We start from the raw sequence: 49,102 nt of genomic DNA on the forward strand, positions 1-49,102 counted from the left end.
TGTACTGGATGCAGTGGTCACGGTCGGCGTAGTTGGTGTACTGGATGCAGTGGTCACGGTCGGCGTAGTTGGCCAGGGGGCCCGTCTTGTCGATGATGCGCACGCCGGCCTCCTGGGTCTCGATCACGATCTTCTCGATCTGGTCGATCCGGTCGGCGACCTGGCCGTGCAGGGCCATGGCGCATTCCACGGCGGTCTGGGCGTGGAATTCGGCCGGGAAGCTGATCTTGAACAGCACGTTTTCCATCACGTAGCTGCCGAACGGACGCTCGAACTCGAAGGCGTTGCCCTTGAAGGCCACGTCGTAGAAGCCCCAGGTCTTGGCGGTGAGCGCCGAGGGGTAACCCACCACGTTGCGGTAGACGGCGTTGATGGCGTGGGTGACGGCGCGGCGGCAGGCGTCGCCGGCGGCCCAGCTCTTGCGCGGGCCGGTATTGGGGGCGTGGCGATAGGTGCGCAGTGCCCCATTGTCGATCCAGCTGTGCGAGACGGCCGTGGTGATCTGCTCCTTGCCACCACCGAGCATGGCCGTGGTCACGGCCGTGGAAGCCAGGCGGACCAGGATCACGTGGTCCTGGCCAACGCGGTTGAAGCTGTTCTTGAGCGCATAGCAGCCCTGGATCTCGTGGGCCTTGATGGCATAGCCGAGGACGTCACGCACAGTCAGCGCCTTGCCGCCTTCCTTCACCGCCTTCTGCGAGAGGTAATCGGCCACGGCGAGGATCGAGCCAAGGTTGTCCGACGGGTGACCCCACTCGGCGGCCAGCCAGGTGTCGTTGAAATCCAGATAGCGGATCTGGGTGCCGATGGCGAAGGCGGCCTGGACCGGATCCAGCACGTGCGAAGTAAACGGCACGCGCGCACCTCCCTCCATCACGGCGCCCGGAACAAGCGGACCGAGGTGCTTGACGCAATCCGGGAACTTCATCGCCAGGGCCGAGCAGGCCAGCGAGTCCAGGAGCATGTAGCGCGCGGTGTCGTACGCCTCTTTCGAGTCGATCTGGTAATCGGCCACGTAGTTGGCGATGTCCACCAGCGGCTGGTCCGGATCGGGACGCGTGGCGGAACGGATATCGTGTGCGCTCATGGACTTCACTCGTGGAGGGTGGGAAACCGGCGATTTTAACCGGTCGACCCCCGGGTATGTCTTGCCGCGGTGCATCTCAACCGCCACAATGCCCCCGACTACCGCCCAAGAGGGAGTAGTTCCGCGGAGCCCTCGGGCTTCGTGCGCGACGATCGTCAATACGGACGCCACACGCGTCCCGGGCGTCGCGGCGGCATCGCGCCGGGAACGAGACTTTTGTGGTGACGASGGGTGCGCGTACCCGTCGCCGCCGCATTCGATCTCACAACGCGCGAAGGACCCGCTTCATGGATTTCCTCACTCCCGAATTCTTCTCCGGCCTGGCAGCGATCATCCTGCTCGACCTGGTGCTGGCCGGCGACAACGCCATCGTCATCGCCCTGGCCGCACGCAACCTGCCCCGCGACCTGCAGAAGAAGGCGGTTTTCTGGGGCACCTTTGGCGCGATCGCCCTGCGTATCGTGCTGACCTTCGCGGTGATCTGGCTGCTCAAGCTGCCCGGCCTGATGCTGATCGGCGGTGCCCTGCTCATCCCGATCGCCTGGAAGCTGCTCAAGCACGACGAGCACGACCCCTCGATCACGCCCGCCGCAGGCTTCTGGGCGGCGATCCGCACCATCGTGATCGCCGATGCGCTGATGGGCCTGGACAACGTCCTGGCGATCGCCGGCGCGGCCAAGGGCCACATGGGCCTGGTCGTCCTCGGCCTGGCCATCAGCGTGCCGCTGGTGGTGTGGGGTTCCACCCTGATCCTCAAGCTGATCGAGCGCTTCCCCGTCGTGATCTACATCGGCGCCGCCGCCATCGCCTGGACGGCCGCCCGCATGATCGCCCACGACCATCTGGTCTCGCCGTGGTTCGAGGCCAACCCGTGGGCTCCGTGGACCCTCGACGCCCTCCTCGTCATCGGCATCTGCGCCGGTGGCTGGTGGCGCGCACGCCTCGCCCAGCGCGCGAAGCTGCCTTCCCCGGTCATCGGTGAATAACGCATCCCCCTGTAGGAGCCGATTCATCGGCGAATGGCAAATAAACCCGCGGCGCAGCCGCGCCCCTACAGGTTGCTTGCCTCAGCCCCACCGAAGAGAAGTATCGCCGCTGAAGCGGCTCCCACATTTCTCAGATCCCAGATCCCATAAAAAAGGGCCGCCCGAAGGCGGCCCGTGGACTCCCCCTGGCGAGGCGAACGGCACGAGACCGTTCGCCAACCAGATGATCAGAAGCGGAAACGGATGTAAGCAGCCGGTCCGTTGAGCTTCATGTCGAGATCGAGGTTGTAGTTACGCTTGTCCTGGTTGAGCTTGATCTTCGTGTACGCGTATTCCGCACCGATACCCACGTTCTGCCACGGGAAGTACTCCAGGCCAAGAGCGGCATCGAAGATGTGGCCGTTGAGCTCGCCACCGTTCTTCTTCACGCCCGAGGCGTTGAAGTACATGCGCCACTGGTCGTTGAAGGCATGACGCCAGCCGATCTGCAGGTTCGGCGCCCAGGCGCTCTGGTTGGTGCTCGCACCCGAAGCGACACTCTCATCGTTGACCGTCGCGCTGCCGTAGACGCTGGCGTGCACCTTGTAATACGCCGCACCCAGGCCAAGGCCGAAGACGTCGTTGCCGGTGCCGAACCACCACTTGTAAGCGGCGCTACCGAAGGTGAACTTCAGATTGCCCTTCGCTTCCGCAGCAGCATCGATCGGCTGGCCAAGGAACTCGATGTTCTCGTCGAGCGAMTTGGAATGCGAGCGGTTCACTTCGTAGTAATCGAAGCTGAAACCCTGGTGCTCACCGATAAGGAAGTCGAGGCGAACGCGCGGCACGGTCTTGTGCTTCTTGAAGTCGAGGTCTTTCTCGAGGTTCACATTCCCGCTGGTATTCAGGTAGGCCGTCTTGCCGCCGATGTTGGTGTCGTTGTTGGTGTAGTAACCACCGACCCAAAGGCTGATGTTGTCGAGCGCCGGAGACTGGGACTTCTTGTTGCTGTCCTGCGCATGCGCAGCGGCACCGAAGACAGCGAGCGTTGCGATGGCGAGACCCGCGGTGGCCTTGCCAAAACGATGATGACGGTTGCGCATGTTTCTGAAACTCCCTGCCAAATTTTTGTTTTAGATCGAACCCCCATCGAAATGTTAACGAACGATAGTGTGTGCGCCGCGTGCACGGGAACTCTCGCGTGTTTGAAACGCGTTCAGGAGAATCAACGAATTGTGTGCGTCAGAGCGTGATCGGTACGCGCACCGTGATCGTCGTATCCGGCGTATCGCGAGTGACACCAACGCCTAACGTGACATTCAACGTCTCTTTATCGTTGAAGCGGTATGAGCCACCGATCAACAGCGAACCCAGGGTCGCGCGCGCGGAACCGGGCAGCGGATCCCCGTTCTGTTGCGTGCGACCGACGAACGCCTGGTCGTAGCCGATGCTGATCGACGCCTTTTCGTTGAGCGAAAGACCCATGCCCACGCTGATATCGGCGATGTCGCCTGCCTTGATATCGCCGAGGAACTGCTTGCCGGCCAGCACTACGTTACGACTTACGTTTTTCCGCTCGAAGTTATGCAGATAGCTCAGGTTGCCGAAGAAAACGACGGGATCGGAGGGATACAGCCAGGTCACGCCCGCCTGCGCGGAGTAAAAGCCCGTGCCCGTCGGACTCTGCAGAGGCAGGCCCGTGCCGGTGAAGTTCTCGAGGCATCGCGTGACGCAATCGCTGGTCACTTCGAAGGGATCGCGACCGGTGCGCGACTTCGCACGGAACCAGCCGACGTAGTACGGCTTGTCCGCACCGCCGTCGTTGAGCTGGTAACGCAGCGTGGCTTCGATGTCGCCGATGCCCTTGCCGCTGGTCGTGAACAGGTTGTCCTGCGCGGTGCCGGTGAAGATCTCGCGGCTGATCGTGTCGGTGTGGTTACTGACGTACGGGATGCGGACTTCCAGTTCCATGCGGTTGGTCAGGCCGTAGCGAAACGCCACCGCACCGGTCTGCGTCGTCGTCTTCACCTGACGCACGTCGATCAGGCCGATGAGAATGGCCGGAATCACCGTGTAACCCACCAGCGCGACGCGATCGCTCGACGAATAGCCGTACTGGTAGGACGGCTCGATGATGAGCTTGCCCCTCGGTGTCAGCACACCGGGCTGATCGAAGATCGGTGCCACCTCCGGCGGACGGTCATCCTGCTCGGGACGCTTGCCCACCGGCCGCGTCGCGACCACGGGTTGCGAAGTCGGCCCGGTCGGTGCGCCTGGCGCCGGCGTACCCGGCGGTGGCTCCTCCTGCGGCGGCGCAGACTGGCCGCCGGCCACGGCGGCGGATCCACCACGCGCCTCTTCCAGTGCGTTCATGCCGATGGCCTTGCGCAGGTCGTTGTACTGCACCTCCTGCGACGCCAGCTCGCGCTTCATCTGCTCGAGTTCGGCGAGTTGCTCGGCCATCTTGCTGCGCATCGCGTCGATGCGCCGGCCCTGCGCCTCGATCTTTTCGCGCAGCACCGGATCGACCGAATTACTGGTACTGGCGGCGCTGGTCTCCTGCGCAAGGCACGCACCGATCCACATCGGTAGCGTCGCCAGCGCAAGCGCGCCCGCACACGTTCTTGCCTGCATCACCCTGCCGTTGCGATACATGCTTAGTTCCCCCGGAACTGGACCACCGCGTCGTTAACCGATTCTGCTACCCGCATGTTCTGGAGCATGCGTGCCGTATTCACTGACGCGTCGATCGTGGTGGTGGCCGTGATGGCCTGGTTGTCTAACGAGTTCTGGATGACGAGCCCTGGCGTGATCGAGGCCGGCAGGTTCACGGCCGCCGTGGCTGCCGACGGTGCCTGCACAGGCAGGTTTACCGAAGGTACCGATGCGGCCGACTGTGCCGTGGCGTTCGCCTGCGCCGCGTTGGTCGGCGCCAGTGCCGCCGCGTCCACGCTGTTGCTGCCGACGTTGATCACCGTGGTCTGCAGTGCGCTCTGCAACTGGGCAGCCTGTTGGGCGGTGATGTTGGCGATATCGGGAACCGAGATGGTCGTACGCATGGCCTCCATGCCATTGACCAGGACGGTGCGTTGCAGCGCGAACGAAGCACGCAGGTTGTCGCCGAAGTCGAAGCCGCCGCGAATCGTGTCCAGCTGGGCGTCCGGCACGGCGTGATTCACCGGAAAGTTTGCCGCCTGGCTCGCGGCACACGTGCCGCCGACCAGCAGGACGGCGATGAGGATGGGGCAAATTTTCATATATCCCCCGGTCCGCGCTTGGGCATGACGATCGGCGCGAGCCCGTTACGCTCGATGCCTTCGCTGATCGGCGCCGCAGGAGCAACCGCCCAGTCGCGCGGACTGTTGAAAATGGCGCGGTCTCGCTCGTTATGGATGACGAAGACGACATGGTTGTTCCACATCGCATCAAAGCGGCGCTTCGACATCGAACGGGTGCCACGTGCAGGGTCGCCGACCAGCACACGGCCATTCTTGTAGCCTTTGATCACCACGAAATGGTGATAGCCACGTTCGTTGATCAAGACGATGGCGGGGATGCCTTCGTCGTCGAGTTTTTCCAATGGCACGTCGAAGCCATCGGCATCGAAGCCACGCGAAGCGAGGAAGCGTTTGATGTCGAGAAGGGAGAAACCTTCCTTGCCGATCTTATCCCGATCGCCGTTGGTGAACATCACGTCGAAGGCCGCCTGCTCGTCGATCGGGTAGCCGTACTGATAAGTGAGCAGGGTCGCCACGGCGGCGGAGCCGCAGCTGAAATCGTACTTCTGTCGAATCGTGTTGCGGAAGCGTGCTTCCTTGAGGCTCGTCAGATGGATCGGGTAAGACGTACCCGGGCTGGTCTGCACCTCCGCCTTCATCGCGACCGCCGGTGTGGCGGCAAGCGCGACGAGGAGGGCGACGGCGCAGGCCATCCTCATGGGTTCATCCTGATGTTGACGATCGTGGCGTTCTGGATGAGCACGTTGTTGCCGGAGTTCTGGATCACCGTGGGTAATCCGGCGGAACTGCCGAACGCGCTTCCCGATACGACATTGCTCCCGCTGAACGTGCCCTTCGCCTCGGTATCGGACATGGTGCCGTTGAGGGTCTGGGCGTTGACGTTGTTCGTGGTGTTGCTACCGCCGCTCATGTCCTGCAACTGGTCGGACGATGTGGCCGGGCCGAAAGAAGACGGCGGCGGATCCTGTCCGGGTGGCGTGGCATACGCGGCCGAACTCGCGCACGCAGCCAGTAGAGCTGCCAACGCAAGCGGCGTACGGTGTTTCCTGTCGTGCGGCATGGGTGTTCTCCAGAAAGGACGTTCGTTCCTCCGGCTGTCCACGGAGCGCGCGAGGCGCTCCGTGGTTCCCGTCGCTTTCGTCTTGCCGTGCGTTTACGGAGCCGAACCCACGCTCAGGTTGGCCTGGACGTTCACGCTCTGCTGGATCAACGAGGCCGCGCCACTGTTCTGCGCGAAGGTGCTGATACCCGCGGCGCCACCCGCAGCACTGCCCATGTCGTTGGCCATGCTGAACGTGCCTGCGTTGACGTTGTTCGCACCGCCGGCACCGCCGGCACCGCCGGACGCGCCGTTGCCGTTACCACCGGTGCCGCTGCCGCCCGACGCGCCGGCGCCACCGGCGCCGCCCGAGGCAAGCGCTTCGCCACCGGCTCCGCCCGTGGACGCTCCGCCTGTCGCCGTCGCGGTCGCATCACCCGAGGTGCCCGCACCGCCCGTGCTGGCGCTTGCGCCGCCCGTGCTGGCCGTCGATCCACCCGTCGGAGCGCCGCCACCGGCACCACGCGACCGGGCGTTGCCACCGTCACCGGAGGCGTCGCCACCGTTACCGTGAGCACCGCCACCGGACGCTGCCGTCAGGGAGCCGGCGTCGCCGCTATCTGAGGAGGCGTCGCCACCGACAGCACCACGCGCACGCGCGTTGCCGCCATCACCACCGGATCCGCCTTTACCGCCATACCCTTTGGCGCCGTAGCCATCGCCACCCGAACCGCCTTTGCCGCCACTGGCGTTGCCCCAGTTCTGGGCGACATTGCCGTTGCCGTAGGTGGTGACGCCGCTGACCGTTCCGTTCAGTTCGCTGTTGGCGACCGCGTTTGTGGTGTTGAACGATCCGGATGTGGATTTGTTGTGAGTCGAGCTGTCGGCCCAGGAATGGGTCGAGCTGTCCGAGTAAGTCGAGCTGTCCGAGTACTGCACGGCAATCGATTTACGTTGGGCCGATGCACCTGACGATCCCGTCTGGGTATCGTCGGCCATGGCCGGCAGTGCGAATCCGATAGCGAGGCAGATCGCCGTGGCGATAAGAGTCTTACGCATGGGAGAGTCTCCTGTGAGCGACGCGAAACCCCTGTTTCTGCGGGAAAGCCGGACGCCCTGCCAACGTTCCGGGTCATAGGAGAGAGCAAATTGCGTGCCCGGCGTCGCGTATACGGCGAGATCGCCGTCCCATGCGGGTTTTGCGAAATACGCAAAATGAACGGGCGACTCGTTTTGTAAAGGCCTTGATACACGCCGTAACGCCACTGGTCCGGCGCCCGTTGCTGCTGTCGCCCTTGCCCCGGGCGGCGGTTACGAGGATCATTCGAACGATCGTTTGAACCCGGATCCCGCCGTGTCCTATCCGCACCTTCTCGCCCCGCTCGACCTTGGCTTCACGACGCTGCGCAACCGCGTGCTCATGGGCTCCATGCATACGGGCCTGGAGGACAAGGCCGGCGATTACGACAAGCTCGCCGCCTTCTTCGCGGAGCGCGCCCGCGGCGGCGTTGGCCTGATCGTCACCGGCGGCATCGCGCCGAACCTCGAGGGCTGGCTCAAACCCCTCTCCGGCACGATGTCGATGCCCTGGCACGTCGGCCGGCATCGCAAGGTCACCCGTGCCGTGCATGCCGAGGGCGGCAAGATCTGCATGCAGATCCTCCACGCCGGGCGCTACGCCTATCAGCCGTTCTCGGTGGCGCCCTCGAAGATCAAGTCGCCGATCACCCCGTTCACGCCTCGCGCGCTGTCGTCCCGCGGCGTGGAACGCAGCATCGACGCCTTCGTGCGCAGCGCAAAGCTCGCGCGCGATGCCGGCTATGACGGTGTCGAAGTGATGGGTTCGGAGGGCTACCTGATCAATCAGTTCCTCACCGAACGGACCAATAAGCGCACGGACCGTTGGGGCGGCTCGGCTGAGAACCGCATGCGCTTTCCGATCGAGATCGTCCGCCGCACACGCGAGGCGGTCGGCAAGGACTTCATCATCATCTATCGCCTGTCGATGCTGGACCTGGTCGACAACGCGCAACCGTGGAGCGACATCGTCACCCTGGGTAAGGCCATCGAAGCCGTCGGCGCCACGATCATCAACACCGGCATCGGCTGGCACGAGGCGCGCATCCCCACCATCGTGACGAGCGTGCCTCGCGGTGCGTTCAGCTGGGTGACGCGTCGGATGAAGGGCGAAGTCGGTATCCCGCTGGTCACCACCAATCGCATCAACATGCCCGACGTGGCCGAACGCATCCTTGCCGATGGCGATGCCGACATGGTCTCGATGGCACGCCCGCTGCTCGCCGATCCGGAATGGGTCAACAAGGCGAAAGCCAGCCGCCCCGCCGCCATCAACACCTGCATCGCGTGCAACCAGGCCTGCCTCGATCATGTCTTCGAGAATCGTCGCGCCACGTGCCTGGTGAATCCGCGCGCCTGCCATGAAACCGAGCTCACGATCACACCGGCCGTCGCGAAGAAGCGCGTCGCCGTGGTGGGTGCGGGACCGGCCGGCCTCGCCGCCGCGACCACGCTCGCCGAACGCGGTCATGCGGTGACCCTGTTCGATCGCGCCGGCGAGATCGGCGGCCAGTTCAACATGGCCAAGCGCATCCCGGGCAAGGAAGAATTCAGCGAGACGCTGCGCTACTTCGGCCATCGCCTCGATGAGACAGGTGTGGAACGCCGACTAGGCACCGACGCCACGGCGGACGCGCTGGCCGATGGCGGCTTCGATACCGTCGTCCTCGCGACCGGCGTGCTGCCGCGCCCGCTCGACCTCCCCGGTGCGGACCACCCCAAGGTGCTGTCCTACCTCGATGTCCTGCACGGCAACGCCACGGTCGGCCCACGGGTCGCGATCATCGGCGCCGGCGGGATCGGCTTCGATGTCGCCGAATTCCTCAGCGAGGCGGCACCCYCCCCCAGCACCGATATCGCGCGGTGGACGAAGGAATGGGGTGTCGACATGACCATGGCCACGCCGGGCGGCCTCATGCCCGCGCAGCCAGAAAAATCCGAACGGCAGATCTGGCTCTTGCAGCGCACGGCGGGACGCCCGGGCGCTCGCTTGAACAAGACCTCCGGCTGGGTGCATCGCGCGACGCTGAAGAACAAGAGAGTGACGATGGTCGGCGGCGTCGGCTACGACCGCATCGACGATGCGGGCCTGCATGTCACTATCGACGGCAAGGCGCAGGTGTTGGCGGTGGACAACGTCATCGTCTGCGCCGGGCAAGAGCCGAACCGGCAGTTGCACGAGGCGCTCGTGGCGCGCGGCGTGGACGTCCGCCTGGTCGGTGGCGCGGATGTGGCGGCGGAGTTGGATGCGAAGCGGGCCATCGACAAGGCCACCCGCCTCGCCGCCGCGCTTTAATCCTTCGGGCCCGACTTGCGGGCCCGACCGATGATCCTGATTGCTGTGGGACCTGGATTTCTGTGGGAGCCGATTCATCGGCGATGGGCCTTCCGGCTAAACCGCTCCGTTGGCTTTTCGCCGATGAATCGGCTCCCACACTTCCCTTTCGATCAGCGCTTTTCGATCGGCACGTAGGCCTGGTCTTCCGGGCCGGTGTAGTTCGCACTCGGACGGATGATCTTGCCGTCCTGGCGTTGTTCGATCACGTGTGCGCTCCAGCCCGACGTGCGCGCGATCACGAACAGCGGGGTGAACATCGCGGTCGGCACGCCCATCATGTGGTACGCCGATGCCGAGTACCAGTCGAGATTGGGGAACATTTTCTTCAGCTCCCACATCAGCTTCTCGATCTTCTCCGACACTTCGAACAGGCGCGGATTGCCGCCGTCGGTGCAGAGCTTGCGCGCAATTTCCTTGATGATCTCGTTACGCGGATCGGACACGGTATACACCGGGTGACCAAAGCCGATGATGATTTCCTTGCGCTCCACGCGTGCACGGATGTCCGCCTCGGCTTCGGCCGCGTCGCGATAGCGCGCGATGATTTCCATCGCGACTTCGTTCGCGCCACCGTGCTTCGGACCACGCAGTGCACCGATCGCACCGGTGATCGCCGAATACATATCCGAGCCGGTACCGGCGATGACACGCGCGGTGAAGGTGCTGGCGTTGAATTCGTGCTCGGCGTAAAGCACCAGCGAGCGGTCGAGCGCGTGCGAATGCAGATCGCTGGGCTTGCGGCCGTGCAGCAGGTGCAGGAAATGCCCGGCGATCGACTCGTCCTCGGTCTCGGTCTCGATGCGCTTGCCGTTGTGGCTGAAGTGGTACCAGTACAGCAGCATCGAACCGAAGCTGGCCATCAGGCGGTCGGCGATATCGCGCGCACCGGTGATGTTGTGGTCGTCCTTCTCCGGCAGCACCGTGCCGAGTACGGAAGCACCGGTGCGCATGACGTCCATCGGATGCGTCGCCGCGGGCAGAAGCTCGAGCGCCGACTTCACCGGGGCAGGCAGGCCGCGCAGGCGCTTCAGCTTGGCGCGGTAAGCGTTGAGTTCCATCCAGTTCGGCAGCACGCCGTGGACGAGCAGATAGGCGACTTCCTCGAAAGAGCCCTTGGCGGCAAGGTCGTGGATGTCGTAGCCACGGTAGTGCAGGTCGTTGCCGCTACGGCCGACCGTGCAAAGCGCGGTATTGCCTGCGGCGACGCCAGACAGGGCGACGGACTTCTTTGCCTTCGGCGGGGGTGTGGTGGTGGTGTCGCTCATGCGTGACTCTCCTTAACCCTTTTTGGAAAACAGAGCATCGAGGTGACGCTCGTAGTCGTGATAGCCGATGCGGTCGTACAGTTCCTCGCGCGTCTGCATCGTGTCGATGACGTTGCGCTGGTGACCGTCGCGGCGAATGGCGGTGTAGACGTTCTCGGCGGCCTTGTTCATGGCGCGGAAGGCGGACAGCGGATAAAGCACGATGCCCACGCCGACGCGGCCGAGCTCTTCGGTGCTGAACAGCGGGGTCTGGCCGAACTCCGTGATGTTCGCCAGCACGGGCACGTTCAATGCCTCGACGAAACGCTGATAGGTCGGCAGGTCATACGCGGCTTCAGCGAAGATGGCGTCGGCACCGGCCTCCTGGCAGGCGATGGCACGCTCGATGGCCGCATCGACACCGAGCACGGCGATGGCGTCGGTGCGGGCAATCAGGAAGAAGTCGGGATCAGTCTTCGCATCGGCCGCAGCCTTGACCCGGTCGGCCATTTCCTCGGTGGTGACGATTTCCTTGCCGGGACGATGGCCGCAGCGCTTGGCGCCGACCTGGTCCTCGATATGGCAGGCGGCAGCGCCGAACTTGATCAGGCTCTTCACGGTGCGCGCGATGTTGAACGCGCTGGGACCGAAGCCGGTGTCGATATCGACCATGAGCGGCAGGTCGCAGACGTCGGTGATGCGGCGGACGTCGGTGAGCACGTCGTCCAGGGTATTGATACCCAGGTCCGGCAGGCCCAGCGAGCCGGCAGCGACACCGCCGCCGGACAGGTAGATGGCACGGAAGCCCGCGCGCTTGGCCAGCAGCGCATGATTGGCGTTGATCGCGCCGATCACCTGCAGCGGCTGTTCGGCCGCGAGTGCGGCGCGGAAGCGACCGCCGGCCGAGGGAAGCTGTGCCATGGAACTCTCCGCGTAAAGAATCCCATTTTAGCGCGAACCGGTGCCGGGGCTTTGCTGCGTCGCGGGAGAGCATCGCCGATGAATCGGCTCCCACAGAGATCGGCTCCTACAGAAAGCGGCTCCCATGAGGCCATGCTGTGTGTGGGAGCCGATTCATCGGCGAATGGGAGCTTGCCCCGCCCTCCCTTACCCGTGCCTCCCACAATGAGGTCCGCGGGCAACAGCCCTCCTTACGGCCTCCAGCGCATTCGGATCGTCCAGCGTCGAAAGGTCGCCAGGGTCGGTGCCCTCCATCACCGCCTGGATCGCCCGCCGCAACAGCTTCCCCGACCGCGTCTTCGGCAAGGCACTCACCACGTAGACGCAGCCCGGCCGCGCCACCGCGCCCAGCAGTTCGACAACGCGCCGCTCCATCGCCTGGGCGACGTCGCGCGGGTCATCGGTAACGCCCTGCTTCAGGGTGGCAAAGACGGCGGGCAGCTGGCCTTTCAGCTCGTCGCCGATACCGACCACGGCGACTTCCGCCACCGCGCCGAGCGTGGCCACCGACTCCTCGATCTCGCGCGTGCCCAGGCGATGTCCGGCCACGTTGATGACATCGTCCGTGCGGCCGAGGATGAACAGGTAGCCGTCCGCGTCGCGGACCGCCCAGTCCAGCGAGCTGTAGAGCAGCTCCTTGAAGTGCCCAAAATAACTGCGCACGTAGCGATCGTCGTCGCGCCAGATCGTGCTCAGGCAACCGGGTGGCAGGGGTGGCTCGACGACCAGCACGCCCTTCTCCCCCGCCGCTTTTTCATCGCCGGTCGCTTCGTCGATCACGCGCATGCGAAAGCCGAACGTCGGAAAACCGGGCGAACCCGGCCTGACCGGCTTGAGATCGAGACCGGGCATCAGCGACACCGCCGGCCAGCCGGTCTCGGTCTGCCAGTAGTTGTCGACGACGAGCTTGCCGGTGCCTCCCGACAACCATTCGTACGTCGTCTGGTCCAGCGGTTCGCCCGCGCAGAAGATGTATTTCAGCGCGGAGAGGTCAGATCGCGACAACCAGGATGCATCCTGTTTCTTCAACACGCGAATGGCGGTCGGCGAGGAGAACATGGTGCGCACGCGGTAGGTTTCACAGAGCCGCCACCAGATACCCGGATCGGGTGCCGTCGGCAAACCTTCGTAGAGAATGGCGGTGCAGCCGCCGATCAGCGGTCCGTAGACGTTGTACGAGTGACCCACCGCCCAGCCCACGTCCGAGGTACACAGGATCGTCTGGCCGGGATGCAGGTCGAAGATCGTCGTCATCGACAGTGCCAGCGCCACTGCATAACCACCGACATCGCGCTGCACGCCCTTCGGCTTGCCGGTCGTGCCGGAGGTGTAGAGCAGGTAACTCGGCTCATTGGACTCGAGCCAGGTCACCGGCACGTTCGCACCCTCGTGCCGGCGACGTCGTTCGTTGTAGTCGACATCACGGTGTTCGACGCGATCCATGTCGGGATCGAGCCCGCGATCGACGATCAGCACGTGCGCCGGCGGGGCTTTCGTCTCATGCAGCGCGGCGTCGATCAGCGGCTTATAGGGAATGACTTTGCCGCCCCGCATGCCGGCGTCGGCGCAGATCAGGAGTACCGGCTCGGCGTCGTCGATACGCAGTGCGAGGTTGTGCGCGGCGAAGCCACCGAAGACCACCGAATGGATCGCACCGATGCGGGCACAGGCCAGCATCGCGAAGACCGCCTCGGCGATATTGGGCATGTAGATGACGACCCGATCGCCCTTGCCGACGCCGAGCTCGACGAGTACCGCGGCGAACGCGTTCACCTCGCGATGCAATTCGCGATAGGTGATTTCGCGCGTCGACTCCGTTTCCGTAGAGACAGCGACGATCGCCAGCTGATCGCCACGCTCGTCGAGGTGGCGATCGATCGCGTTGTGGCAAAGATTGGTGGTGCCACCGACGAACCAGCGGCGAAACGGCGGCCGTGAATCGTCGAGGATGCGCTGGGGCGGCGTCTCCCAGTGGATCAGCCGCGCCTGCTCGGCCCAGAACAACTCGGGCTCATTGACCGAGCGTCGCCAGAGTTCGTCGTAGCCCATGGGCTTGCCTTCGGAGGTCATCGTCCGAGATTACGTCAGCGCCGTTGCCGGCGCCTTTCCACCTTGGTCGCACGGCGTCATGACGAGGTAGGAGCCGATTCAGGGCGTTTTACCCTGCCCGGGCCTGGCAACGCCGTACATCTCCCACGCGATCTTCTTCAGCAGCGCGTTGCGGTCCTCGCCTTCGACGTACAGGTCGAAATGCGTCTTGCCAGGAAGGAAGCGGATGTCGCTCTTCGCGTGCAGGCCGTCGAGCGTGTCTTTGAGAAGTTTCGCAGAGCCATCGAGGTAGAACGTGTCCGCCGTGCCCACGTAGAGGTGGATCTTGCCGTCCAGGTCCGGCTTGAGCTCGGGCCAGTGCGTGCGCAGTCGCTGGGCGATGTCGTAATGGTCATGCCAATAGGCGACGACGGCGGGATCGATGACACCGGTGTCGCGGTTGAACATCGGCTCGGGGCGACCGTCCTTGCCGCGCGGCGAGAACACCCATTCGAACGAGGCCAGCTGGCCGCCGTAGGCGCCGAGGACGCGCTCGAGGTGGGCGAAGGTGTCGAACGTGGCGATCACCTGGCCCTTGTCGCGGATCAGCGGATACGCCGTGCCATCTGCCTTCTTGTACGCGTTGGCGTTGGCGGCATACAGGTCGATGCCGGTGAAGTCATGGAAATCGCTGGGATCCGGCGACGTGGACCACGTACCGCCGAATACCTTCGGGTAGCGCGTCTGCAGCCACAGGGTGGCCCAGCCGCCCGAGGAATGGCCGTTGAGGAAGCGGCCGCCGACCTTGGCGTCCATCTTGTAACGGCCTTCCAGCCAGGGAATGTACTCGGTGGTCAGCGCCTGGCCCCAGGGGCCGTTGTTCACCGAATCGGCGAACTCGTGCGTGCCGGTCGGACCGGCTTCGTCGAGCAGCACCCAGATCATCGGCGGCATGGTCTTGTTGGACATGGCCGACCACAAGCCGGCGATGGTGCCGGCATACCGGTCGAAACCGCCACCGAAGCCGTGGGTGACGAAGACGGTCGGATAGCGCGTGCTGCCCTTCGGGTCATAACCCGGAGGCGTCACCACCCAGGCGCGGATCGACAGGGGGCGGCCAGCGAACGCGGTGAGGGCGGTGCTCTGCAGAACCTCGGCGCGGGCGTGCTGGCGTGCCTCGGGCAGCGCATCGCGGACCGCCTGCGGCACGGTCGGTGGCAGCTGCCAGGGATCCTTTGCCGGGACGCTTCGGGTGAGCTTCAGGACCGGCAGGGAGCCACCGGCGGTGAGCTTCACCGGGGTGACCTCGCTGATCAGGTCGCCGCCGTGACGGCCGCTGTAGTTGTAGTCGTGGCCGACATCGAGCACGGCCTGGACGAGGTAATCACCAGGCGGCAAGCTCGAAAAGCCCGCCGGGAATGCTTCGCCGTCGGTGTCCAGATCGACCGACTGACCGGGGGCGAGCCAGCTCACCTCACGGGCCGCGACGGAAACGGCCTTGGGCTGGAAGGGATTGGTGTCGACCTCCTCCACCTTGCCGTCCTTGGCCGCCTCGCGGGCGACGGCGGCTGGCGCGGCGAACAGGAGCAGGCGCCCCGACGTGCCCTTGTCGGTCGCCCCATCCAGGGTAACCCTGACGATCCGGTGCGCCAGCGGCGCCTCATCGGCCTGCGCGGCAGAGGCGCCAGCGGTAAGAAACGCGAGCGCCAGGAGGGCGCGGGCGGACATGGTCTTCATCGTGTGCTTTCCCCTTCTCGCCGCGGAGGCGCGGCATGGCAACATGGGCGATCCTGCCACGAGACGAGGACCTTGCGGAAATGGACGCGGAATGGATCAGCCGGCATGCGCTATCGATCTGGGCAATCGTGCTCGCCACGGCCCTGCTCAGCGCCGATGTGGCCTGGCGGCGCGCGGTGCGCCGCCGCGAAGGCGTGGACGCAGCCGCACGAAGCCTGCTGAGGCCGACCACGGCCGTCGCCGTGCTGGTAGCGACCCTGCTGATCGCGACCGTCATCGCCGTGGAAGTACGCGAGCAGGCCGGCCTCACCGTCTTCGATGCCGCGCTGGCCAGCGACCTCCGGGACAACATGCCGCGCCCCGTGCTTCACGGCATCGCCTTGCTCAGCCGGACGGGCAACTCCCTGGTGCTCGGCAGTGTCGCCGCCCTGGTCTTCCTCGCGCTGCTCTGGCGACGCCACTGGCGGCTGGCGATCGCGTGGATCGTCACCCTGGTTGGCACGGTCGTCATCAACAGCCTGCTCAAGCTGTGGTTCCAGCGCGAGCGCCCGCTGCACGATCACGGCTTCATCATCGAAAAGAGTTACAGCTTCCCCAGCGGTCACGCCTCGGGCTCGATGGTGTTCTACGGCATGCTCGCCTATGTGCTCGTGGTGCTCACTCCGCCGCGCTTTCACCGGCCCATCGTGGTCGTGGCCGTCGCGATGATCAGCCTCATCGGGATCAGCCGCATCCTGTTGCAGGTGCATTATTTCAGCGATGTGATGGCCGGTTACGCCACGGGCCTCGCCTGGCTCACGCTGTGCGTGGGCAGTGCCGAATACATTCGCCTGCGACAGGGACGCCAGGCGACGCACTGAATTCATGCGGCCGTGACGAGCCGGATGGTTCGATCCCAGCGCATGAGCAACGACCTTTCCTTCGCCATCGTGATGAATGCCGGCTCCGGCCACCAGGATGCGGCGATCGCGCGTGAGGAAATCGCCTCGATCCTGGATGCCGCCGGGCGCCGCCACCGCTTTTTCCTGTTCGATGGCGGTGGCGATATCGCCGGTGTCGTGCGCGATGCCGTGGCGTATGCAAAGGACGACGGCGGCGCCATCGTCGGTGCGGGTGGCGATGGCACGATCAATGCGGTCGCGGCGRCGGCGTGGCGTGAGCAGTTGCCGATGGGGGTCCTTCCCCAGGGCACGTTCAATTTCGTCGGCCGCACGCATGGGATCCCCACCGATACCCGCGGTGCCACCGAGGCCTTGCTGCGTGCGACCCTGGGGCACGCACAGATCGGCCTGGTCAACGATCGCGTGTTCCTGGTCAACGCCAGCCTGGGCTTGTATCCACAGGTCCTCGAAGACCGGGAAGCCTGGAAGCAGCGTTTCGGACGCCACCGCATCGTGGCCTTGTGGTCGGGTTTAGCAACCATGATGCGCGGCTACCGGCCATTGCGCATCGATGTCAGCGACGGCACGCGGACGCGTCACCTGCGCACGCCCACCCTGTTCGTCGGCAACAACGCGCTCCAGCTGGAAAAGATCGGCCTGGCCGAAGCCGTGGACGTGCAGCGCAACGACGGCACGCTCGCCGGCCTCGTGCTCAAGCCGATCGGCCGGCTGACCATGCTTGGGTTGATCGCGCGCGGCGCGCTGGGCAAGCTGGGCGACGCGCAGAACGCCATCGGCTTCGCGTTTCGCGAGATCACCGTGACGCCAAAACACCATCGCCAGAAACTCAAGGTGGCGATCGACGGCGAGATCGTCTGGCTCGATCCGCCCATCGTCTTCCGCGCCGCCCCGCGTCCACTGGCCTTGCTTACCGATGGGACGCGCCAGCCCGGCGAGGACCCCGGATGAGCACCATCGCGCAGATTTCGGATACGCATTTCGGCACCGAACGGCCCGACGTGATGAAGGCGCTGGGTGAGTTACTGGTCTCGATGCGCCCGGAGCTGGTGATCCTGTCCGGCGACGTGACCCAACGCGCACGACGCTCGCAGTTCGATGCCGCGCGGCGTTTCATCGAGAGCTACGATCGGCCCACCCTGGTCATACCGGGCAATCACGATGTGCCGTTGATCAACCTTTTCGCCCGCATGGTTTCACCCTTTGCCGGATACCGTCGCGTGTTCGGCGATAACCTCGAGCCGGACTTCGTCAGCGACGATGTTCTCGCGATCGGCGTCAACACCGTCCGGCCACGCCGGCACAAGGACGGCGAAGTGTCCGACGCGCAGATCGAGCACGTCAGTGCCCGCCTGCGCGAGGCGACCGATGCGCAGCTGCGCATCGTCGTCACCCACCAGCCCGTGCACGTGATCCGCGAAAAGGACGTACGCAACCTGCTGATCAATCACGAACGCGCGATCGCGGCCTGGGCGGAAGCCGGTGCGGATCTCGTCCTGGGCGGGCACATCCACCTGCCCTACGTCCGCCCCTTGAACACGCCGTCGCGCGCGCTGACCAGCGAACTGTGGTCGGTGCAGGCCGGCACGGCGTTATCCACGCGCATTCGCGAAGGGATCAGCAACTCGTTCAACGTCATCCGGCACGATGCCCAAGGCGATCGATCCGCGTGCATTGTCGAGCGGTGGGATTACAACGAGGCCAACGGTCGTTTCGATCCCGGCGGCAAGACCACGGTCCCGCTCGAGCGCTACGGCCGCTACACGTAGTGCATCTTGCGGGCGACGCCACCATCCACGGTGAAATTCTCCCCGGTGATGAAGCCTGCCTGCGATGACAACAGAAAGACCGCGAGGGCAGCGATATCGGGCGGCACGCCCGCCCGGCCTACCGGATGCTGCGCGTGATCGGCGGCCGACAGCTTCGGCTTGCGCCGGGCGGACGGCTTTTGCCAATCGTCCACGACGATCCAGCCCGGGTTGATCGCATTGACGCGTACAGGACCCGCGCTGATCGCGAGTGCATGCGTAAAGGCGACGATGCCGCCCTTGCTCGCCGCGTAGGCCTCACTGTCCGGCTCGGACTGGTGAGCGCGCGACGAGGAGATGTTCACGATGGCGCCGTTGGACTTCTTCAATGACGGCAACGCGTGCTTGCTGCACAGGAAGGTGCCACCCAGGTTCGTATCCAGGCGACGCTTCCACTCCGCCCAGTCGAGCTTTTCAATAGGGCCGGTGTGTGCGCTGGCGATGCCCGCGTTGTTGACCAACCCGTCGATGCGACCGAAGCGACGCAAGGCCGCAGCGACGAAGCGTTTCACGCTGGCCTCCTTCGCCACGTCGAGGACGAGGAAGGCGGCCCGATCACCGGCGCCCCAGGCCTCGATGCAGGCCTTGCCGGCCTCGGCGTCGACATCGCCGATGACGACGCGGCCACCGGCGGCGAGCACGCCCTCGGCGATGCCGCGACCGATGCCCTGGGCGCCGCCCGTCACCAGGACCACTTTGTCGGGCCATTCGCTCACCGGCGATGACGGCACGGGCGCGGCGTGTTTGGGCATGGACATGGGCATGGTCGATCTCCGGTGTCGAGACGACCGACTCTAAACGAAACGGTCAGGCCAGCCGCGTTAATCTTGGCGCCTATCCGACCCAGGAGCGACCATGCAACCGATCTCCACCGGCCTCATCGGCTATGGCACGGCAGGCGCTTTCTTCCATGCGCCCCTGATCGCCGCCGCCGACGGCCTTCACCTTTCTGCGATCGGCAGCCGCCGCAGCGACGAGATCCGCCGCGATTTCCCCGAGGCGGTGGCGTATGAGGATCCTCGTGACCTGCTGGCCGACCCGGCCATCGACCTGGTCGTCATCGCCACGCCCAACGAGACGCACGCGCCACTGGCACGTGCAGCGCTCGAAGCCGGCAAGCATGTCGTGGTCGACAAACCGTTTACGCTCAACGCGGCCGAAGCCGAGGCACTCATCGGTCTCGCCGACCAGGTCGGCCGCAAGCTCTCGGTCTTCCAGAACCGTCGCTGGGATAACGACTTCCTGACCGTGCGGCGGCTGGTCGACGACGGCCGGCTTGGCGAAGTCGTTTATTTCGAGGCCCACTTCGATCGCTTCCGCCCGGAGATCAAGCAGGGCTGGCGCGAAACCGAGGTTCCCGGCTCGGGTCTGCTCTACGACCTTGGCGCGCACCTGATCGACCAGGCACTGGTGCTCTTCGGCATGCCCCACGCCATCACGGCCGACGTGACCCGCCAGCGTGCGGCCGCGAAGGCGGACGACTATTTTCATCTGGTGCTCGACTACGGGCATCGTCGCGCTGTGCTGCACGCGTCCGTGCTGGTGCGCGATCCCGGCCCGCGCTATCTGGTTCATGGTGACGGCGGCAGCTTCGTGAAATACGGCATCGATGGCCAGGAAGCCGCGCTGCGTGAGGGACGCCGCCCCGGGGGCGAAGGCTGGGGCAGCGACGATCCGCTGTTGTTCGGTCGCTTCACCGACGTCGACGGCACATCGACGGTGATCGATACGCTACCGGGCCGCTATACGGCGTTTTATGACGGCGTTGCGGCGGCCATCCGTGAGAACACGGCGATGCCGGTGGAAGCCCATTCGGCCCGCGACGTGATCCGGGTGATCGAAGCGGCGCAGATCAGCGCACGCGAACGGCGCAGCGTTTTGTTGTGATCGGCGGCGCGGCTTAACCCTTCTCCGCTGAAGTGGCTCCCACCGAGCAAGGCGCGGCAACCTGCCCGGTAGGAGCCGATTCATCGGCGATGCTGTCCCTACCCGTCGCCTAGCGCCACCGCTCGCGACTGATCACTAACCCACCCGCTCCACGACGGCGCATAGAGCCGCGAGCCACAAAGCCCTGCATATTCCATCGCCAGAAGGTTATGACAGGCCGTCACACCCGAGCCGCACATATGCACGACATCCTCGGCGGCGTGCGTCCCCATCACCGCGTTGAAGTCACGGCGCACGACTTCGGGCCGCTGAAACCGCCCGTGCGCATCGAGATTCTCCGCAAACGGATGATTCCTCGCACCCGGCACATGCCCGGCGACCGGATCCAACGGCTCGACATCGCCCCGATACCGCGGGGCGGCACGCGCATCGAGCAGGAGGAAACGCCCACTGGCGACGCCTTCGGCCAACTCGTCGGCCGCCACCGTCCCTGCCTCGTCGAAGGCGACGTGGACCGAGGTGGCCTCCCGCCGCACCGTCCCGGCATCCACCGGATGGTTCGCCTCGAGCCAGGCAACCCATCCGCCATCGAGCACCGCGACGTTGTCGATACCGGCGAGACGGGCAAGCCACCAGAAGCGTGCCGCGGCCAGTGCACCGCCTGCGGCGTCATACGCGACGACCTGCAGGTCCGGCCGCCATCCTGCCTGCGACAACCACGCCGAGAACGACGAGGCCTCGGGCAGTGGATGGCGACCCCGCCCGTTCGACGGTGTCGCCATGTCCGCCAGGTCGCGGTCGAGGTCGGCCCGCACGGCACCGACGATGTGGCCGGCCGCGTAATCGCGGTCTCCCTTCCCGGCGTCGGCGAGATCGAAACGGCAGTCGACGAAGAGCACGTCGTCCGCGCGGAGATTCGCGGCGGTCGCCGCATCGATCAGCGTGCGTGAAATCAACATGGATGACCCATCCGTTTCAGGAGGTTGTACAGGATCGCCGCCGTGACGCCCCAGATGCGGTAGCCCGCATGGAGAAACTCGACCATGTCCCGCCGATGACCACGAAAATCCATCGTATACCGACGCAGGTTGGCCGGCTCCATGAAGAAGGCGAAGGGCACTTCGAAGACTTCGGCGACCTCGCCCGGGTCCGGCTTGAGCACCGCGTTCGCGGCGATCCGCGCGACCACGGGCGTCACCGAGTAACCACTGATCGTCTCGAAAGCTTCGAGGAAACCGAGCGGCGTGACCATGCCGGCATCGAGGCCGATTTCCTCCTCGCTCTCGCGCAGCGCGGTGGCGACGACATCGATGTCGTCGGGCTCGACACGCCCACCGGGAAACGCGACCTGCCCCGCATGCTGCTGCAAGGTGTCCGTGCGTACGGTGAGCACGACGCGCTGCTCGCGGTCGTCGCGAATACCGATCAGGACGGCGGCGGGACGACGCGGCGTGGTGCCGATCAGCTCGGCCATGTCGTCATGGTTCCAGCCGCGCGGACCCGGCGGCGCATCCAGCGGAAGCAGCGCGCCGCGCAGTCTCGCCAGCAGGTCGTCCATCAGCCGGCCTGCCGGTGAGGAAGTACCTCGTCCATGATCCAGAGCTTCTGCACATCGTCCATCGTCGACCAGCGGGCGATCTCGTCGCCGGTGCGCAGGCAGCCCTCGCACAGCCCGCGCGTGTCGAGTCGACACACGCCGGTGCAGGGCGTCAGGGGAAGCGTTGACGAGGGGACGATGGCCATACCGTCGGCCATTCTAGCGCCCCGCTCCGGTTACTGCTGGATGTCGACCAGTTCGATGTCGAAGACGAGGGCTTCGTTCGGCCCGATGCGCGGCAATTCGCCTCGCTCGCCATAGGCCAGGGCGGGCGGAATCACCACCTTCCACTTGTCGCCGACACGCATGCGCGGGATCACATCCTGCCATCCCGCAATGACGCGGTTGACCGTGAAGGTCACGGGCTTGCCATGGGCGTAGGAACTGTCGAACTCGGTGCCGTCGATGAGCGCGCCGCGGTAGTTCACCACCACCGTGCTGGTCATCTGTGCCTGTGCACCGCGGCCCTTGGTCAGCACCGCGTACTGGATGCCCGATGGCAGCGTGACCACGCCAGGGCGCGTGCGGTTGCGCGCGAGGAAGTCGGCGCTACGCTGCGCGTTCGCTGTCGCCACACGGCGGAACTCGATGGTGGAATCCCGCTGCACCTTGGCGTCGAAGTTCACCAGCTGCTGCTGCATGACATCGATCGGCACGCCAGGGGCACGCTTGGCATAACCGTCCTGCAAGGCCTTCACCAGTACGGAAATGTCGACGTCGGGCTGCGCGCTGTTAGCGAACTGGGTACCGATCTGGTAGCCGATCGCATAGGACAGCTTGGTCTTGTCGATCGCCGGTGCCCCGGATGCCGGAGTGGTCGGGGCCGACTGTGCAAGCACCGCGCCACTGAGCAGTGACAGGGCGATGACCAGGAAACGCAAGGGTGACATCCCGTTCTCCGTGAACCCGGAACTTTGAGCGTGCGTGGAGGATAGTCCATCGGCCACGAGGCCGCCCGTTCGCCATCAGACGCCTCCGAGGGGTAAAGGTTCCCCTGCTAACATTCGCCTCCTCATCCCCTCGCCAGGAATCGCCATGGCTTTCCGCAACCTGACCACCGCGGACCGCGCCGCCGTCCGCACGATCACCGTCAATCGCCCCGACAAGCTCAACGCGCTCAACCAGGAAACCATCGCCGAGCTGACCCTCGCATTCCGCCAGGCCGCACAGGACGACGCCGTCCGCGTGGTGATCCTGGCGGGTGCCGGCGAGAAGGCGTTCGTGGCCGGTGCTGACATCTCGGAGATGACCGCGTGGGCCCCGGTGAAGGCGCAGGCGGCATCGCGCGCCGGGCAGGACCTCATGCTCGCGGTGGAACGCCTGGGCAAGCCGGTCATCGGCAAGATCCAGGGCTATGCCCTCGGCGGCGGCATGGAGCTGGCCATGGCCTGCCATATCCGCGTTGCCAGTGAAAAGGCGAAGTTCGGCCAGCCCGAGATCGGCCTCGGACTGATCCCCGGCTTCGGCGGCACGCAGCGCCTGTCCCGCCTGGCCGGCCGCGGCGCGGCACTGGAACTGTGCCTGCTGGGTCAGCAGATCGATGCGGCGCGCGCCGAGCGGCTCGGCATCGTGGCCCGTGTGGTGGCCGCCGAGGAACTCGACGCGACCGTGGACGCCATGGCCGACCAGCTGGCCGCCGCCGCCCCGCTGGCGCTCAAGGGCATCCTCGAGGCCGTGATCGAAGGCGGTGAGTGCGCGATCGACCAGGGCCTGGCGTTTGAAACGCAGGGCTTCGCGATCGCGTTCTCGACGGAAGACATGCGCGAGGGTACGAGTGCTTTCCTGGAGCGTCGCAAGCCGTCGTTCAAGGGGGCTTGAGGTTCGAAGGAGCCTGAGACCAGGGCATCGCCGATGAATCGGCTCCTACCGAGCCATGGTGCCGCGACCTGCTCGGTAGGAGCCGATTCATCGGCGATGCTCTTCGACCATGCCGACCGTCAGCCGTGCCCGCCGGCGTACTTCTTCTCGCCCGCGGTCACACGAACGTCGAGCCGGTTCTCCGGCGGCGCCAGCGGACAGGTGGCGTACGGGGTGAAGGCGCAGGGCGGGTTCCGCGCTTGGTTGAAGTCGAGGATCAGCTTGCCGTCCTTCGCCAGCGCGGTGTCGAGAAAACGCGCCGCGCCATAGGTTTCCTTGCCGCTGGTGCGGTCGGCGAAGACGAAGAACAGCGAGTCCGGCTCCTCCTGGATCGGGTACAGCTCGAACGTGTGGCCGTCACGGACGAACACCGCCTTGCCTGGCACTTTCTCCTTGTCGATGCCGCCGAGCACGTTGCCGATCTCCAGCTCGTGCGGCGGATCGAACGGCACCCAGTCGGCGACCACGCGCCACGACGGGTCGATGGTGAAATAGTCGATGCCGGCGAAGTGAGCGCGTGAATCGGCGTTCTCGTCCTTCACGCGTAACGCCTTCTTGCCCTCGCGAGCGATGACCAGAAACTTGGCCGATCCGAAGCTCACTTCGGTGGCCTTGCGGCCCGCTCCGCCGTCGTCGACCAGGGTGGCGCGCTGTACCTCGCGGCCGTCGACCAGGGCACCGCTGCCCTTGGCCAGCTCGATCGTGGCGACGCCACTCTCGTCCAGCGTGATCGTGCCCAGGTGCGCCGGCCCGGCCTTCAGGACGATATCGTTGTCCGCTGCGCTACCGATGCGGTTGACGCCGGGCTGAAGCCATTCCAGACCGATGAGGCTGAGCCAGCCATCCGGTGCCTTCAGCGTCTGCAGGCGGTCAGCGCGGACTTTCTCGACGGAGGCGGTGTAGTCGTCACCGGCAAGGGCGCTACCGGCCGCTACGGCGACCACGGAAGCGAAAGCGAGCGAGCGGATCATGGCGATACCTCGTTTGGACGTCTATCCGTCCAGCATAACGCTAAAACGGAAACGGATCAGCGACCGCGAAGGAACAGGCGATCCAGCTCGCCAAGCGATAACTGTACCCAGGTAGGACGTCCGTGATTGCATTGCCCTGACCGCTCGGTGCCTTCCATTTCGCGCAGCAGCGCATTCATTTCGGGAATGCCAAGACGGCGGCCCGCGCGCACCGAGCCATGGCATGCCATGGTCGAGAGCAACTCGTTCTCGAGTTCTTCCAGGCGGCGCGAGCTACCGTGCTGGGCAAGCTCGCCAAGGACATCGCGCGTCAACTGGGCGACGTCGGCCCCTTCGAGCAGCGAGGGGATACGACGCACGACGACACCGGACGGACCACTGCGCGACAGCTCCAGACCCCATTCCGCAAGCGCATCGGCATGTTCTTCGGCCGCCGCGGCTTCGCGCGCGCTTACCGCGATCGTCAAGGGCACGAGCATCATCTGCGAGCGCAGATTGGCGGTGACACGGCCGTTCTTGAGCTTCTCGTAGGTAATGCGCTCGTGCGCCGCATGCATGTCGACCAGGATCAGGCCGTGCTCGTTCTCGGCGAGGACATAGATGCTCTTCAGCTGGGCGATGGCATAACCCAGCGGCGGCACGTCGCTGGCGGCGTCCGGCTCGTTACCCGCCGGGGGCGTCCACGCACCCGACGGGCGCGGTACGTTGGCCGCGCCGAACAGCGTTGCATAACCGGCGAGCGGTTCGTCGCGAACACCGAGGCTAAGCCGCGACTGGCTGCTCGACTGCGGCCACGCAGGCATGGCCGGCGACCCTTGCGTCGCGGCGGCCGGGAACGAACCCACCGGGCGATAGTCGCCGCCGGCGACGGCCATCGACGCTGCGGATTCCCCCGCAGGCGCCGTCGCCCCGGCACGGGTCTGCGCCAGCGCTTCGTGCAGGGTGCGGAACAGGAAATCGTGGATCAGGCGCTGCTCACGAAAACGTACTTCGTTCTTCGCCGGATGCACATTCACATCGACGCCACTCGGGTCCAGTTGCAGGAACAGGACGAACACCGCGTGGCGTCCATGGAACAGCACATCCGAATACGCCTGGCGAACCGCATGGGCGACGATGCGGTCGCGCACCAGGCGACCGTTGACGTAAAAGTACTGCTGGTCGGCCTGCGAGCGCGATGCCGTCGGCAAGCCGACCCAACCCGACAGCCGCAAACCGGCTGCTTCGTGCTCCACACGCAATGCCTGCCCGGGAAACTCGGGACCGAGCACTTCGGCGACGCGGGCGAGCGCGGCATTTTCGTCGCGCGCCGGTTTCAGCAGGCGCACCGGCTTGCCGTTGTGGGTCAGCCGGATGTCGACGCCCTCGCGCGCCAACGCGAGCGACTTCAGCAAGTCGTCGATGTGGGCGAACTCGGTCCGCTCGGCACGGAGGAACTTGCGGCGAGCCGGCACGTTGTAGAAGAGGTCACGCACTTCAATGGTGGTACCCGGCGGATGCTGCGCGGGACGCGCATCCTGCAGGCGGCCACCGTCGACGTCGATGCGCCACGCGGCGTCTTCGCCCTGGTGCCTCGAGGTCAGCGAAAAGCGCGCCACCGACGACACCGACGCCAGTGCTTCGCCACGAAAACCCATGCTGGCGACGCGTTCGAGATCGTCGAAGCTGCCAATCTTGCTCGTTGCATGCGAGGCCACGGCCAGGGCGAGTTCGTCGCGCGGAATGCCGCCACCGTCGTCGCGCACGCGTATCAGCCGGGTGCCGCCCTGCTCGATGTCGACCTCGATGCGACGCGCGCCGGCGTCGATACTGTTCTCGACGAGTTCCTTCACCACGGAGGCGGGGCGTTCGATCACTTCGCCAGCCGCGATCTGGTTGATCAGCTCGGGTGGCAGGGGACGGATGCTGGGCATGAGGGGTACGGCCTGACGTGCTTTCAGGTCGAAAGGATAGCCCAAGGCCCCGCCGGACGCCTCACCGCGTCAGCCGGAGGGAATCACCATGACCGAGCCGATGCGGACGTTGTCATCGTTCATCTTGTTGGCCATCTTCAGCGCGCCCACGGACACGCCGTACTGGCTGGCGATGCCCGTGAGAGTCTCACCCCGGTTGACCCGGTGCAGGTCGCGCACGTTGTCATCGGCGCGGCCGTTCGACGCCTTCGCTGACGTAGCCGGGGGGTCGGCCCTGGCCAGGGTCTTGCGGGACGGCGTAGCGCGCGTGGCGGCTTTCACCGCGTCCGACGCGACCGCACCGGCATCGGCCGCGACCGCCGGGGCGGCCGGCGCGGACGCCGCGGTGCTGGCCAGCGAGCTACCGTTGCGGCGTGCCGCCTGGGCGGCAAACCACGTGCCCGGCGGCGGCATCGATTCAAAATAATTGCGCACACCGCCGAGGACGGCCGTGGCCAGTTCGCGGCGATGACCGTCGTCACGCAGGCGGGTTTCTTCCGCCGGATTGGTGATGAAGGCGGTCTCGACCAGGATGGAGGGAACGTCCGGCGAGCGCAGCACGACGAAGTTGGCGCGCTCGACATAGCCGCGGTGCGTCGGGCCCAGGCGACCCAGTGCCTTGAGTACGTTGCCGGCAATGGATTCGCTGGCCTGCATGGCGTAGCCCTGCTGGAGGTCCAGCAGGACGGCAGCAAGACTGTCGTCCTTGTCGTCGAGCGAGACGCCGCCGACCAGATCGGCGCGGTTTTCGCGATCGGCCAGCCAGCGGGAGGCCTCGCTGGTCTTGCCACGCGGCGACAGCACCCAGACGGAGGAGCCCTTGGCGTCGCCGTTCTTGAAAGCGTCGGCATGGATCGACACGAACATGTCCGCGTTGTGCTCGCGCGCGATTTCGTAGCGCCGCTTCAACGGAATGAAATAGTCGCCGTTGCGCGTCAGCACGGCCTGCATGCCGGGCTGGCGGTTGATCTGGTCGGCCAGCTCGCGGGCCACCTGGAGGGTGACGTCCTTCTCTCGAAGGCCGGTCGCGCCTTTGGCGCCCGGATCTTCGCCGCCGTGGCCGGCGTCGATGGCGACCACGACCTTGCGGTCGCCGGTCGGCAGCATGGGAGGCTTGCCCGACGGCACGGACTTGCCACGCGAGCCGCGGCTACCGCGTGCCGGGAGGGGCGCCTGCGTCGGCGCGGATGCCTCGGCATCGTCGTCGTTGCCCGCTGCCGCGATGGACGGCGCGTCGTGGTCGGCGGCCGGGGGTGGGTTGTCACCCGGATCGCTCTGCCCACCCGGATAGAGATCCAACACCAGGCGATAGCCGTAATCGCCGGCCGGCTTGAGCAGGAAGCTCTTCGGCTTCGCCTTGGGATCGACCGTCGCGACCAGCCGCGCCGAGCCACCCTGCTTGCTCACGCTCATCGATTTGAACAGGCCTTGTCCGCCCGGCGCCGAAAAATCACCCGTCACCGAGCTACCCGCGATGTCCAGCACAACGCTGCCGGGCACGTCGCCCTGCGACATCTGGTAGGCGGCCGGTCCGGACAGATCGAAGACCACGCGGGTGTATTCCGGACCCGCCCAGGCACGGGCGGCCTTCACGTCGGCAGCCGAAACGGCGACAGCCGTCAGCGTCGCGACGGCGGTCACGCACGCAAGCAGGCCAAGTTTGATAGTCAKTCCCCTCATACGGCCCGGATTGAACTGCAAGCGCCCGACGATTGCAAGACGTTTTCCCTTGATAATCCATAACCTGCGAAACCTTCGTCAACTGGCGTACAGGAATGCGCCGCAAGCGACAGGCCGTCGCATGCCTGGAAACCCCTGTTTTCTGGGGTAAATGGCGCGGGCAGGGGACGACGGCGCACGCTAGGCCTGATCTGACGGGATCCGGGTCAGCGCGGCGACGATCCGTTCGCCCGCGGGCGACTTGGGCTCGAGGCGGACAGCCCTGCCTGGCCCTTCGTGGCGAAAACTCAAGGCCAGGTCCACCGGCGGCAAGGCACCGGCACCGCGTTCCGGCCATTCCACCAGGACGATGGCGCCCGGCTCCGCCAGGCTGTCCAGGCCCAGCCACTCCAGCTCGCCGGGGTCAGCGATGCGATAGAGATCCAGATGGAACGCCTGCCGCTCGCCTAGCTCGTAGCCCTCGACGAGGCTGTAGGTCGGGCTCTTGACGCGTTCGCCGACACCGAGCGCCTTGAGAAAGGCGCGGGCAAAGGTGGTCTTGCCGGCGCCAAGGTCGCCATGGAGGAACGCGACGAGGCCGTCGGCATGGAGCACGCCTGCCAGCCGGCGACCCAGCGCCATGGTGGCGTCCTCGTCCGCGAGGATCAGCTCGGCGACGGCGCTCATGCGTCCAGCCCATTGACGAGGCGGCGCAGGGGCTCGAGCAGGTCGCCGGCAAGCAGGCCCCGCTCCCCGTCCCGCGCGGCAACGTCGCCAGCCCGGGCATGCAGGCCCACGCCGAGGCAGGCTGCTTCAAAGGCGTTACACCCCTGCCCCAACAACGCCGCGATGATCCCGGTGAGGGTGTCACCCATGCCGCCACTGGCCATGCCCGGATTGCCCCAGGGGCAGACGGCGATCTCGCCGGCCGGCGAGGCGATGAGGCTGCCGTTGCCCTTGAGCACGACGACCGCCTGGAAGCGCCTGGCCATCTCTCGCACGGCAGCGAAGCGATCCGCCTGCACGGCTTTCGTGTCGATACCCAGCAAACGCCCCGCCTCGCCGGGATGCGGCGTCAGCACGACCGTCCCGGGCAGGGACCGTTCTTCGGCATGGAGCAGGTTCAGGCCATCGGCATCGAGAACGGTCGGCAGATCGGCGTCGAGCGCGGTCGTCCACAGCGCATGCCCCCAGGCGGCCTGGCCGAGGCCGGGACCGAGCGCGAGCACCGAGGCCTTTGCCAGCATGGGTTGCAGGGCCTGCGGACCGTTGACGCCATGCGCCATCAGCTCCGGCCGCGCGGCATTCATGGCCAGGACGTTCTCGTCGCGGGTGGCGACACTGACCAGACCGGCGCCCGTGCGCAGCGCGGCCTCGGCAGCCATGCGCACCGCCCCGCCGGTACCGTGATCACCACCGATGGCGAGCACGTGGCCGTTCGTTCCCTTGTTCGACTCGCGCGGCCGCGACGGGAGGTGTCCGGGAAGCAACAGGTGCGCATCCGGCGTTCCAAACAGGGAATCCGGAAGCCCGAGGGTATGCAGCGCAATGTCGCCGGCGACTTCGCAATGAAACGTATGCAATCCGCGTTTGTGCACGATGAACGTGGCAGTCGCCGTCGCGCGGATCGCCACACCGGGCGTGGCACCCGTGTCAGCGGAAAGACCCGAGGGAAGATCGAGCGCGAGGACGGGCGCGCCATACGCGTTCATGGCCTCGATCGCCCGATGAGCCTCACCATCCGGCGCCCGGTTCAGGCCGGTGCCGTAGATCGCGTCGACCAGCACCTCAGCGGGCGGAAGTGTCGCCCAGGTCGCCAGGGAAGCCGGCTCGCCGCCCGCCGCGACGAACGTGTCGCGCGCCTTGATCGCATCGTCGCCCCGGGGTTCTCCCAGCGCGATCAGATCGACCTCCAGCCCGGCGGCAAGTGCGTCACGGGCCAGCAGATAGCCATCGCCGCCGTTGTTGCCCGCACCGCAGACTACCCGCAGTCGCTCGGCGACCGGCCAGCGTTCGTGCAGCATGGCGAAAGCCGCCGCTGCCGCCCGTGCCATCAGCTCGAATCCCGGGATGCCGAGCTCGGCCGTCGCGCGCTGGTCGATCGCGCGGGCCTGCGCTGAAGTGAAGAGAGCGGTGCCGAGCTTGGGTGCGGTCATCGGGGGATTATAGAAGGGGCAAGTAGAATGCACGTATGTCCGCCCCACCCTCCATCGACTACGCCACCCTCGCCACCGACATCAAGGCGTGGGCGCGTGAACTCGGATTCGCCGATGTCGGCATCTCAGGCACCGACCTCGGCAACGACGAGGCCTACCTGGAGCGCTGGCTGGCGGACGGCCATCACGGCGAGATGGAATACATGTCGCGTCACGGAACACGTCGCAGCCGTCCCGCCGAACTCGAGCCCGGCACCCTGCGCGTGGTCTCCGTCCGCATGGATTACATCCCACCCGGCACCGCGAATGCGTGGGACGTGATCAACGATGGCGACAAGGCCTACGTGGCTCGCTACGCACTCGGCCGCGACTATCACAAGGTCATGCGCAACCGCCTGCAGAAGCTCGCCGCGCGCATCGGCGAGCGCATCGGCGACTTCGGTTACCGCGCGTACGTCGACTCCGCCCCGGTGCTCGAAAAAGCCCTCGCCCGTAACGCCGGCCTCGGCTGGATCGGCAAGCATACCGTCGTGATCAACAAGCGCGCCGGCTCGTATTTCTTCCTCGGCGAGCTGTACACCGATCTCCCGTTGCCGGTCGACGCGCCCGCCACCGCGCATTGCGGCAGCTGCCGCCGCTGCATCGATATCTGCCCCACCCAGGCGATCGTCGCGCCGTACCGCCTCGACGCACGTCGGTGCATCTCCTACCTCACTATCGAACTGAAGGGCAGCATCCCTGAAGAACTACGCGCGCCCATCGGCAACCGCATCTTCGGTTGCGACGATTGCCAGCTGATCTGCCCCTGGAACAAGTTCGCGCAAGAAGCGACCGAGCCCGACTTCGCACCACGTCACAGCCTGGATGGACCGAAGCTGGTGGATCTCTTCGCGTGGACCGAAGCAGAGTTCCTGTCCCGCACCGAAGGCATGGCGATTCGCCGTACGGGCTACGAAGGCTGGCTGCGTAACCTCGCCGTTGGCCTGGGCAACGCACCGACAAGCGACGAGATTCTTGCGGCATTGGACGCGCGCGCGAACGACCCTTCCGACATCGTTCGCGAACACGTCGCGTGGGCCCTTGCGCAACACGCGTTGCGCGTTCGCTCGTAGGGCTCGTAGCGCTCGCGCGTGGCGAGGGTCGCGGCCGGGTTGGCCCTCGGGCCGCCGGCGCAGCTCTTCGAGGCGGGCCGTAGGTGATGCGTTCGCTCCGCCCGTTAACTGAGCGGCCCTCAGCTCATGCGGCCCCAAGGGCCAACCCGACCGCGACACCACACACTGAGGTTTCGTGACGCAAAAGCGCACCGCCGCTTTGCGCGTCATCGTTCGACGGGCGATGGGCTGCGCCATGTASGAGCCGCTTCAGCGGCGAACCCTCAGGCTCTCACGCCTTCGAGTGAGGCCTTGTATTGCCCGGGCGAGCGGTTCAACAGCCTGCACGATGGAGACAAAGCTTCATTCGCGACGCCAACGCTGAGGGTTCGCCGATGAATCGGCTCCTACGACAGCGCCGCCGCGAAGTTGCTGGCGGTGTGCTCGACCGCACGCAGCGTCAGTGTGTGGTGGCGCGAGGCGGCAACGCCGCTAAGACATGAGCCGCACCGCGGCTAACCGCATAAAAAAAGCCCGGCGCGAGGCCGGGCTTGGCTAGAACATGTGTAAAGCAATCAAACCATGCCACCCGACTTCCGCACGATCAGCATCGCCATTTCCAGCGATTGTTCGTAGTTCAGGCGTGGATCGACCATCGAGCGGTACGCACGGTCGAGATCGCCCTCGACGAGATCGCGGGCGCCGCCGAGACACTCGGTGACATCCTCACCCGTGAGTTCCAGATGCACGCCACCCAGACGGGTTCCCGCGGCCGCGTGGATGTCGAAGGCCTGGTCGAGTTCGCCGGCGATATTCGCGAAGCGACGGGTCTTGTAGCCGTTGGTCGTGCTCTCGGTGTTGCCATGCATGGGATCGGCGACCCAGAGCACGCGGCGCCCTTCCCGCTTCACGGCTTCGAGCAGCGGCTGCAGGTGCGTGCCGATCTTGTCGTTGCCCATGCGGTGAATCAGGGTCAGGCGACCGGGCTCTTCGTTTGGATTCAGCACGTCGATCAGGCGGAGCAGATCGTCCGCCTGCACCGTCGGGCCGACCTTCACCGCGATGGGATTGCGGATGCCGCGGAAATATTCGGTATGCGCACCGTCGAGTGCCGCGGTGCGCATGCCGATCCATGGGAAATGCGTCGACAGGTTGAACCAGCCGTCCTGGCGAGGAACCTGACGCGTGAGCGCTTCTTCGTAATGCAGCAGGAGCGCTTCGTGCGAGGTATAGAAATCAACGCGCGAGTAGCTGGAGATCGACTGACCCGCGAGCGTTTCCATGAAGCGCAGCGAATCGCCGATGCTGGCGACCATGCGACGGTATTCGGCGGCCAGCGGCGAATGCTCGACCCAAGCGAGATCCCAGTATTCGGGGTGGTGCAGGTCGGCGAAGCCGCCGTCGATGAGCGCGCGCACGAAGTTCATCGTCATCGCTGACCGCGCGTGCGCCTTGATCAGGCGATTCGGATCCGCGCGGCGGGCTTCCGGGGTGAATTCCGGGCTATTGACCAGGTCACCACGGAACGCCGGCAAGGTGACGCCGTCGCGCGTTTCGCTATCGGCCGAACGCGGCTTCGCGTACTGCCCGGCGAACCGGCCCACGCGGAGCACGGGCTTTTTCAGGCCATGGACGAGCACGAGGCTCATCTGCAGCAGCACCTTCAGGCGGTTCGAAATGATCGGGCTGTTGCAGTCCGCAAAGCTCTCGGCGCAGTCGCCGCCCTGAAGCAGGAAACGCTCGCCGTCCTGCGCCTCGGCGATGCGCTGCTTGAGGGCGAGGATTTCCCAGGAGGTGACCAGCGGAGGCAGCTGACCGAGCTGCTCCAGCGCCCGGTTGAGCTCCTCGGCGTCGTTGTATGTCGGCTGCTGGAGGGCGGTCCTCGACCGCCACGAACCCGGCGCCCAGTCAAGGGACGAGGGTGCTACGGCTTTGAGGGAGTGCTGCATGACGGCGGTGCCTTCGTGGTTGCGCCTTGCTTGGCGCGGGGGAATCAACGGACGGTGCGACGGACGGCCACGAGGGCCCAGATCGTCAGCACGATGAACCAGAACAGCGTCCAGCCGGGCATGGGAATGCCGAGGATCGGTTCGATCTTCGCGCACTCACCGGAACCGGTGAACGCAAGCTTCAACATTTTGGTGAACGGAAACGCATCGAACAGGTAACCCAGACCAGGCCCACACGCAGGCACGTCGGCCGCCGGGAGCGACTGCAGCCAGAGATGGCGGCCTGCCGTGGCGATACCCCAGAGACCGCCCAGCGTGATCAGTAACGCGTAGATACCTCGTGTCCCGACCTTACGGGGCGCGTGGAGGCCGCCGACCAGGAAGAACACGCCCATGGTGCATACCGCAATGCGCTGGAAGATGCACAGCGGGCACGGATCCAGGTGCATGACGTACTGCGCATAGAGCGCGAAAGCCATGAGAGCGACACAGACGACGAAACCAGCGAGGTAGCGACCGCGGAACGAGAGGTTCATAGGGGCGATATGGGGTGGGGAACCCCCACGTTAACCCGTTGTGCACATGCTTGTCAGCAAGCACGTAAAGTTTCTTTTGTAACCAAGGATCAAGGGCTTGCGTAAGAATTGTCGCAGTACGCCGGTCGCAGGACCCCAAACGAAAAAACCCCGGCAGGGAGACCCTGCCGGGGTTCGTTCGAAACAGCCGGTTAAGGCTTATTCGGCGTCGACTGCTTCGGCGCGAGCCGGGCGGTCAACCAGTTCGACGTAGGCCATCGGAGCGTGGTCGCCCGGGCGGAAGCCGCACTTGAGGATACGCAGGTAACCACCGGGACGCTCGCGGTAGCGAGGACCCAGCTCGACGAAGAGCTTGCCGACGGCCTCTTTATCGCGCAGACGCGCGAAAGCGAGACGACGGTTGGCAACGCCATCGGTCTTGGCGAGCGTGATGAGCGGCTCGGCGACGCGACGGAGTTCCTTCGCCTTGGGAAGGGTGGTGCGGATAAGCTCGTGCTTGATCAGCGACGAAGCCATGTTCTTGAACATCGCTTCGCGGTGGCTGCTCGTGCGGTTGAGCTTGCGACCGGATTTCTGGTGGCGCATGGCGTTTACTCTCTAAGGTCTGTTGTTATGAAAAGCCGTCGGAATGATGCGGCTTCCCGCGGTTACCCGCTGATGCAAGGCTGTAAGAACGCCTCGCTATAAGAGCACGGCCTCTTTGGACCGCTTTGGAATTCCGGAGGAAATGCGCGAGGCATCCGCCGGATGGCGCAAAAGATCGGGGCGACCGAAAAGCGGTCGCCCCGTTTTAATCAGCCCAGCTGCATACCGTGGGAAAGCCCCGGCGGCGGCCAGTTTTCGAGCTTCATGCCGAGGGCGAGACCACGCCCACCCAGAACATCCTTGATTTCCGTCAGCGACTTCTTGCCAAGGTTCGGCGTCTTCAACAGCTCGACTTCGGTCTTCTGGACCAGGTCGCCGATGTAGTAGATGCTTTCGGCCTTGAGGCAGTTCGCCGAACGGACCGTCAGTTCGAGATCGTCGATCGGACGCAGCAGGAGCGGATCGAACCCGCCCTTCTCCGCCTTGGTCGAATCGCTCTCGCGGCGCGAGAAATCGCCGAAAACCGACAGCTGGTCGTTGATGATTTCAGCTGCCTTGCGGACAGCGTCTTCAGCACCGATCGTGCCGTTCGTCTCGATATCGAGCACGAGCTTATCGAGGTTGGTGCGCTGCTCGACACGAGCGGCGTCCACTTCGTAAGCCACGCGCAGGACCGGCGCGAACGACGCGTCGAGCTGCAGACGGCCGATCGGCCGCGTCTCATCATCCGGATGCTGGCGCGCGCTGGCCGGCTGATAGCCGACGCCACGACGCACCTTCAGGCGCATGTTCAGTGCCACATCCTTGGTGAGGTGGCAGATCACATGCTCGGGGTTGACGATTTCTACGGAGTGATCAACCGCGATGTCGCCTGCGGTGACCACGCCCTTGCCCTTCTTCGACAGCGTCAGGGTGACTTCGTCACCACTGTGCTGGCGGATGGCAACATCCTTGAGGTTGAGCAGGACTTCAATCACGTCCTCCTGCAGACCCTCAAGCGTGGTGTATTCGTGCAGCACGCCGTCGATTTCGACCTCGACGATGGCGCTGCCCGGGATCGAAGAGAGCAGCACGCGACGCAGCGCGTTGCCCAGGGTGTGACCAAAGCCACGCTCGAGCGGCTCGACCACCACCTTAGCGCGGTTCGCTCCAAGCTGCTCGACGCTGAGGCCACGAGGCCGCAGCACACTAGTTGACGAAACTGCCATGCAAGGCTCCGGTGAATTACTTCGAGTAAAGCTCGACGATCAGGGCTTCGTTGATGTCGGCCGGCAGGTCACCGCGATCCGGCACAGCCTTGAACGTGCCTGCGAACTTCTTGCTGTCGACCTCGACCCACGACGGACGAAGGTCCATCGTGTCAAAGACCGTCGCCGCTTCCTGGACGCGCAGCTGACCGCGAGCCTTCTCGGTCAGCGAGACTTCGTCACCCGGACGGACATGGTAGGAAGGCACGTTGACCTTCTTGCCATTGACCGTCACGGACTTGTGAGCCACGAGCTGACGAGCCTGGGCGCGGGTAACCGCGAAACCCATGCGGAACACGACGTTGTCGAGACGGCTTTCCAGCAGGCGCAGCAGGTTTTCACCCGTATTGCCCTTCTGGGTCGAAGCCTTGGTGTAGTAGTTGCTGAACTGACGCTCGAGCACACCGTAGATGCGCTTGACCTTCTGCTTTTCACGCAGCTGGACGGCGTAGTCGGACAGACGGGCGCGCTTGTTTGCGCCATGCTGACCGGGTTTGTTTTCGAGCTTGCACTTGGAATCAAGCGCGCGGGCCGGGCTCTTCAGACCGAGGTCGGCACCTTCACGACGCGCAAGTTTGCAGGTAGCTCCACGATAACGGGCCATGGGTATGCTCCTTAGACGCGACGCTTCTTGGGGGGACGGCAGCCGTTATGCGGAATCGGCGTGACGTCAATAATGTTGAGCACTTTGTAGCCCAACGCATTCAGCGAACGCACGGCCGACTCACGGCCCGGGCCGGGGCCCTTGATGCGAACTTCCACGGTCTTCACACCGTAGTCGCCAGCAGCGCGGCCAGCCTTTTCGGCTGCCACCTGAGCGGCGAACGGGGTCGACTTACGGGAACCGCGGAAACCCGCGCCACCCGCCGTCGCCCACGACAGGGCGTTGCCCTGGCGATCGGTGATCGTGACGATGGTGTTGTTGAAAGAAGCCTGCACGTGGGCCACGGCATCCGTGACGACGCGCTTGATCTTCTTCTTGGTTTTAACCGGCTTAGCCATAATCGGTATCCGTTACTTCTTGATCGGACGACGCGGACCCTTACGGGTACGGGCGTTGGTACGCGTGCGCTGGCCGCGCACCGGCAGGCCGCGACGGTGGCGCAGGCCACGATAGCAACCGAGGTCCATCAGACGCTTGACCGCCATACCGATCTCGCGGCGAAGATCGCCCTCGACCGTGTACTTGGCGATCTCGGCGCGGATCTTCTCGACCTCACCTTCGCTAAGCGACTTGATGGGAGTGGTCGGAACCACACCCGAGTCGACGCAAACCTTCTTCGCCCGCGAACGGCCGATTCCATAAATGCTCTGCAGGCCGACCCAGACATGCTTCTGGACTGGCAAATTGACACCCGCGATGCGCGCCATGATGTACTGTCTCCGATGCGTTTCGTGCGCGGTAAACGCGCAATTCTAACCTGAATTAACCTAAACGGGAAGTCCTGCGGCGCTGGGCGCCAAGGCCTCCCCTACTTGGGGATCTCCGCTGCGTCTCAGCTGCGGCGGAGATTGGACTTCTTGAGCAGACTCTCGTACTGGTGGCTGACGAGATGGGCCTGGACCTGAGCCGTAAAGTCCATCACCACCACCACCACGATCAGCAGCGAAGTGCCGCCGAAATAGAACGGGACGTGCCAGGCGTTCTGCATGAACGTGGGCACCAGGCAGACCAGGACGATGTAAACCGCGCCAACACCGGTAAGCCGGGTCATGACGCCATCGATATAGTCTGCCGTGGCGCGACCCGGACGGATGCCCGGAATCAACGCGCCCGAACGCTTGAGGTTATCGGCCGTTTCCTGCGAGTTGAACACGATCGCCGTATAGAAGAAGGCGAACCCGATCACCAGCACCGCGAACACGATGTCGTGCACCGGCTCACCCGGGCTCAGCGCCGTGGTCAACCACTGCAACCAACGCGACTGGTGGGCAGTGCCGAACCAGGTCGCCGCAGTCGCGGGGAAGAGCAAGAGGCTGGTCGCGAAGATCGGCGGAATGACACCCGCCATATTGATCTTCAGCGGCAGGTGCGAAGTCTGGCGCTGGAACTGGCGCTGACTACCCTGCTTCGCGTAGTTCACGGTGATACGCCGTTGAGCGCGCTCCATGAACACCACGAAAGCGGTTACCGCCAGGATCAGCGCGGTCACCATGAGCAGCTTCAGAACCGACAGCTCTCCGTTGTTCGCCATGGTCAGCGTGTGCGCGATGGCACCCGGGAGACCGGCCACGATACCGGCGAAGATCAGCATCGAAATGCCGTTGCCGATACCACGCTCCGTGATCTGCTCGCCGAGCCACATCAGGAACATCGTGCCGGCGGTGAGGCCGACCACGGATGCCATGACGAAGCCCGCACCGGGCATATAGACCACCGGACCGCTCGCGCCGACCTGCTTCTGCAGGGCGACAGCGATGCCGAACGCCTGGAATGCCGCCAGGCCAACCGTGCCGAAGCGCGTGTACATGGTCATCTTGCGACGACCCGACTCGCCTTCCTTGCGCAGAGCCATGAGCGACGGAATGACCGAGCCCATCATCTGCACCACGATCGACGCCGAGATATACGGCACCACACCGAGAGCGAACACCGAGAAGCGGGAAAGCGAGCCGCCCGAGAACATGTTGACCATGTTCAGCAGACCGCCACCACCCTCAACCAGGCTGGTCATCGCCTCGGGGTTCACGCCCGGAACGGGAATGAACGAACCGAGGCGGAAGACCACCAGCGCACCAATCAGGAAAAAGATGCGCTGACGAAGTTCCGTCAGTTTGCCCAGCGAGCCGAGCGTTGTGCCCTGCGCTGCTGCCACCTGATTACTCCACGCTGCCGCCGGCGGCTTCGATAGCCGCCTTGGCGCCGGCCGTCGCAAGCACGCCCGAAAGCTTGATCGCGCGGGTGATTTCACCCTTCAGGACGATCTTGACCTTCTTCGCGCGGCTGGTCACGAGACCGGCGGCGTGAAGCGTGATCAGATCGATCGTGTCGGCCTTGATGGCAGCCAGCTGGTACAGACGCACTTCTTCAGTGTCGCGCTTCTTCAGGGAGCGGAAGCCCACCTTCGGAAGACGACGCTGCAGCGGCATCTGGCCGCCTTCGAAGCCGTAACGGTGCGTGTTACCGGCACGAGCGTGCTGACCCTTATGGCCGCGGCCGGCGGTCTTGCCGAGGCCGGAACCGATACCGCGGGCGACGCGGGTGCGGGACTTGCGGGCGCCCTTACCGGGACGTAGATCGTTAAGACGCATGATTCTTACTCCTCGACCCGAACCAGGTAGTAGACCTTATTGATAAGGCCACGGACCTGCGGGCTATCCTTCAGTTCGCGCACATCGTTGATGTGGCTCAGGCCCAGGGCCTTCACGCTCAGACGATGACGACCCTGCACACCGCGCAGGCCCTTGACCAGGCGGACGCGGACGGTACCGCCAGCGGCGGTTTCGGTGTTCTTAGCCATTGCCGAGGACCTCTTCGATCGTCTTGCCACGCTTGGCGGCGATGCGCTTCGGCGAAGCGACGGCCTGCAGACCCTTGATCGTCGCGCGGACGAGGTTGATCGGGTTGCGCGAGCCGACGGCCTTGGCGAGCACGTCCTTCACACCGACCACTTCGAGAACAGCGCGCATGGCGCCGCCGGCGATGACGCCGGTACCCTGGGAAGCAGGCTGCATGTAGACGCGAGCCGCACCGTGGTTGGCCTTGATGGCGTACCACAGCGTGCCCTGGTTCAGTTCAATCGTGACCATGTTGCGGCGGGCGCGTTCCATGGCCTTGGAAATGGCGACCGGCACTTCACGTGCCTTGCCATAACCAAAACCGACGCGGCCTTCGCCATCACCAACAACGGTCAGCGCGGTAAAGCTCATCTGGCGGCCACCCTTGACGGTCTTGGCCACGCGGTTGACGGCGATAAGCTTTTCAAGCATGCCGTCCGAATTTTCGCGATCTGTCGAGGACATCTCTTTTCCTGATAGCCCGGAATGATAGTTAGCCGGGACTTCTGTTTACGGCTCGGTCGCCGCTTGGAGTTGTAGGAGCTAAATCGGGCGGCACCGGCCCCGAAGGACCGATGCCGTCGCCTGACGCCTCTTAGAACTTGAGGCCGGCTTCACGGGCTGCATCGGCGAGAGCCTTGATGCGACCGTGGTAGCGGAAGCCCGAGCGGTCGAACGCGACAGCTTCGATACCGGCGGCCTTGGCGCGCTCGGCAACGATGCGGCCGACCGTGGTGGCGGCTTCCATGTTCTTCGTACCCTTCAGACCCTCGGCAACCGCGGACTGCACGGTCGAGGCGGCTGCCACGACGGTACCGTTCGGTGCGAAGACCTGGGCGTAGATGTGCTGACCGGTGCGGTGCACGCTCAGGCGGTGGACCGCGAGCTCACGGATGTGAGAGCGGGTCGACTTGGCGCGGCGCAGGCGGGAATCGTTCTTGTTCATCGTATTACTCCAGAAAGCGGATAGACCGATTAGGCCTTCTTGGCTTCCTTCAGGATGATCTTCTCGCCCGCGTAACGGACGCCCTTGCCCTTGTAAGGCTCCGGCGAACGGAAAGCACGGATCTTCGCCGCCGTCTGACCGACGAGCTGCTTGTCAGCGCCCTTGATCAGGATTTCGGTCTGCGTCGGGACTTCGATGGTGATGCCTTCCGGCGCCTCGAAGACGACCGGATGCGAGAAACCGAGCGACAGGTTGACGGCCTTGCCGGCGAGCTGTGCGCGATAACCCACGCCGACCAGCTCGAGCTTCTTCTCGAAGCCGGCGGTGACACCCTGAACCATGTTGGCGACGACGGCGCGAGCCGTGCCACCGAACTTGTCGTCGGCGCCATCAGCGAGGACGACCGTGGCGACGCCATTTTCCTGCTGGAACGAAACGCCCGGCAGTTCATGGGTCGTCAGCGTGCCCTTCGGGCCCTTGACGGAGACGGTACCGTTGGCGATCGAGATCTCGACGCCCTTCGGCAGATTGATAGGCAACTTGGCTACACGTGACATACGGGACTCCTTACGCCACCTGGCCGATGACTTCGCCGCCAAGACCCTTAGCACGGGCCTGAGCGTCGGTCAGGAGACCGGCGGAAGTCGAGATGATGGAGATGCCCAGGCCGCCGAGGACCTTCGGCAGCTCGTCCTTACCACGATAGACGCGGAGACCGGAACGGCTGACACGGGAGATGGTTTCGATAGCCGGAAGGCCTTCGAAGTACTTCAGCTTGATCTCGAGGACCGGCTTGCCAGCTTCATCAGCGGCACGGGCGTCGAGGATATAACCCTCTTTCTGCAGGAGCTGCGCGAGGGCCAGCTTCATTTTCGACGACGGCATACGAACAACCGCTTTGCCAGATGCCTGGCCATTACGGATGCGCGTAAACAGATCGGCGATGGGATCAGTCATGCTCATAAGAAAACCCTTGAGAGTGCACCGATATCCGAATTACCGGAAATCTTCAAATTGTAAAGCCGACAGAAGTCGGTCTGCGTTGCGCAGACCGACGACTATAACAGCTTGCCCCGCCGATGGCGAGTTTTTTACCAGCTAGCCTTACGCAGGCCCGGCACATCGCCGCGCATGGTGGCTTCACGAAGCTTGTTGCGACCAAGGCCGAACTTGCTGTAGACGCCACGCGGGCGGCCGGTCAGGGYGCAGCGGTTACGCTGGCGCGCCGGGCTGGCATCACGCGGGAGCTTCTGCAGCTTCGTCTGGGCTTCCATCTTCTCCTCGTAGGAGGCGGTGGAGCTCAGGACGATCGCCTTCAGTTCGGCACGCTTGGTGGCGAACTTCTTGACGAGCTTGGTGCGCTTAACATCGCGCTGGATCATCGAGGTCTTAGCCATGTTCTACCTGTAATCAGTTGCGGAACGGGAAGCTGAACGCTTCCAGCAGCGCCTTGGCTTCTTCGTCGGTCTTGGCGGTGGTGGTGATGGAGATATCCATACCGCGCAGCGCATCAACCTGATCGAAGTCGATTTCCGGGAAAATGATCTGTTCCTTGATGCCGAAGTTGTAGTTACCACGGCCATCGAAAGCACGGCCCGAGACACCACGGAAGTCGCGCGTACGCGGCAGCGAGATGTTGATCAGGCGATCCAGGAATTCCCACATCTGGGCACGACGCAGCGTGACCTTGCAACCGATCGGCCAACCGTCGCGGATCTTGAACGAAGCGACCGACACGCGGGCCTTCGTCGTGATCGGCTTCTGGCCGGCGATCTTGGTCATATCAGCGACCGCGTTCTCGAGGATCTTCTTGTTACCGGCGGCTTCGCCGACGCCCATGTTGAGCGTGATCTTCGAGATGCGGGGGACTTCCATGACGTTCTGGTAACCGAAGCGCTCAGTGAGCTTCGACATTACCGACTCTTTGTAAAACGTTTCAAGGCGGGTCATGACTTCGGTTCCTTACGCGTCGACCACTTCGCCAGAACGGAACACGCGCACCTTGCGCCCGTCCTCGAGCGTCTTGGTGCCAGCGCGCTCGCCCTTATTGGTGGCGGAGTTGAAGAGCTGTACGTTGGAGATATGGATCGAAGCTTCACGCTCGACGATTCCACCCGGCTGGTTGGCCTGGGGATTCGGCTTGGTGTGACGCTTGACGAGGTTGACGTTCGAGACGACAACGCGCTCTCCGTCAACACGCAGCACGTCACCGCGCTGTCCCTTGTTTTTACCGGTGATGACGACGACGTTATCACCCTTGCGGATACGGTTCATGGTCTGGCCTCCGCTCAGAGCACTTCGGGCGCGAGCGAGACGATCTTCATGAACTTCTCGGTGCGCAGCTCGCGGGTAACCGGCCCGAAAATACGGGTACCGATCGGCTCGAGCTTGTTGTTGAGGAGGACGGCTGCGTTACCGTCGAAACGGATCACGGAACCATCGGCGCGGCGGACACCCTTGGCGGTACGAACCACCACGGCGTTGTACACCTCACCCTTCTTGACCTTACCGCGAGGAATGGCGTCCTTGATGGTCACCTTGATCACATCACCGACGCTGGCGTAACGGCGCTTCGAGCCGCCCAGCACCTTGATGCACATCATTTCCTTCGCGCCGCTGTTATCGGCTGCAGCAAGCGAGCTCTGTACCTGAATCATGGCAGCTCTCCTTAGACTTCAGCGCGCGTGACGATTTCGACCACGCGGTGATGCTTGGTCTTCGACAGCGGACGGCATTCCGCGATGCGCACCAGGTCACCTTCGTTCGCACCGGTCTCATCATGTGCGTGAAGCTTCGTGGAGCGACGGATGATCTTGCCGAGCAGCGGATGCTGCACCTGGCGCTCGATCAGCACGGTCACGGTCTGGTTCATTTTGTTGCTGATGACGCGACCCGTAAGGGTGCGCGCGGCTTTTGTGTTATCGCTCATGTCCGCCGTCCTTACTTCTTAGCGCCGAGCACGAACTTCGTGCGGGCGATGTCACGCCGAACGCGGCGCAGCTGGTGCGGCTGGGTGAGCTGACCGGAGCCTTTCTGCATGCGCAGATTGAACTGCTCCTTGCGAAGGTCCAGCAGATCCTGCTTGAGCTCGTCCGCCGACTTCTGGTTGATATCTTTGCTGGCCATTACATCACCGCCCTGGAGACGAACTGAGTCTGCACGGACAGCTTGGCAGCTGCCAGGCGGAACGCTTCGCGGGCCGTCGTCTCGTCGACACCTTCGATTTCATAAAGCATGCGACCGGGCTGGATCGGAGCGACCCAGAACTCGACGCTACCCTTACCTGCACCCATTCGAACTTCGATGGGCTTGCGGGTGATCGGCTTGTCCGGGAACACGCGGATCCAGAGCTTGCCGCCACGCTTGACGAAGCGCGTGATGCAACGACGGGCCGCTTCGATCTGACGTGCGGTCAACTGACCGTGCGTCGTCGCCTTGAGGCCGTACTCGCCGAAGCTCACGAGGTTGGAATTGAATGCAAGGCCGTCATTACGACCCTTATGCATCTTGCGGTACTTGGTACGCTTAGGTTGCAACATGGCAACGCTCCTTACTTGGCCGTCCGCTCGCGGCGGTTTTCACCACCATCGCGGCGCGACTGCTGAGGCTGCTGTTCTTCCTTCGACTCGGCGGTAGCTGCTGCCAGATCGAAGATCTCGCCCTTATAGACCCATACCTTGACACCGATGATGCCGTACTGGGTCTTGGCTTCGGCGGTGCCGTAGTCGATGTCCGCACGCAGGGTATGCAGCGGAACACGACCTTCACGGGCCCACTCGGAGCGAGCGATCTCGGCGCCATTCAGACGGCCGGAAACGTTGATCTTGATGCCCAGGGCACCGAGGCGCATCGCATTACCGACCGAGCGCTTCATGGCACGGCGGAACATGATGCGACGCTCGAGCTGCTGAGCGATCGATTCAGCGACGAGCTGGGCGTCGAGCTCCGGCTTACGGACTTCGCTGACGTTGATGTGCGTCGGAACGCCCATCATGTCGGTGACTTCCTTACGCAGCTTCTCGATGTCCTCACCCTTCTTGCCGATCACCACGCCCGGACGGGCGGTGTGAATCGTCACGCGGGCGGTCTTGGCCGGGCGCTCGATCTGGATCTTCGAGATACCGGCGGCGGCGAGCTTCTTGCGGAGCATCTCGCGGACCTTGAGGTCAGCTGCGAGATAGACCGCATATTCGCCCTTATTGGCGTACCACTTCGAGTTCCAGTCCTTGGCAATGCCGAGGCGGATACCGGTGGGATGTACTTTATGACCCATCGTGTCTTACCCCAGTCAGTTGCCAACAACCACAGTAACGTGGCTGGTGCGCTTCAGGATGCGCGAACCGCGGCCTTTGGCGCGGGCGTACATACGCTTCATGGCCGGACCTTCGTCGACGAAGATGCGGACGACCTTCAGCTCGTCCACGTCGGCGCCGAGATTGTTTTCGGCGTTGGCGACGGCGGAGAGCAGCACCTTGCGAACAAGGTGTGCGGCCTTCTTGTTGGTAAAGGCGAGCACGTCGCTGGCTCGGCCCACGGGCATACCGCGGACCAGGTCAGCCACCAGGCGTGCCTTCTGCGCCGAAATGCGGGCGCTGCGCAGGATCGCTTTGGCTTCAGTGCTCATCACTTGCCCTTCTTGTCGCCGGCGTGGCCCTTGTACGTGCGGGTCACCGCGAACTCGCCGAGCTTATGCCCGACCATGTTCTCGTTGATCAACACAGGCACGTGCTGGCGGCCGTTGTGGATGGCGATGGTCAGACCGACCATCTCCGGCAGGATCATCGAACGACGCGACCAGGTCTTGATCGGACGCTTGTTATTGGCGGAAACGGCGGCTTCCACCTTTTTCACGAGGTGCAGGTCGACGAACGGACCTTTTTTTAGAGAGCGCGGCATGATCGTTTCCTAATTACTTGCGACGACGCACGATGAACTGCTGGGTGCGCTTGTTGTTACGCGTCTTGTAACCCTTGGTCGGGGTACCCCACGGGCTGACCGGGTGACGGCCGCCAGAGGTCTTACCTTCACCACCGCCATGCGGATGGTCGACCGGGTTCATCACCACGCCGCGAACCGTCGGACGGATACCCGCCCAGCGCTTCTTACCGGCCTTGCCGAGCTTGCGCAGGCTGTGCTCCGAGTTGCCGACTTCACCGATGGTGGCGCGGCATTCAACGGGGACGCGACGCATTTCGCCGGAGCGAAGACGCAGCGTTGCATAACCCTGCTCGCGAGCGACCAGCTGGACCGATGCACCGGCGGAACGCGCGATCTGCGCACCCTTGCCCGGCTTCATTTCGATGCAGTGGATCGTCGAACCGACCGGGATCGAACGAAGCGGCAGGCAGTTGCCCGGCTTGATCGGGGAGTCGGAGCCCGACACGAGACGGTCGCCCACCGCCACGCCCTTCGGCGCGATGATGTAGCGGCGCTCGCCGTCGGCGTAGCACAGGAGCGCGATGTGCGCCGTGCGGTTCGGATCGTATTCAAGACGCTCGACAACGGCGGCAATGCCTTCCTTGTCGCGCTTGAAATCGATGATGCGGTACGCCTGCTTATGACCGCCGCCGCGATGACGCGTGGTGATGCGACCGTAGTGGTTGCGGCCACCCGTCTTCGACTGCGATTCGGTCAGGGGCGCGTAAGGTGCGCCCTTGTGCAGACCTTCGGTCCGCACGCTGACAGCGTCGCGGCGTCCCGGGGAGGTCGGCTTGTGAGTGATCAGTGCCATCTCAATTCAACTCCTGGCTCAGGCCTTGGCCGACACGTCGATCGTGTGACCGTCGGCGAGGCGCACGTAGGCCTTACGCTTGCCCTGGCGGTTGCCAGTGCGAAAGCGGAACGACTTGACCTTGCCCTTTGTGTTCACGAGGTTCACGTCCACGACTTTGACGTCGAAGAGGTGTTCCACCGCTGCACGGACATCGGCCTTGGTCGCCTCAGGCGCCACGACGAATACGTACTGGTTGTTCTCAGCGAGGCGAGCCGACTTCTCAGAGATGTGCGGCGCGCGAAGCGTATTGAGCGTGCGTTCGGTGCTCATGCGAGCCACTCCTCGACTTTCTTGACCGCGTCCACCGTCATGACGACGAAGTCGCTACCGACGAGGCTGACCGGATTCAGGGCCAGAACGTCGACGACGTGGATGTACGGAATATTGCGGGCGGACAGGTAGAGCGCTTCGGTGGCGTCTTCCGACACCAGCAGCACACGACCCTTGACCTCGAGCTCGGCGAGCTTGGCGATCATGCCCTTGGTGCTCGGGGCGTCGATCGACAGTTCGGAGACGACCTTCAGGCGACCCTGACGGGTCAGCTCGGCAACGATCGAACGGATCGCGACACGATAAGCCTTGCGGTTGACCTTCTGCTCGAAGCTACGCGGCTTGGCCGCGAACGTCACACCACCACCGACGAAGATCGGAGCGCGGTAGTCGCCGTGGCGAGCACCGCCGCCCTTCTGCTTCTTGAACTTCTTGGTCGTACCGGACATCTGACCGCGAGACAGCTGAGCCTTCGTACCGGCACGGCCAGCCGCCTGATAGGCGGTGACGACCTGGTGCACGAGGGCCTTCTTGTACTCGCCGCCGAACACTTCGTCCGACACGGTGAGCGCCTTGGCGCCAATAACGTTGAGTTCCATGGCGTCTCTCCTCAGCCCTTGGTCGTCGGACGAATCACGACGTCACCGCCCGGCGCGCCAGGGACTGCGCCCTTGACTGCGATCAGGTGGCGCTCGGCGTCGACCTTGACAACTTCGAGACCCTGCTGGGTGCGGTTGACCGCGCCCATGTGGCCCGACATCTTCTTACCAGGAAACACGCGACCCGGCGTCTGGCGCTGACCGATCGAGCCAGGGGCGCGATGCGACAGCGAGTTACCGTGCGTAGCATCGCCCATCTTGAAATGGTGACGCTTGATGGTGCCCTGGAAACCCTTACCCTTCGACACGCCTGCGACGTCGACCGTCTGACCGACGGTGAACACGTCGTCAGCCTTGATCTCGGTGCCGATCGCGTACTTGCCTGCGTCTTCCGCGGACACGCGGAATTCCCACAGACCGCGACCCGGCTCAACCTTGGCCTTGGCGTAATGACCCTTTGCGGGGCCCGTCAGAAGCGACGCACGCTTGGCACCGGTCGTAACCTGCACCGCGCTGTAGCCGTCGTTCTCTTCGGTCTTCACCTGCGTCACACGATTCGGGGTCGCTTCAATCAGCGTCACCGGAATCGAGCGGCCGTCTTCGGTGAAGAGCCGGCTCATGCCGCATTTGCGGCCAACCAGTCCGATACTCATCTTCGTATCCTTTATTCCGCTCAGCCGAGCTTGATCTGCACGTCAACGCCAGCCGCAAGATCGAGCTTCATGAGCGCGTCCACGGTTTTGTCGTTGGGGTCGATGATGTCAAGAACGCGCTTGTGAGTACGGGTTTCGTACTGGTCGCGGGCATCTTTATCGACGTGCGGCGACACCAGAATGGTGTAGCGCTCAATCTTGGTCGGCAGGGGGATCGGGCCGAGGACCGTGGCGCCAGTGCGCTTAGCCGTCTCGACGATCTCGCTGGCCGAACGATCGATCAGACGATGATCGAACGCCTTGAGCCGAATGCGAATCTTTTGGTTCGCCATAAAAACCGTGTCCTGTTATCGAAAGAACGTTCTTGTGATTCGGAATGGCTTCTCGCCACCCCGCACAACCCAATTACCTAACTACGGGTGCCGCAACGGGCCACCCTGGAACGGTAAAACCGTCCGGAATGACCCGAAAAAGTCAGGCAGACCGAGTTATCGGCCTGCCCAGACAGAAAAGTATAGAATACACAACGATATGGGTCAACAGAGCTTCCGCTCCGTGGCCCGTTGGCACTCTATCCGGCATCCTTGCCTGCGAACTCGAAGCACATTCCATGCACCTCATTTCGCTGTGTGTCGGCGCTCTCGAAGGGCACTCGACGGATATAACCCGACGAATATATCTGGTCCCGAGAAAAAAGGGAAGCCTTTTTCCATAAACCGTGTAGGAGCCGATTCATCGGCGAAAAGCCAACAAGGCGGTTTAGCCGAAAACCCCCTACCCCGAAACCCATCCATCGACCGTTAAGCGTTGCCGTAACCTGGTTATCGCCGATGAATCGGCTCCTACCGAGCCGAGCGCCTCGAGGCCAAAAAAAACGGAGACCCGAAGGCCTCCGCTTTTTCGATACCCGGGCAGGTCACCCTGCCCTGGCGATCTTCTTACTTGTTGATCTTCGCCACGACGCCGGCGCCGACGGTACGACCGCCTTCGCGGATCGCGAAGCGCAGGCCTTCGTCCATGGCGATCGGGAAGCCCAGCGTGACATTGATCTTCACGTTGTCACCCGGCATCACCATCTCGACGCCTTCCGGCAGCTTGATCGAACCGGTCACGTCCGTGGTACGGAAGTAGAACTGCGGGCGATAGTTGCTGAAGAACGGCGTGTGACGGCCACCCTCGTCCTTCGACAGGATGTACACCTCACCCTCGAACTCGGTGTGCGGCGTGACCGACTTCGGAGCAGCCAGGACCTGGCCACGCTCGACGTCTTCACGCTTCAGACCGCGGACCAGCACGCCGACGTTGTCACCGGCCTGACCCTGGTCGAGCAGCTTGCGGAACATTTCCACGCCCGTGACGGTCGTCTGCTGGGTGTCCTTCAGGCCAACCACTTCGGCCGCATCACCCACCTTGACGATACCGCGCTCGACGCGACCGGTCAGCACCGTACCGCGA

General features: G+C 64.4%; 59 protein-coding genes. 8 read left to right on the plus strand and 51 right to left on the minus strand.

Annotated features, from left to right (window positions below; translation table 11 throughout):
• On the minus strand, nucleotides 1-1,087 hold a 1,087-nt coding region (locus AC1DYM_RS18215), incomplete at its 3' end, for a bifunctional 2-methylcitrate dehydratase/aconitate hydratase (protein WP_477340745.1).
• A 287-nt stretch (nucleotides 1,088-1,374) separates the two neighbouring features.
• Here AC1DYM_RS18215 and AC1DYM_RS18220 point away from each other — a divergent pair.
• Entirely contained in the window at nucleotides 1,375-2,073 is a 699-nt protein-coding gene (locus AC1DYM_RS18220; RefSeq protein ID WP_477340747.1) for a TerC family protein, read from the plus strand.
• 227 nt (nucleotides 2,074-2,300) lie between these two features.
• On the opposite strand, the gene AC1DYM_RS18225 is transcribed toward AC1DYM_RS18220, so the two are convergent.
• The 6 genes from AC1DYM_RS18225 to AC1DYM_RS18250 all read right to left on the minus strand — a co-directional run bounded on the left by AC1DYM_RS18225 (nucleotide 2,301) and on the right by AC1DYM_RS18250 (nucleotide 7,389).
• Nucleotides 2,301-3,155 (minus strand): outer membrane protein, encoded by an 855-nt coding sequence (locus tag AC1DYM_RS18225; protein WP_477340749.1) that lies wholly within the window; start codon nucleotides 3,153-3,155, stop codon nucleotides 2,301-2,303.
• Nucleotides 3,156-3,294: 139 nt separating this feature from the next.
• On the minus strand, nucleotides 3,295-4,707 hold the full coding sequence (locus tag AC1DYM_RS18230; RefSeq protein WP_477340750.1) for an acetate kinase: 1,413 nt from the start codon (nucleotides 4,705-4,707) through the stop codon (nucleotides 3,295-3,297).
• Between the two features lie 2 nt (nucleotides 4,708-4,709).
• Nucleotides 4,710-5,309, minus strand: coding sequence for a hypothetical protein (locus tag AC1DYM_RS18235; RefSeq protein ID WP_477340752.1), 600 nt, complete (start codon nucleotides 5,307-5,309; stop codon nucleotides 4,710-4,712).
• Nucleotides 5,306-5,989, minus strand: a complete 684-nt coding sequence (locus AC1DYM_RS18240; protein WP_477340754.1) for a C39 family peptidase — start codon at nucleotides 5,987-5,989, stop codon at nucleotides 5,306-5,308. The genes AC1DYM_RS18235 and AC1DYM_RS18240 overlap by 4 nt, the downstream gene beginning before the upstream one ends.
• Nucleotides 5,986-6,351 carry a hypothetical protein gene (locus tag AC1DYM_RS18245; protein WP_477340756.1) on the minus strand — a complete coding sequence of 122 codons (366 nt, stop codon included), beginning with the start codon at nucleotides 6,349-6,351 and terminating at the stop codon, nucleotides 5,986-5,988. The genes AC1DYM_RS18240 and AC1DYM_RS18245 overlap by 4 nt, the downstream gene beginning before the upstream one ends.
• A 93-nt stretch (nucleotides 6,352-6,444) precedes the next feature.
• On the minus strand, nucleotides 6,445-7,389 hold the full coding sequence (locus AC1DYM_RS18250; protein WP_477340758.1) for a hypothetical protein: 945 nt from the start codon (nucleotides 7,387-7,389) through the stop codon (nucleotides 6,445-6,447).
• Nucleotides 7,390-7,684: 295 nt separating this feature from the next.
• On the opposite strand from AC1DYM_RS18250, the gene AC1DYM_RS18255 reads away from it, so the two are divergent.
• On the plus strand, nucleotides 7,685-9,703 hold the full coding sequence (locus AC1DYM_RS18255) for an oxidoreductase (protein WP_477340760.1): 2,019 nt from the start codon (nucleotides 7,685-7,687) through the stop codon (nucleotides 9,701-9,703).
• Between the two features lie 152 nt (nucleotides 9,704-9,855).
• Here AC1DYM_RS18255 and prpC read toward each other — a convergent pair whose 3' ends face one another.
• The 4 genes from prpC to AC1DYM_RS18275 form a co-directional block, all read right to left on the minus strand.
• Nucleotides 9,856-11,010 carry a bifunctional 2-methylcitrate synthase/citrate synthase gene (gene prpC, locus AC1DYM_RS18260; RefSeq protein ID WP_477340762.1) on the minus strand — a complete coding sequence of 385 codons (1,155 nt, stop codon included), beginning with the start codon at nucleotides 11,008-11,010 and terminating at the stop codon, nucleotides 9,856-9,858.
• Nucleotides 11,011-11,022: 12 nt separating this feature from the next.
• Nucleotides 11,023-11,910, minus strand: a complete 888-nt coding sequence (gene prpB, locus AC1DYM_RS18265) for a methylisocitrate lyase (RefSeq protein ID WP_477340764.1) — start codon at nucleotides 11,908-11,910, stop codon at nucleotides 11,023-11,025.
• A 186-nt stretch (nucleotides 11,911-12,096) separates the two neighbouring features.
• Nucleotides 12,097-13,998, minus strand: a complete 1,902-nt coding sequence (gene prpE, locus AC1DYM_RS18270; RefSeq protein ID WP_477340805.1) for a propionate--CoA ligase — start codon at nucleotides 13,996-13,998, stop codon at nucleotides 12,097-12,099.
• Between the two features lie 99 nt (nucleotides 13,999-14,097).
• Entirely contained in the window at nucleotides 14,098-15,714 is a 1,617-nt protein-coding gene (locus AC1DYM_RS18275) for an alpha/beta hydrolase (protein ID WP_477340766.1), read from the minus strand.
• 35 nt (nucleotides 15,715-15,749) lie between these two features.
• Here AC1DYM_RS18275 and AC1DYM_RS18280 point away from each other — a divergent pair, with 35 nt between their 5' ends.
• The 3 genes from AC1DYM_RS18280 to AC1DYM_RS18290 are packed head-to-tail and all read left to right on the plus strand — an operon-like array spanning nucleotide 15,750 to nucleotide 18,382.
• Nucleotides 15,750-16,574 carry a phosphatase PAP2 family protein gene (locus tag AC1DYM_RS18280; RefSeq protein ID WP_477340768.1) on the plus strand — a complete coding sequence of 275 codons (825 nt, stop codon included), beginning with the start codon at nucleotides 15,750-15,752 and terminating at the stop codon, nucleotides 16,572-16,574.
• A 42-nt stretch (nucleotides 16,575-16,616) separates the two neighbouring features.
• Entirely contained in the window at nucleotides 16,617-17,564 is a 948-nt protein-coding gene (locus AC1DYM_RS18285) for a diacylglycerol/lipid kinase family protein (protein ID WP_477340770.1), read from the plus strand.
• Nucleotides 17,561-18,382, plus strand: coding sequence for a metallophosphoesterase family protein (locus AC1DYM_RS18290; RefSeq protein WP_477340772.1), 822 nt, complete (start codon nucleotides 17,561-17,563; stop codon nucleotides 18,380-18,382). Before AC1DYM_RS18285 ends, AC1DYM_RS18290 begins: the two co-directional genes overlap by 4 nt.
• On the opposite strand, the gene AC1DYM_RS18295 is transcribed toward AC1DYM_RS18290, so the two are convergent.
• The gene (locus tag AC1DYM_RS18295; RefSeq protein WP_477340807.1) at nucleotides 18,373-19,173 is read right to left on the minus strand and encodes an SDR family oxidoreductase; all 801 of its coding nucleotides are present in this window, start codon (nucleotides 19,171-19,173) and stop codon (nucleotides 18,373-18,375) included. The genes AC1DYM_RS18290 and AC1DYM_RS18295 overlap by 10 nt on opposite strands.
• A 103-nt stretch (nucleotides 19,174-19,276) precedes the next feature.
• Between AC1DYM_RS18295 and AC1DYM_RS18300 the strand changes: the two genes are divergently transcribed.
• The gene (locus AC1DYM_RS18300) at nucleotides 19,277-20,308 is read left to right on the plus strand and encodes an oxidoreductase (RefSeq protein WP_477340774.1); all 1,032 of its coding nucleotides are present in this window, start codon (nucleotides 19,277-19,279) and stop codon (nucleotides 20,306-20,308) included.
• Between the two features lie 98 nt (nucleotides 20,309-20,406).
• On the opposite strand, the gene AC1DYM_RS18305 is transcribed toward AC1DYM_RS18300, so the two are convergent.
• From AC1DYM_RS18305 to AC1DYM_RS18320, 4 genes are read right to left on the minus strand one after another with little or no spacing between them, the layout of a single operon-like run.
• The gene (locus AC1DYM_RS18305) at nucleotides 20,407-21,267 is read right to left on the minus strand and encodes a sulfurtransferase (protein ID WP_477340776.1); all 861 of its coding nucleotides are present in this window, start codon (nucleotides 21,265-21,267) and stop codon (nucleotides 20,407-20,409) included.
• A complete protein-coding gene (locus AC1DYM_RS18310; protein WP_477340778.1) occupies nucleotides 21,261-21,866 on the minus strand; it encodes a CoA pyrophosphatase in 606 nt (201 codons plus the stop codon). Before AC1DYM_RS18310 ends, AC1DYM_RS18305 begins: the two co-directional genes overlap by 7 nt.
• Nucleotides 21,866-22,063 carry a DUF1289 domain-containing protein gene (locus AC1DYM_RS18315; RefSeq protein WP_071924952.1) on the minus strand — a complete coding sequence of 66 codons (198 nt, stop codon included), beginning with the start codon at nucleotides 22,061-22,063 and terminating at the stop codon, nucleotides 21,866-21,868. The genes AC1DYM_RS18310 and AC1DYM_RS18315 overlap by 1 nt, the downstream gene beginning before the upstream one ends.
• Nucleotides 22,064-22,081: 18 nt before the next feature.
• Nucleotides 22,082-22,795: an FKBP-type peptidyl-prolyl cis-trans isomerase gene (locus AC1DYM_RS18320; RefSeq protein ID WP_477340780.1), complete on the minus strand. Its 714-nt coding sequence runs from the start codon at nucleotides 22,793-22,795 to the stop codon at nucleotides 22,082-22,084.
• Between the two features lie 145 nt (nucleotides 22,796-22,940).
• Between AC1DYM_RS18320 and AC1DYM_RS18325 the strand changes: the two genes are divergently transcribed.
• Nucleotides 22,941-23,723: an enoyl-CoA hydratase/isomerase family protein gene (locus tag AC1DYM_RS18325; RefSeq protein WP_477340781.1), complete on the plus strand. Its 783-nt coding sequence runs from the start codon at nucleotides 22,941-22,943 to the stop codon at nucleotides 23,721-23,723.
• 119 nt (nucleotides 23,724-23,842) lie between these two features.
• On the opposite strand, the gene AC1DYM_RS18330 is transcribed toward AC1DYM_RS18325, so the two are convergent.
• The 5 genes from AC1DYM_RS18330 to AC1DYM_RS18350 form a co-directional block, all read right to left on the minus strand.
• On the minus strand, nucleotides 23,843-24,733 hold the full coding sequence (locus AC1DYM_RS18330) for a DUF1684 domain-containing protein (RefSeq protein ID WP_477340782.1): 891 nt from the start codon (nucleotides 24,731-24,733) through the stop codon (nucleotides 23,843-23,845).
• A gap of 56 nt (nucleotides 24,734-24,789) precedes the next feature.
• Nucleotides 24,790-26,646, minus strand: a complete 1,857-nt coding sequence (mutL, locus tag AC1DYM_RS18335; protein ID WP_477340783.1) for a DNA mismatch repair endonuclease MutL — start codon at nucleotides 26,644-26,646, stop codon at nucleotides 24,790-24,792.
• 69 nt (nucleotides 26,647-26,715) lie between these two features.
• Nucleotides 26,716-28,365: an N-acetylmuramoyl-L-alanine amidase gene (locus AC1DYM_RS18340; RefSeq protein ID WP_477340785.1), complete on the minus strand. Its 1,650-nt coding sequence runs from the start codon at nucleotides 28,363-28,365 to the stop codon at nucleotides 26,716-26,718.
• Nucleotides 28,366-28,545: 180 nt separating this feature from the next.
• Nucleotides 28,546-29,031, minus strand: a complete 486-nt coding sequence (gene tsaE / locus AC1DYM_RS18345) for a tRNA (adenosine(37)-N6)-threonylcarbamoyltransferase complex ATPase subunit type 1 TsaE (RefSeq protein WP_477340787.1) — start codon at nucleotides 29,029-29,031, stop codon at nucleotides 28,546-28,548.
• The gene (locus AC1DYM_RS18350) at nucleotides 29,028-30,500 is read right to left on the minus strand and encodes an NAD(P)H-hydrate dehydratase (protein WP_477340788.1); all 1,473 of its coding nucleotides are present in this window, start codon (nucleotides 30,498-30,500) and stop codon (nucleotides 29,028-29,030) included. Before AC1DYM_RS18350 ends, tsaE begins: the two co-directional genes overlap by 4 nt.
• Nucleotides 30,501-30,535: 35 nt before the next feature.
• On the opposite strand from AC1DYM_RS18350, the gene queG reads away from it, so the two are divergent.
• A complete protein-coding gene (gene queG / locus AC1DYM_RS18355) occupies nucleotides 30,536-31,612 on the plus strand; it encodes a tRNA epoxyqueuosine(34) reductase QueG (protein ID WP_477340790.1) in 1,077 nt (358 codons plus the stop codon).
• Between the two features lie 554 nt (nucleotides 31,613-32,166).
• On the opposite strand, the gene AC1DYM_RS18360 is transcribed toward queG, so the two are convergent.
• The 30 genes from AC1DYM_RS18360 to AC1DYM_RS18505 all read right to left on the minus strand — a co-directional run.
• Nucleotides 32,167-33,540: a class II 3-deoxy-7-phosphoheptulonate synthase gene (locus AC1DYM_RS18360; protein WP_046967231.1), complete on the minus strand. Its 1,374-nt coding sequence runs from the start codon at nucleotides 33,538-33,540 to the stop codon at nucleotides 32,167-32,169.
• Between the two features lie 44 nt (nucleotides 33,541-33,584).
• Nucleotides 33,585-34,076, minus strand: a complete 492-nt coding sequence (locus tag AC1DYM_RS18365; protein WP_477340793.1) for a disulfide bond formation protein B — start codon at nucleotides 34,074-34,076, stop codon at nucleotides 33,585-33,587.
• Between the two features lie 198 nt (nucleotides 34,077-34,274).
• Nucleotides 34,275-34,661: a 50S ribosomal protein L17 gene (rplQ, locus tag AC1DYM_RS18370; RefSeq protein ID WP_046967233.1), complete on the minus strand. Its 387-nt coding sequence runs from the start codon at nucleotides 34,659-34,661 to the stop codon at nucleotides 34,275-34,277.
• A 209-nt stretch (nucleotides 34,662-34,870) separates the two neighbouring features.
• Nucleotides 34,871-35,869: a DNA-directed RNA polymerase subunit alpha gene (locus AC1DYM_RS18375; protein WP_046967234.1), complete on the minus strand. Its 999-nt coding sequence runs from the start codon at nucleotides 35,867-35,869 to the stop codon at nucleotides 34,871-34,873.
• A 16-nt stretch (nucleotides 35,870-35,885) separates the two neighbouring features.
• Nucleotides 35,886-36,512: a 30S ribosomal protein S4 gene (rpsD, locus tag AC1DYM_RS18380; RefSeq protein ID WP_046967235.1), complete on the minus strand. Its 627-nt coding sequence runs from the start codon at nucleotides 36,510-36,512 to the stop codon at nucleotides 35,886-35,888.
• Between the two features lie 11 nt (nucleotides 36,513-36,523).
• Nucleotides 36,524-36,910 (minus strand): 30S ribosomal protein S11, encoded by a 387-nt coding sequence (gene rpsK, locus AC1DYM_RS18385; protein WP_007513384.1) that lies wholly within the window; start codon nucleotides 36,908-36,910, stop codon nucleotides 36,524-36,526.
• Between the two features lie 12 nt (nucleotides 36,911-36,922).
• A complete protein-coding gene (rpsM, locus tag AC1DYM_RS18390; protein WP_046967236.1) occupies nucleotides 36,923-37,279 on the minus strand; it encodes a 30S ribosomal protein S13 in 357 nt (118 codons plus the stop codon).
• A gap of 125 nt (nucleotides 37,280-37,404) precedes the next feature.
• Nucleotides 37,405-38,724, minus strand: a complete 1,320-nt coding sequence (gene secY, locus AC1DYM_RS18395; RefSeq protein WP_046967237.1) for a preprotein translocase subunit SecY — start codon at nucleotides 38,722-38,724, stop codon at nucleotides 37,405-37,407.
• Nucleotides 38,725-38,728: 4 nt separating this feature from the next.
• Complete coding sequence (gene rplO / locus AC1DYM_RS18400) at nucleotides 38,729-39,160, minus strand: 50S ribosomal protein L15 (RefSeq protein ID WP_046967238.1); 432 nt, start codon at nucleotides 39,158-39,160, stop codon at nucleotides 38,729-38,731.
• A 5-nt stretch (nucleotides 39,161-39,165) separates the two neighbouring features.
• Nucleotides 39,166-39,369, minus strand: coding sequence for a 50S ribosomal protein L30 (rpmD, locus tag AC1DYM_RS18405; protein WP_063570890.1), 204 nt, complete (start codon nucleotides 39,367-39,369; stop codon nucleotides 39,166-39,168).
• Nucleotides 39,362-39,871, minus strand: a complete 510-nt coding sequence (rpsE, locus tag AC1DYM_RS18410; protein ID WP_046967240.1) for a 30S ribosomal protein S5 — start codon at nucleotides 39,869-39,871, stop codon at nucleotides 39,362-39,364. The genes rpmD and rpsE overlap by 8 nt, the downstream gene beginning before the upstream one ends.
• A gap of 130 nt (nucleotides 39,872-40,001) precedes the next feature.
• On the minus strand, nucleotides 40,002-40,352 hold the full coding sequence (gene rplR / locus AC1DYM_RS18415) for a 50S ribosomal protein L18 (RefSeq protein WP_063570889.1): 351 nt from the start codon (nucleotides 40,350-40,352) through the stop codon (nucleotides 40,002-40,004).
• Nucleotides 40,353-40,381: 29 nt separating this feature from the next.
• Nucleotides 40,382-40,909, minus strand: a complete 528-nt coding sequence (gene rplF / locus AC1DYM_RS18420) for a 50S ribosomal protein L6 (RefSeq protein ID WP_046967242.1) — start codon at nucleotides 40,907-40,909, stop codon at nucleotides 40,382-40,384.
• A 10-nt stretch (nucleotides 40,910-40,919) separates the two neighbouring features.
• Nucleotides 40,920-41,315: a 30S ribosomal protein S8 gene (rpsH, locus tag AC1DYM_RS18425; protein ID WP_046967243.1), complete on the minus strand. Its 396-nt coding sequence runs from the start codon at nucleotides 41,313-41,315 to the stop codon at nucleotides 40,920-40,922.
• Between the two features lie 128 nt (nucleotides 41,316-41,443).
• The gene (gene rpsN / locus AC1DYM_RS18430) at nucleotides 41,444-41,749 is read right to left on the minus strand and encodes a 30S ribosomal protein S14 (protein ID WP_477340797.1); all 306 of its coding nucleotides are present in this window, start codon (nucleotides 41,747-41,749) and stop codon (nucleotides 41,444-41,446) included.
• Between the two features lie 13 nt (nucleotides 41,750-41,762).
• Nucleotides 41,763-42,302 (minus strand): 50S ribosomal protein L5, encoded by a 540-nt coding sequence (gene rplE, locus AC1DYM_RS18435; protein ID WP_046967245.1) that lies wholly within the window; start codon nucleotides 42,300-42,302, stop codon nucleotides 41,763-41,765.
• A gap of 12 nt (nucleotides 42,303-42,314) precedes the next feature.
• Entirely contained in the window at nucleotides 42,315-42,626 is a 312-nt protein-coding gene (rplX, locus tag AC1DYM_RS18440) for a 50S ribosomal protein L24 (protein ID WP_046967246.1), read from the minus strand.
• Nucleotides 42,627-42,640: 14 nt separating this feature from the next.
• Nucleotides 42,641-43,009 carry a 50S ribosomal protein L14 gene (gene rplN / locus AC1DYM_RS18445; protein ID WP_046967247.1) on the minus strand — a complete coding sequence of 123 codons (369 nt, stop codon included), beginning with the start codon at nucleotides 43,007-43,009 and terminating at the stop codon, nucleotides 42,641-42,643.
• A gap of 11 nt (nucleotides 43,010-43,020) precedes the next feature.
• Nucleotides 43,021-43,281, minus strand: coding sequence for a 30S ribosomal protein S17 (gene rpsQ / locus AC1DYM_RS18450; RefSeq protein ID WP_477340799.1), 261 nt, complete (start codon nucleotides 43,279-43,281; stop codon nucleotides 43,021-43,023).
• Between the two features lie 11 nt (nucleotides 43,282-43,292).
• Complete coding sequence (rpmC, locus tag AC1DYM_RS18455; protein ID WP_046967249.1) at nucleotides 43,293-43,478, minus strand: 50S ribosomal protein L29; 186 nt, start codon at nucleotides 43,476-43,478, stop codon at nucleotides 43,293-43,295.
• Entirely contained in the window at nucleotides 43,478-43,891 is a 414-nt protein-coding gene (gene rplP / locus AC1DYM_RS18460; RefSeq protein ID WP_046967250.1) for a 50S ribosomal protein L16, read from the minus strand. The genes rpmC and rplP overlap by 1 nt, the downstream gene beginning before the upstream one ends.
• Nucleotides 43,892-43,902: 11 nt before the next feature.
• Nucleotides 43,903-44,625, minus strand: coding sequence for a 30S ribosomal protein S3 (gene rpsC, locus AC1DYM_RS18465; RefSeq protein WP_036115478.1), 723 nt, complete (start codon nucleotides 44,623-44,625; stop codon nucleotides 43,903-43,905).
• Nucleotides 44,626-44,640: 15 nt separating this feature from the next.
• On the minus strand, nucleotides 44,641-44,976 hold the full coding sequence (rplV, locus tag AC1DYM_RS18470; RefSeq protein WP_046967252.1) for a 50S ribosomal protein L22: 336 nt from the start codon (nucleotides 44,974-44,976) through the stop codon (nucleotides 44,641-44,643).
• Nucleotides 44,976-45,248 (minus strand): 30S ribosomal protein S19, encoded by a 273-nt coding sequence (rpsS, locus tag AC1DYM_RS18475; protein ID WP_029213892.1) that lies wholly within the window; start codon nucleotides 45,246-45,248, stop codon nucleotides 44,976-44,978. Before rpsS ends, rplV begins: the two co-directional genes overlap by 1 nt.
• A gap of 13 nt (nucleotides 45,249-45,261) precedes the next feature.
• Nucleotides 45,262-46,083, minus strand: coding sequence for a 50S ribosomal protein L2 (gene rplB, locus AC1DYM_RS18480; RefSeq protein WP_046967253.1), 822 nt, complete (start codon nucleotides 46,081-46,083; stop codon nucleotides 45,262-45,264).
• A gap of 18 nt (nucleotides 46,084-46,101) precedes the next feature.
• A complete protein-coding gene (rplW, locus tag AC1DYM_RS18485) occupies nucleotides 46,102-46,395 on the minus strand; it encodes a 50S ribosomal protein L23 (protein ID WP_046967254.1) in 294 nt (97 codons plus the stop codon).
• Complete coding sequence (gene rplD / locus AC1DYM_RS18490; protein WP_477340801.1) at nucleotides 46,392-46,994, minus strand: 50S ribosomal protein L4; 603 nt, start codon at nucleotides 46,992-46,994, stop codon at nucleotides 46,392-46,394. Before rplD ends, rplW begins: the two co-directional genes overlap by 4 nt.
• Before the next feature lie 11 nt (nucleotides 46,995-47,005).
• Entirely contained in the window at nucleotides 47,006-47,647 is a 642-nt protein-coding gene (gene rplC / locus AC1DYM_RS18495; RefSeq protein WP_046967256.1) for a 50S ribosomal protein L3, read from the minus strand.
• A 20-nt stretch (nucleotides 47,648-47,667) separates the two neighbouring features.
• Nucleotides 47,668-47,979 carry a 30S ribosomal protein S10 gene (gene rpsJ, locus AC1DYM_RS18500; RefSeq protein WP_036140140.1) on the minus strand — a complete coding sequence of 104 codons (312 nt, stop codon included), beginning with the start codon at nucleotides 47,977-47,979 and terminating at the stop codon, nucleotides 47,668-47,670.
• 606 nt (nucleotides 47,980-48,585) lie between these two features.
• A partial coding sequence (locus tag AC1DYM_RS18505; RefSeq protein ID WP_477340803.1) for an EF-Tu C-terminal domain-related protein occupies nucleotides 48,586-49,102 on the minus strand: 517 nt, incomplete at its 5' end.

This window comes from Luteibacter sp. P1_D3 (genome assembly GCF_056406135.1).

Bases quoted from the DNA above. Each gene is read 5' to 3' on its own strand.
- AC1DYM_RS18220 (WP_477340747.1), top strand. From the start codon at position 1,375: ATGGATTTCCTCACTCCCGAATTCTTCTCCGGCCTGGCAGCGATCATC.
- AC1DYM_RS18230 (WP_477340750.1), bottom strand. From the start codon at position 4,707: ATGTATCGCAACGGCAGGGTGATGCAGGCAAGAACGTGTGCGGGCGCG.
- AC1DYM_RS18235 (WP_477340752.1), bottom strand. From the start codon at position 5,309: ATGAAAATTTGCCCCATCCTCATCGCCGTCCTGCTGGTCGGCGGCACG.
- AC1DYM_RS18240 (WP_477340754.1), bottom strand. From the start codon at position 5,989: ATGAGGATGGCCTGCGCCGTCGCCCTCCTCGTCGCGCTTGCCGCCACA.
- AC1DYM_RS18245 (WP_477340756.1), bottom strand. From the start codon at position 6,351: ATGCCGCACGACAGGAAACACCGTACGCCGCTTGCGTTGGCAGCTCTA.
- AC1DYM_RS18250 (WP_477340758.1), bottom strand. From the start codon at position 7,389: ATGCGTAAGACTCTTATCGCCACGGCGATCTGCCTCGCTATCGGATTC.
- prpC (WP_477340762.1), bottom strand. From the start codon at position 11,010: ATGAGCGACACCACCACCACACCCCCGCCGAAGGCAAAGAAGTCCGTC.
- prpB (WP_477340764.1), bottom strand. From the start codon at position 11,910: ATGGCACAGCTTCCCTCGGCCGGCGGTCGCTTCCGCGCCGCACTCGCG.
- prpE (WP_477340805.1), bottom strand. From the start codon at position 13,998: ATGGGCTACGACGAACTCTGGCGACGCTCGGTCAATGAGCCCGAGTTG.
- AC1DYM_RS18275 (WP_477340766.1), bottom strand. From the start codon at position 15,714: ATGAAGACCATGTCCGCCCGCGCCCTCCTGGCGCTCGCGTTTCTTACC.
- AC1DYM_RS18280 (WP_477340768.1), top strand. From the start codon at position 15,750: ATGGCAACATGGGCGATCCTGCCACGAGACGAGGACCTTGCGGAAATG.
- AC1DYM_RS18290 (WP_477340772.1), top strand. From the start codon at position 17,561: ATGAGCACCATCGCGCAGATTTCGGATACGCATTTCGGCACCGAACGG.
- AC1DYM_RS18295 (WP_477340807.1), bottom strand. From the start codon at position 19,173: ATGCCCAAACACGCCGCGCCCGTGCCGTCATCGCCGGTGAGCGAATGG.
- AC1DYM_RS18300 (WP_477340774.1), top strand. From the start codon at position 19,277: ATGCAACCGATCTCCACCGGCCTCATCGGCTATGGCACGGCAGGCGCT.
- AC1DYM_RS18305 (WP_477340776.1), bottom strand. From the start codon at position 21,267: ATGTTGATTTCACGCACGCTGATCGATGCGGCGACCGCCGCGAATCTC.
- AC1DYM_RS18310 (WP_477340778.1), bottom strand. From the start codon at position 21,866: ATGGACGACCTGCTGGCGAGACTGCGCGGCGCGCTGCTTCCGCTGGAT.
- AC1DYM_RS18315 (WP_071924952.1), bottom strand. From the start codon at position 22,063: ATGGCCGACGGTATGGCCATCGTCCCCTCGTCAACGCTTCCCCTGACG.
- AC1DYM_RS18320 (WP_477340780.1), bottom strand. From the start codon at position 22,795: ATGTCACCCTTGCGTTTCCTGGTCATCGCCCTGTCACTGCTCAGTGGC.
- AC1DYM_RS18325 (WP_477340781.1), top strand. From the start codon at position 22,941: ATGGCTTTCCGCAACCTGACCACCGCGGACCGCGCCGCCGTCCGCACG.
- AC1DYM_RS18330 (WP_477340782.1), bottom strand. From the start codon at position 24,733: ATGATCCGCTCGCTCGCTTTCGCTTCCGTGGTCGCCGTAGCGGCCGGT.
- mutL (WP_477340783.1), bottom strand. From the start codon at position 26,646: ATGCCCAGCATCCGTCCCCTGCCACCCGAGCTGATCAACCAGATCGCG.
- tsaE (WP_477340787.1), bottom strand. From the start codon at position 29,031: ATGAGCGCCGTCGCCGAGCTGATCCTCGCGGACGAGGACGCCACCATG.
- AC1DYM_RS18350 (WP_477340788.1), bottom strand. From the start codon at position 30,500: ATGACCGCACCCAAGCTCGGCACCGCTCTCTTCACTTCAGCGCAGGCC.
- queG (WP_477340790.1), top strand. From the start codon at position 30,536: ATGTCCGCCCCACCCTCCATCGACTACGCCACCCTCGCCACCGACATC.
- AC1DYM_RS18360 (WP_046967231.1), bottom strand. From the start codon at position 33,540: ATGCAGCACTCCCTCAAAGCCGTAGCACCCTCGTCCCTTGACTGGGCG.
- AC1DYM_RS18365 (WP_477340793.1), bottom strand. From the start codon at position 34,076: ATGAACCTCTCGTTCCGCGGTCGCTACCTCGCTGGTTTCGTCGTCTGT.
- rplQ (WP_046967233.1), bottom strand. From the start codon at position 34,661: ATGCGCCACCAGAAATCCGGTCGCAAGCTCAACCGCACGAGCAGCCAC.
- AC1DYM_RS18375 (WP_046967234.1), bottom strand. From the start codon at position 35,869: ATGGCAGTTTCGTCAACTAGTGTGCTGCGGCCTCGTGGCCTCAGCGTC.
- rpsD (WP_046967235.1), bottom strand. From the start codon at position 36,512: ATGGCCCGTTATCGTGGAGCTACCTGCAAACTTGCGCGTCGTGAAGGT.
- rpsK (WP_007513384.1), bottom strand. From the start codon at position 36,910: ATGGCTAAGCCGGTTAAAACCAAGAAGAAGATCAAGCGCGTCGTCACG.
- rpsM (WP_046967236.1), bottom strand. From the start codon at position 37,279: ATGGCGCGCATCGCGGGTGTCAATTTGCCAGTCCAGAAGCATGTCTGG.
- rplO (WP_046967238.1), bottom strand. From the start codon at position 39,160: ATGCGTCTTAACGATCTACGTCCCGGTAAGGGCGCCCGCAAGTCCCGC.
- rpmD (WP_063570890.1), bottom strand. From the start codon at position 39,369: ATGGCTAAGAACACCGAAACCGCCGCTGGCGGTACCGTCCGCGTCCGC.
- rpsE (WP_046967240.1), bottom strand. From the start codon at position 39,871: ATGTCCTCGACAGATCGCGAAAATTCGGACGGCATGCTTGAAAAGCTT.
- rplR (WP_063570889.1), bottom strand. From the start codon at position 40,352: ATGAACAAGAACGATTCCCGCCTGCGCCGCGCCAAGTCGACCCGCTCT.
- rplF (WP_046967242.1), bottom strand. From the start codon at position 40,909: ATGTCACGTGTAGCCAAGTTGCCTATCAATCTGCCGAAGGGCGTCGAG.
- rpsH (WP_046967243.1), bottom strand. From the start codon at position 41,315: ATGAGCATGACTGATCCCATCGCCGATCTGTTTACGCGCATCCGTAAT.
- rplE (WP_046967245.1), bottom strand. From the start codon at position 42,302: ATGACCCGCCTTGAAACGTTTTACAAAGAGTCGGTAATGTCGAAGCTC.
- rplX (WP_046967246.1), bottom strand. From the start codon at position 42,626: ATGAACCGTATCCGCAAGGGTGATAACGTCGTCGTCATCACCGGTAAA.
- rplN (WP_046967247.1), bottom strand. From the start codon at position 43,009: ATGATTCAGGTACAGAGCTCGCTTGCTGCAGCCGATAACAGCGGCGCG.
- rpsQ (WP_477340799.1), bottom strand. From the start codon at position 43,281: ATGAGCGATAACACAAAAGCCGCGCGCACCCTTACGGGTCGCGTCATC.
- rpmC (WP_046967249.1), bottom strand. From the start codon at position 43,478: ATGGCCAGCAAAGATATCAACCAGAAGTCGGCGGACGAGCTCAAGCAG.
- rplP (WP_046967250.1), bottom strand. From the start codon at position 43,891: ATGTTGCAACCTAAGCGTACCAAGTACCGCAAGATGCATAAGGGTCGT.
- rpsC (WP_036115478.1), bottom strand. From the start codon at position 44,625: ATGGGTCATAAAGTACATCCCACCGGTATCCGCCTCGGCATTGCCAAG.
- rplV (WP_046967252.1), bottom strand. From the start codon at position 44,976: ATGAGCACTGAAGCCAAAGCGATCCTGCGCAGCGCCCGCATTTCGGCG.
- rpsS (WP_029213892.1), bottom strand. From the start codon at position 45,248: ATGCCGCGCTCTCTAAAAAAAGGTCCGTTCGTCGACCTGCACCTCGTG.
- rplB (WP_046967253.1), bottom strand. From the start codon at position 46,083: ATGGCACTGATCACTCACAAGCCGACCTCCCCGGGACGCCGCGACGCT.
- rplW (WP_046967254.1), bottom strand. From the start codon at position 46,395: ATGAGCACCGAACGCACGCTCAATACGCTTCGCGCGCCGCACATCTCT.
- rplD (WP_477340801.1), bottom strand. From the start codon at position 46,994: ATGGAACTCAACGTTATTGGCGCCAAGGCGCTCACCGTGTCGGACGAA.
- rplC (WP_046967256.1), bottom strand. From the start codon at position 47,647: ATGAGTATCGGACTGGTTGGCCGCAAATGCGGCATGAGCCGGCTCTTC.
- rpsJ (WP_036140140.1), bottom strand. From the start codon at position 47,979: ATGGCGAACCAAAAGATTCGCATTCGGCTCAAGGCGTTCGATCATCGT.